This window comes from Alteromonas macleodii ATCC 27126, from assembly GCF_000172635.2.
Classification (GTDB): domain Bacteria; phylum Pseudomonadota; class Gammaproteobacteria; order Enterobacterales; family Alteromonadaceae; genus Alteromonas; species Alteromonas macleodii.
In genome coordinates this window covers 4,383,034-4,440,704 of the sequence record NC_018632.1, presented here as the reverse complement: position 1 = coordinate 4,440,704, position 57,671 = coordinate 4,383,034, and the positions used below count along the sequence as shown (strand labels likewise).

Here is a 57,671-nt window from a genome sequence, read left to right as displayed (position 1 = left end):
GAACTGTGTACCGCCGCCGGCTTCAGAAGCCCACTGCACACCCAATGTAGTGCCGTCGCCTTCAAAGACTTCAACGATAATGGCTTCAACTTGTACCTGCGCGCGGCGAATATCAAGTTGGCGTACAACCTCTTCTAATGAGCGCATCATGTCCGGCTCTGCGGTAATAACAATGGCGTTAGAATCTTCATGTGCATCAATGCTGATTTCACGGTTTGAACCCGCTCGGCGCGATGTAGTGCCACCGCCTTGTTCTTCTGCTTGAATGCTAGCAGATACGCCCTGCAATACTTTTACTAAATCTTCCGCTTTAGCGTAGTTAAGAAACAGCACGCGGGTGTTGCCGTTTGATTCAAGCTCTTGATCCATGCGCTGAATAAGGTTGATAAGACGCTGGCGTGCTTTAATATCGCCGCTCACAATAACCGAGTTAGTTCTGTCGTCTGCCACAACGCGAGGCTCAGACTTAGTTCCTGTATTAGCTTTTCCTTGCGACTTATTAATGCTGTCAATAATGCGCACCATTTCTGATGCTGACGCATAGCGAAGTTTAACGATTTCTACTTCTTCGTCACCGGCACGGTCCACGCGCTCGATAATTTCTACTAGTCGGTTAACTACCGCAGCACGGCCGGTTAGCATCATTACGTTCGATGGGTCGTGGCTAACTACGTTACCGCCGCCCGCCTGGTCATTTAGCTGACGTAAAATAGGTGCAAGTTCGCGCACCGGTACGTTATAAACAGGCACAACGCGAGTGATCATTTCATCGCCGTCGCGATTAGCGCCTTCAACAACAGGAATATTGGATGTTTTAGCGTCTTTCGAGCGAACCACTTTTAAAATACCGCTAGGCATTTCTACAACGGCAAAGTCATACACTTGAAGTACGTTTAGGAAAAACTGGTAGTACTGATCTTCATCGAGCATGTCATAGCTGCGTACGCTTATTTTTCCACGTACGTTAGGGTCGACAATAATGGTGCGCTCAAGATTTTTACCAACAATATTAATAAACTCGTTGATGTCAGTATCTTTGAAATTAGGCATGTACTCAGCGGCCGTCACCGAGAAACACAGAAGCGCTGTACACATGGCTGTGCTCAAGCGAGATAATAGTTTTTGGCTAGTGCGCCTTTTCATTCTAACTTCCTTCATTTCCTAACTTGTCGATGACCGAATTGCTTTATTTGTTATTTTGCTTACCTAGCGACAATATAGCGCTGCTACCGTCAGTGGTATTAAGACTCGGGTAAATCTAGGTATAGCGTAGTTAAACTGCCATCTCGAATAATCGTTAATTCTATAGTTTGTGCATTGCGTAGCTCAGACAGCGCCTCTTGCGATTGCTGCAAGTCGGTAAGGTCTAGCCCGTTAATCTGTGTAATGACATCACCAGCCTGAAGCCCTGCCGATTTAAATAATTCAGGCTCTTTGCCTGGGCTCACTTGGTAGCCGATAAGCTGGCCTTCTTCAGTTTTTGGCGATATTGAAATAAAGTCTGTGAAGTTGGCTGGACGCTCTCGCAGAGCTGCAGTTGCCTCTAATGCTTCGTCGCTAAGCTCAACGGTGTCTTCTTCTAATTCTTCTGGCTCAGGTCGGTTTCTTGCCTGCATTTCACGGCGACGATTAGCTTCGTCGTAGTCAATTCCGTCAAGCATCAGGGTTTCGTTTCTCACCCCGTTCTTAATAATAACGCGATCGTTGTACACTTTTTGCAACGTGGCATTGGTGCCTTCAATCTTCTCACCTAGGCCATAAACCGCTTGGCTGCCGCGATTTTCAATAATAGCGGTACCCGCCTCCTGCTCTGAACTGGCCACAACGCCCGTCAGGGTTAGGTTTAAGCGCGTTTCTGGTGCGTCGGTAACCTCGGCGACCGGTTCAGCAGGTTTTGCCGCAGCATTACCAAATAAATTCAGCTGTTGTATTTTGGCGATGTTGACCCCATTTTGGCCTGACGACGAAGAAATAACCGGAGCACGGCTTACTGTGGGTGTCGCAGATAGTTGAGGTTCGGGTATAATTCGCCACACGAGTTTGGCAGCAAATGCAATTAAATACAGGCTGAGCAGAACCACTACGATGGTATGTAGCTGTTTTTGATGCTGGTTCAGATAAACAACCAGAGATTGTGGGTTGGGTTTATTGAATGTCATGCTGCCACTGATGGTACTGCTTTATTATAATATAGTGAATTTTTGGTTAACCGCGCTTTAGCAAACCCATAATAGCCTAGTAAAGGTGAGGGTCACAACACTAAAGCCACACCATTACGAAAATATTACATGAGCCAATCGGATAGCAACAATACAACACAAAATGTCAGGCTGGACAAGTGGCTATGGGCTGCAAGGTTCTTTAAGACCCGCGCAATAGCAAGAGACATGGTGCAGTCGGGAAAAGTCCAGTACAACGGGCAAAGAGCCAAACCTGGTAAGCATGTAGAGCTTGGCGCCATGATTAAAGTTCCCTCAGGATGGGATAATCGTGAAATTAAGGTGCTAGGCTTAAGTGACAAGCGTTTGAGCGCGCCTTTGGCGCAGGCGCTTTTTGAAGAGACGATTGAAAGTGTAACAAAACGTGAAGAAAACCAAACGGCGCGCAAAATGAACGCCTTTCACAGCCCTAAACCAGATCATAGACCTGACAAAAAGCAGCGACGACAGATTATTAAATTTAAGCAGCAATAATGAGCTGCTCAACAGGATTAGTTATGAGCGATTTCGATAAATTACACCGCTTCTTATTTACCCAAGCTAACGTTCGTGGCGAATTGGTTCGCCTTGATGAGAGCTTAAATCAAATTGTGCACAGCTATGAATACCCTGTGCAAATTCAAACATTGCTAAGTGAAATGGCGGCAGCGACGTCATTGTTAACGGCAACGCTTAAGTTTAAAGGTGAAATTTCTCTTCAAATTCAAAGCAAAGGCCCAGTAAGTTACGCGGTGTTAAACGCCACTCACGAACAAACGCTTCGCGGTGTGGCGCGCTGGGATGAGACATTAGAAACATTGCCAGAAACGTTTTCAGAGTTATTGTCTCAAGCGGTATTGGTCATTACTATCACACCTGATGAAGGCGAGCGTTATCAAGGCGTTGTTGCATTAGATAAGCCTTCTCTAGCTGAATGTATTGAAGGCTACTTTGCTCAGTCAGAGCAGCTAGCGACCAGCGTGCACCTAATGACTGACATGAGCGACCCTAAAAACGCGAAAGCGTCGGGAGTGTTACTTCAGGTCTTACCGACTGATGCTAGCGCTACTGATGTGTCGCAAGCCAATGAGTTTGCTCATATCTCTAAACTTACTCAAACGTTGACCAAAGAAGAGATGTTTACGTTGTCGGTTGAAGACATTTTATATCGTCTTTACCACCAAGAAGACGTGGAAGTGTATCCAGCGAAGGACGTAACCTTTGCCTGCTCATGTTCAAAGGAGCGCAGCGCTGAAGCACTTCGTCACGTTGAGAAGTCTGAGCTTCACGCAATTATTGCTGAAGAAGGTGCAATCAAAATGAACTGCCAGTACTGTCATACCGAATATCGCTTCGATAGTATCGACGTAGAGGCTATTCACAGCGGCAACTTCGACGCACCGTCTTCAAATCAGTAACTACTTGTTTACTGCTGTGTTAAAGCACCTTCTTTCGAAGGTGCTTTTTTGTTTCTGAATCTCTCACCGTCTAGATAGGTTCATTTTCCCAACACTTCACTTGTGGTTAAAAAATGCCCAGTAGTAAGTGTTTAACTTTCCTACATCATCCTATTTTCCTTTTCTTCCTGTCGTGGTGAAAATTTTCACCTTCACTTTCTAAAAAAAATTGTCATTTTTTATTTTGAAATTCATCGATCAATATAGGTTTTCTACGCCTTATTTTTGCATTTATATCCAAGGAAAAGGCTTTCCTTGTAATTAATTTACAATATTTATGAAATTAACATATGAGAAATAGTGAGTATGTGTTTTATAAATGCGCGCTAGGCCTTGTTTACATTACACTCGAAGAGGTGATACTTTTTTGAAAGTGCTTTTGAAAAATTACATATAGGGTAACAGCCATGACCGCAGCAGCCTCAATTCAAACGGAACTGAAAGTAACGCCACTCACCGATCTGCCAAATGCAGAACTTATCGAGCGCGCCGTAAAGCGCGGCGAAGGTGTCCTTGACAAAAACGGGGCGCTTGTCGTTGAGACCGGAAAACGAACCGGTCGCTCTCCAAATGATAGATTTATCGTTAAAGAGTCAACAACCGAAAATGACATCGATTGGGGCAAGGTGAATAAGCCTTTTGACGCTGACAAATTTGATGCGCTGTGGGACCGCGTTGAAGCCTACCTGTCTACCCAAGAACACTTTCTTTCACATCTTCAAGTGGGCTCAGATCCTGAACATGCTTTGTCGCTTGAAGTAAGAACGCAAACCGCGTGGCAGCACGTTTTTGCCCGTAACCTGTTTATTATTCCTGAACAATGGAATGTTAAAGGCGATCAGCCCTGGCAAATCTTAAACGTACCTGGTTTCACTTGTGAGCCAGAGCGTGACGGCACTAACAGCGACGGCACAGTTATCATCAACTTCGCTAAAAAGCGTGTGTTGATTGCAGGCATGCGTTACGCAGGTGAAATGAAAAAAGCCATGTTCTCCGTGCAAAACTTCCTGCTTCCGGCAAAAGACGTGCTACCTATGCACTGTTCTGCCAACGTGGGTGAAGAAGGCGATGTGACTCTGTTTTTCGGTCTATCAGGCACAGGTAAAACTACGCTTTCAGCCGATCCTAAGCGCTTCTTGATTGGTGACGACGAGCACGGCTGGGCACCAGGTAGCGTATTTAATATTGAAGGCGGTTGCTACGCTAAATGTATCGACCTATCTCAAAAGAACGAGCCAGTAATTTGGAATGCTATCAAGTTTGGTACCATCCTAGAAAACGTAGTGCTTGATGAAACACGCACGCCAGACTATACCGACACGTCGTTAACCCAAAACTCACGTGCGGCCTATCCGCTTTCACACATTGAAAAGCGCGTTGCTGAAAACCGAGGCGGCGAACCTCGCTCGGTTGTATTTTTGACCTGTGACGTAAGTGGCGTATTGCCTCCTGTTTCAGTGTTAAGTGAAGAAGCTGCGGCGTATCACTTCCTAAGCGGTTACACAGCGAAAGTAGGCTCTACTGAAATTGGCTCTACAAGCGATATTGAATCAACCTTCTCAACTTGTTTTGGTGCGCCTTTCTTCCCACGTCCAGCAGGCGTATATGCAGAGCTTCTGATTAAGCGTGTTAAAGCGTTTGGCGCTAAGGTTTACTTGGTTAATACCGGTTGGACAGGCGGCCCTTACGGCACAGGTAGCCGTTTTGATATCCCTACCACGCGCGCCATCATCGATGCGATTGTATCGGGTAACTTAGCTGATGTTGAAACCCAGCACATTGACGCATTAAACCTAGATGTGCCAGTGGCAATAGACGGTGTAGACAGCAATTTGCTTGTGCCACAAAACACGTGGGCAGACAAAGAGAAGTACAACGAATACGCCGCTAACTTAGTTAACGACTTTAAACAGAACTTCGAAAAATACGACGTTAGCGACGCTATCGTTAAAGCCGGGCCGGGTAACTAACACTCGGTTCGCCCCTTCCCAACGTTCATCACACTCAACGTGATTGATGTTTTGCCCGCACCGTGTTGCGGGCTTTTTTTGTGTTGTTGTTAACAAATTTAACATTATGAATACGTATGTTTATTTAAGTTGAGCAAGGCACTAGCTATCATTCACCGTACACAAGAAGGCTTTAATTAAGCGCGCTTCGTTAATTAAGTGCGGTTCGCTAATTAGGTGCGCTTCGCTTTGAAGCATAAAGAAGGTTTTGAGCATGATAGACAGGAAACAGCGTATAGCACTTGCATGTGCTGGTTTGGCATTTTTCTCGGTAAATACGGTAGCCGAAGTTCAAACAGCGACACTCGAAAAAGCAACGCTAAATATTGATACGGATACCAATGACTTCACGATAAGCGCGTTGCACGATAGTGGCTTTCAAGTAACGTATCTTACTGATGATAATGGCACGCCTTACGCAAATCTACCGTCTATGGCGCTTCCCGAGCCCGCGTTGACTGATGTTACAGACAAAAAAGCTAATGATGTAGAGCTAGTTGAAACTGCGACAACCCTAATCTTAAAACTCAATAATATTGCAGCGCATGTTGATAAGGCGACGCACGCTATCAGTTATTCTGTTAACGGCAAAATTGTCGCGAAAGAGCAAGGCGGACTAAGTATTTCCAGTAAAGGCGTCAGCCTGTCGTTTGCGTTAGATAAAAACGAAAAACTCTATGGTGGCGGCCAGCGCGTTTTAGGTATGGATCGTCGTGGTCATAGCATGCCGCTATATAACAAAGCACATTATGGGTACACCACGTCTTCAAATCAGATGTACTTTGGTTTGTCGGCTGTGATGTCGTCAAAAAACTACAGCGTATTGTTCGATAACACCGCTTCTGGCGAGCTAGATATTGGCAAAACGAACAGCGACGAGTTGTTATTTAAGGCACAAGGCGGCCGTGCTAGCTACATCATGGTGTTGGGTGAAAATTTAGAAGATACAGTAAGGTCTACCGTTGCAGTCACGGGAAAACAGCCGCTTCCACCGCGTTGGCTGCTGGGTAACTTTGCATCTCGATTTGGCTATAAATCTCAAAATGAGGTGATGGATGTTGTCGATGCCTTTAATACGCAAGATATTCCCGTTGATGCCGTAGTGCTCGATTTATATTGGTTTGGCAAAGACATTAAGGGGCACATGGGGAACTTAAGTTGGGACGCCGCCACTTTCCCTGAGCCCGAGAAAATGATTAGTGAGCTACGCGCTCAAGACGTGAAAACCGTGCTGATAACAGAGCCTTTTATTCTTACGACATCAAAACAATGGGAAAGCGCCGTTGCCAATAATGCCCTTGCTCAAAACGATAACGGTGCGCCGTATACCTTCGATTTTTATTTTGGCAATACCGGCCTTGTCGATGTGTTCAGTGAAGCGGGTCAAGATTGGTTTTGGCAATATTATGAAAAGCTTGCTGCACAGGGTGTTGCCGGCTGGTGGGGCGACCTGGGTGAGCCAGAAGTGCACCCTGACGATATTCAGCACATGTGGCAGTCTACAAAAGTAAGCGGCGCAGAAGTGCACAATGCCTACGGTCATCAGTGGGCGAAAACCGTGTATAACAATTTAACTGCGCTACAACCCGACACGCGCCCCTTTGTGCTGATGCGATCAGGCTTTTTGGGCAGTCAACGGTACGGCATGGTGCCGTGGACAGGCGATGTGAGTCGAAGCTGGGGCGGACTTAAACCTCAGGTAGAGTTGGCACTTCAAATGAGTGTTTTTGGAATGGCGTATACCCATTCCGACTTAGGTGGGTTTGCTGGAGGCGAAACCTTTGATCCCGAGCTTTATACAAGATGGCTTCAGTTCGGTACCTTTTCACCGGTATTTAGGCCTCATGCTCAAGACAATATTGCGCCGGAGCCAATTTTCCACGCCGACCCCGTAAAGTCTATTGCGCGCAAGTTTATCCAACTTCGCTATGACATGCTGCCTTATAACTATTCATTGGCCTTTGAAAATGCGCTTTACGGTACGCCATTAATGCGTCCGTTAGCTATGGCGTACGGTGAAAGCGATTGGTTTGAAAATGCAGACAGTTATCTGTGGGGCGATGGTCTGTTAGTTTCGCCTGTGACGAGCGCTAACCAAACGGTGTGGCCGACCAAGTTACCCGAAGGCGTATGGTTTGATTTTTTCTCTGATACGAAATACCAAGGTGGTCAAACCGTTAACTACCCGCTAAGCCAAGATAATTACCCAGTGTGGGTAAAAGCGGGAAGCTTTATGCCAATGACTAAAGGGCTTAGCCGCACAGAGCAGTTTGATGCCCGTAAAATAGAAATGCATTACTGGCATGACAATTCAGTGAATTCATCTTCATATACTTATTACGAGGATGACGGCAAAAATCCAGCGTCTGTCAAAAAAGGCTTGTACACCAAACTACTGCTCAGTGCGTCATTAGACGAAAAGGCCGCATTAACCCTGACGCTTGATAGCGAAGGCAGCTATATAGGTATGCCTAAGCAGCGAGACATCACTTACGTCGTGCACGGTTTAAGCGAAAAACCACAGAGTGTTTCACTTGATGGCAGGAGCGTGCCTGTAATGTGGGATGAAAAAGGGAAAACGCTTTCACTTGCAATTTCTTGCGATTATCAGCAATCTGTAAAGGTAGTGATTATGTGATAATTAAGGGCTGCTGTTCTTTCTTGCACAGTAAAGGTCAGCGCCCTCAAAAGGTTCACTTTGTGGTCAAGGGCATAACTACGCTGTGCCCTCACGCCTAAATCGGATGTCTTTCTACTGATATCAGCCATGGAGCCTAAATGAGCCGACTTCCTGCCACCATCGTTATTTTCGCTGGTTTTTTTCTAATTGGTAAATTGTTTCTCTTGTGGGGAATATTACTGCCAGATATTGCAGCCGATTTGCAAATGTCTGAAGTAGTCAGTGGCGCACTTTTTTCGCTCTTCTCTGTAGGCATGATGTTAGGCGCTGTGATTGGTGGCAAGTATGCCAGTCGCTTTGAGTATATGCCGCTATTAGCCACGTTATTCAGTATGAATACGGCGCTGTTGCTGCTTGTGTCAGTACTTACCGCTTGGCAGTGGTTTTTGGTGTTAGCGGTATTAATCGGTGTGGTGAGCTCAACAATATTTACTATTGGCCACACGCTTATTGCACGAATGTACGCAGAAAAGCGCTTTACTATGATGGGCTTAATGGATTTTATGTTCAGTTTAGGAACTTTTGCGGCGTCGTTCTTTGTAACGCTGTTATACCTTGTTGAGCACAACTGGCGTTTACCTATTCAGGTGTTGGCAGGCGTTATGATTGTGCTTTCGTGCTACGCATTTATTGCGGCGCGTTCTCAGGCAAAAGTGCTTAAAGGTCAGCCTAAAGCGGCTAAAAAGACCTTGGCATTTGGGGTCATTATTAAGCAGCCTGTTTTCATATTTCTAACTTTGCTTACCTTTGGCTATGGTGCTGTAGAATTTGGTAACGCGAACTGGTTTGTGAGCTATGCGCAAAACGGCTTAGGCTTTACCGGCGAACAGTCGAGAAACTTACTGGCATTTTTTACCGCTGGCATGGTGATCAGTCGTCTTACCTTCCCGTTTTTACTGCGATTTGTATCGGTACACCGAATGATTGTGCTCATGGCAACAGCATCGCTAGCGGGTGTATTCGCACTGAAGTTAATGCCTTCATTTTACGGGATTGGCGCAGGTAATTTACTGCTCGGCTTAGGGCTAGGTGGGCTCTTCCCACTAGCACTTTCTGCTGCAATGAATATCGACAGTGACAACGGCCCCGTACTTTCTGGTATTTCAATTATCGGTAACTCTACAGGCGTTCAAGTGGCATCGTTTTCTACTGGACTATGGGCGAACTTTGCTCCACTTACTACAGCGTTTTGGGTGATCCCACTTGGCGGCTGCGTGCTGTGGTTGGCATCTTATGGATACAGCCGAAAAATTAAGTACCACAGAAGCTAATACCAATCCGTGTAGTGTTTTTGGGCTTAATGGGTTTGATAGGGTAAATAAAACTCTGCGACCAAGCCCTGCTGAGGATGATTTCGCAACGTCACCTCACCATCGTGAGCTTCTACAATTCGCCTTATTATGGCAAGGCCAAGGCCTGAACCTGACGAATTGCGGGCTTTGTCGCCTTGTGCAAACGGCATGAATACACCGTCAAGCTCCGCTTCCGGTATTCCCGGGCCAAAGTCGCGTACTTTGCAATACACGCGCTTTTCGTGGCGATTGTAAAAGCTGCTAATTGCAATATCGTCCGAGCCGTACTTGAAAGCATTTTCGATGAGGTTGTCGATCACGCGTTTCATTGCAATTCGCCGAAGTGACAGCGGAGGAATGGCGTTGAGTTTGAGTTCGATGTGGTGCTTGTCGTCTAAATGTCTGGCTTGTACCAGCTCTGCAATAATCGCGTTTAAATCAGTTTCTTGAGTGACTTCTTCGGTGTCGTAGCGTGCATAGTCAATGAACTGATCGATGATGGCGTTCATGTCTTCTATGTCATTTACAATGCCGTCTTTTATCCAATCTTGGTCTTCCGGCAGCATTTCTGAGGCTAGGCGAATACGGGTAAGCGGCGTGCGCAAGTCGTGAGAAATGCCCGCTGTCATAATATTTCGGTCATTCTCAAGCTGCTTAATACCCTGATTCATGCGGTTAAACGCCCGAGTAACCTGAATCATTTCGGTGCTGCCTTGTTCGCGAAGCGGCGCCGGGTGCTCGCCTTTACCCACCGCTATTGCTGCTTTTTGCAGGGCTGACAATGGACGCGTCATGCGTCTTACAAACAACCAGCCCCCGGCCACACTCAATATGCCAATTACCATTAAATACATAGTCAGAGGGGATATATTCGCTTCGTTAAGTCCTGAAATAGGAATAGAGATCCACGTATCTGGGTAGCGGTTCAGGGATATCCAAACAATGTATGGCGCATTTTCGTCACTGGCCTGCGTGGTGGTGCTAATGCGCACATCTGCAAGCTGCCGGAGCTGCTCGCTAACCTGAGAAGAAATATAGCTATAGTATACGGCGCTCTCTAATCCATTCTGTTTGGCAACGCTTTCGTCAAAGACCTGTACCTGGGTTTTTTGAAAATAGCGGTCGCGGGTTTCTTGGTTAGTCACCAACAAGTCGTTGGCGAGCACAGATTTTACTTGGGTGGCCAATAAGCTGTTAATTTGTTGGTAGCTGGGCTGAATAAAGTAATAGGTAACAGAGATGTAGGACACAATCTGATTAATAAGCAACAGCACGCCAATAAGCATGACGGTTTGGCCAAATGCACTTTTGGGAATTAAACGCATAACATGCCGTCGCTTTGAATCATAAGCCAGAGTTTGGAATGGCAGTAGGTAAACGCATAATTAGGGGTCATGAGTAAACATACTTCACTTGCGCACAGGCCAAGACGGTAGAGCCCGCCGTATCAGTCATAGGTGCTAAACTTGTTCGCCATCAGGCACGAATACGTAGCCCAATCCCCATACAGTTTGTATATAACGAGGGTTGGCAGGGTCTTCTTCAAGCATTCTTCGTAAGCGTGAAACCTGAACGTCAATACTGCGCTCTAATGCGCTGTAGTCGCGACCACGCGCTAGGTTCATCAGTTTGTCTCGCGACAATGGCTCGCGGGGGTGAGTAACCAAAGATTTTAATACCGCAAACTCGCCGCTTGTCAGTGTTAAAGGCGTATCGCCAGCTGTCATCTCACGGGTGGCGAGGTTCAGCTTGTAATTGCCAAATTCCACAATTTGCACATCTTTAGACGGCGCGCCCGGCGCTTCGCTGCTGCGTCTGCGCAATACCGCTTTAGCACGCGCTAGTAGCTCGCGGGGGTTAAATGGCTTAGGCAAATAATCGTCTGCACCCATTTCAAGGCCGATAATGCGGTCAACTTCATCGCCTTTTGCAGTAAGCATAATAATGGGCATGTCGTTTTCTTGCTGGCGCAATCGGCGGCAAATAGACAAGCCGTCTTCGCCAGGTAGCATAAGGTCCAAAACCATTAAATGAAAATTCTCGCGCTCAAGCAGTCTGTCCATTTGTTCTGCGTTAGCCGCACTGCGAACTTGATAGCCCTGCTCAAGCAAATAGCGCTCTAATAGGCTGCGCAGACGCATGTCATCATCAACAACGAGAATTTTAGAGGTTTCCTGACCCATACTCATACCTTTCGTTTTACTTTTGTTTCACTATAACCACAAGATGTGAAATACAAAAGCGAGAAAAGCGTAAAAGGCAGGGGATGTTTGTTACAAATAGTGTCTAGGGCCTGTTGCTCTTTTATGTACAGCAAAATCCAGCAATGACCCAGTAAAGACCCAGCAAAGGCCCAGCAAGCTTTAGAGAAAAGGAGGCAGTTAAGCATTTCTCCTCCCTAAACTTATTGAGAACTGCCGTTGATTACAAGCTGTAAAAAACGTAGGCACTGCAACAACACATCAGCAGTTCAAGTTGTAATCCTTAAGAGGCGCTAATCAAAAGTGACGACGTTAAGGGCTTTTGTTTGCGCTGTTCCATTAAGCGTTTCTAAATATAACTGCGTTATAGCATCAGCTCCGCGGTGCGATTGCTCATAAAACTGATCGCTCACTTTCTCTTCGAAGCGTTTCCATGCACTGGCGTATTTTGCCAAAAAGGCCTCGTGCCCCCATTCATGTTGGCGCAGTTTCACGCGAGCTGGCGCGAAAAATATCTCTGCATTGAGCAATTTGGGGTTGGGCTTCTCTTGGGCTTTCCAATCTGTCGCACCAATGAGTGTAACGTCGCTCAGGCTGTCGCCAAGCTGCTTGGTAAGGTCATTAATCAACGTACCGTTGGCAGCGAAATCAAGCAGCCAGTAGCGCGCATCGCTGCTTTTACTGCTATTGCCTTCGCTACTTAGGGCTGAGAGTTCGTCATAGCTATACACTTCATCGTAGCAACCGGACGCTTTTACCATATCCACGTTTTGTTTCGAGGTTAGCCCAACCACCTTATAGCTTGCGTTTCGAGAGGCCTTCTGGTCTTTAAGTAGTTGCGCTGTACCCAATGCGGTTTTACTCGAAGCGCTCGACAACAGTAAGGTTTCATTGTTTGCTTTCTCTGCCACATAGTCATCGAGAACAAACGAAGTCATATAAAGGGGTCTAAAATTAAGCTGCCATGCTTCGCGGTTTTTGTCGTAGCCGGGGTCGGCGGCACAGCGAAGATATTGATCGTAAACAGGGCTAATGCTTTTCCGTTTTTCGTGGATGTCTGAAAAGCCGTGAGGGGCAACTTTTCCAGCTTTTATCACCCAATGGCTAGCCATAGGCAGGTAGCCGAACACCTTTTCACCTACTTTGATATCGCTATGACAAGACGCCTTAACGGTAGCAAAGCCCCAAACGGGCACAATACCGAAGCCATGTGCTTCATCAACGTCATTATCACTCTTTGCAGGGAAAAAGCCCCAATAGCCCATTTTAAAACCCAGTGCAGCATAGGTGATGTTGTTGGCAGAAAAGCCAAAGCTGTCTGTCTCAAGCAATACTTCGTCTTGCTGTAAGTCGCTGATGTTTATATCGCGGGAAACAACGTTAGTGTTGGCAAGGTTTTGCTGGTCTACCCAAATTTGTTGGCTTTTAATTGTGGTCATAATAGGAGCCTGCTGTGTCAAAAACTAGGTCGAGAAACTAAATCAAGAAACTAAATCAAGAAAGTTTCCGAATAGAACCTAGATTGACGCAGGGCATGAGCCATTACGACTTACTGTTTTAAATACATGCCTATAGAAGCGATGTATATTGGGCTTACTCGTCGCTGCTCAACCAATCCATCTGATGACCAGCTCTGCGCTTTTTATTTAAGATGTCTTCAAGGAGCGGAGTTAAAATGAGCTCCATGGCTAAGCCCATCTTTCCGCCGGGTACAACCAAGGTGTTGATGCGAGACATAAACGCGCCGTCGATCATTTGAAGGAGGTAGGGGTAGTCCACAGTCTTCATTTCCCGTCTAAAGCGCACAACCACAAAGCTTTCATCTTGGGTTGGAATTTCCCGTGCACTGAAGGGGTTGGAGGTATCAACGGTTGGTACGCGCTGGAAGTTAACGTGGGTGCGTGAAAATTGTGGCGTGATGTAATGGAAATAGTCGTCCAGTCCTCGCACTATGCTGCTCATTACCGCTTCACGAGAATGTCCTCGGTCAGTGGTGTCGCGTACAATTTTTTGAATCCACTCTAAGTTTACAATCGGCACCATGCCGACCAGTAAATCTACATGTTTTGCTACGTCATTTTCTTCCGTTTTTACACCGCCATGTAAACCTTCATAGAACAGCAAATCAGTGTTTTTGGGTAAATCTTGCCAAGGTGTAAAGGTGCCGGGCATTTGGTTAAAAGGCACGGCTTCATCGAACGTGTGAAGGTATTGTCTAAACTGTCCTGTACCCGAGCTGCCGTATTCCCTAAACAGGGATTCCAGTAGCTCAAAGTCGTTGGCTTTAGGGCCAAAGTAGCTGATATGCCTGCCTTGCTCTTGGGCTTTGCGAATTTCCACTTCCATTTCCGGGCGGGTAAAACGGTGAAAACTATCGCCTCCTACAACCGCAGCATTAACACTTAAGTTCCTGAAAATATGGCGTATAGCGTTGGTCGTGGTAGTAGTACCCGCGCCAGAAGAACCTGTTATAGCAATAATAGGGTGTTTGACAGACATAGGAATTCTTTTTGGAAATGACGGGTACTAGTTATAAGCTGATGTGAGCTAAGAATCAAGGGGAGGTATAAGCGCTTACCACTCGATTCTTGGGAGTTGCTTTCGCTCCAGCCTGCGTGTAATCAATCATCTAGCCGTTTGTGATGGTGCTGCAATAGGCGCACAATTAGCTTTGCCTCTTCTTCGTCTAAATCAAGAAGTGCGCGAACATGTTCTAGGTGGTGCACATCGTGCTCACTCAACTTTCCGTCGTCCAAAACGCTTCTTACTGTGTCTTTAAACCTATCGCGTTTAAGCTGCATCTGCGATGTGTAGCTAGAAGATAAAATACCCGCTGGTAAGGCGTAAAAACAGATCCCCATAATAGTTATGAGGCCGCCAAATATTTTACCCAGTGCAGTTATGGGAACGGCGTCACCATAGCCCACCGTGGTCAGCGTGACGAGTGCCCACCACAATGAAGCGGGAATACTGCTAAAAACATCGGGCTGAGCAGCATGTTCAATATAGTAAATACAGGTGGCGGCGATAATCGTGAACAACAAAAGTACGCTTAACGCCGCAATAAGGCTGTGAGACTCGTTGCGCAATACGGTAACGAGAGTTTGCATAGAGCGCGAATAGCGCCCAATTTTTAGAATTCGCATTACCCGAAATATTCGCAAAATACGTAAATCGAACGCCACGAAAACGCTTAAGTAAAAAGGCAGAATTGCCATTAGGTCGACGAGCGCCATGGGACTTTTCAAATAGGTCCAGCGCTTTTGCCATGTCGTTGTACGTTCGTGATTAGGGCGGTTTGGGGCCGATGCGCTGCCGTATAAACGAAAAAAGTACTCAACGGTAAATATCAGTACTGAAACCACTTCGATTATATGAAGTTCGTACTGACAAATGGCAGGGATACCCGGCACTGTTTCCAGCATCATAGCGACAACATTTACGATAATTAACGCGATAAGAAATACATCAAATATTTTGCTGAGCTTTTTGTACTCGTGAGCCTCGCTGGCAGGCGCAAGGATGTGATAGCACGCGTTTTGAAATGACATAGCCATGGTAGTGAGGGAACGAATGTCCTTTTTATACCAATTACCGTTGCAAATTGGTAATGCTTCTAAAAAAGAAGGAGGTGTTCGGCGCTATTTTCAAGCGCGGATGGGGTCAAAACATGGTAGTTTAAAATACAAATAAGCAAACAAAGAGCGTATCCAATTGAAAAGTGCAAAACATTTAGGGGCAGTACTAACCTCGGCACTGCTTGTGGCTATGTCTGTGCCCACGGCACAAGCTAAATCTGACAGCGTACTTTTTTCATCAACGCCACCTGTTATAGATGGTGTAGCCAATGACGCTGCATGGAAAGGGGGCGATTGGCATGAAATGACGTCGCTTATGTGGGGCTCGGCTCCTGAGTCCGGTGATTTTTCTGGTCGATATAAACTGCGATGGAACAAGGATGCGCTGTATCTGTTGGCAGAAATACAAGACGATCACCTCTCAGATACCTATGCCAATCCCCTTGAACGTTATTGGGATGATGATTGTTTAGAAATTTTCATTGATGCTGATGCCTCTGGTGGCGATCACCTTAATAACTACAATGCGTTTGCCTATCACTTAGCGTTAGATAATCAGGTTGTTGATATAGGTCCAAATGAAGCAGGAGAGGCTGTACCACAACTCTACAACGATCACGTAGAGAACAAATGGCAGCGAGATATATCGGCGCCGCATAAGATTCATTGGGAAGCAGCGGTACGTGTATTTGATGATAGCTATCAACACGGAAAAGACAATTCGCCTGTCACCTTAAAAGAAGGTATGACACTGGGCTTTATGCTTGCCTATTGCGATGCAGATGGTGGCGACAGAGAGCACTTTTTAGGCTCTCATGAGATCACCCCGGTAAACGGCGATAAAAACTTGGGGTATAAAGATGCGTCGGTGTTTGGAAAGGTGAAGCTGACAAAGTAGTGAACCATAATTTGTCGCTACTTTAATTGATTGACTTGCTGCGCGTAATTGGAAGGAGTCGCAGAAATGCCACTCCTTTTAACCTGCAATCACTCACCTAGACTAAAAGCCATGCCATTTGGCGATAAAAAAAATGCGCAACAGAGCTCGTCACGCTCTAGCTGGTTGAGTTAATTGGCTTCGCCTTCCTGCTTACTCAGATCTAACTTGTCCAGCACTGCAAGTTTATTAAAACTGATCATCTCACGTATTTCTTTTCCATATTCATCGCCACGCTCAGAATACTTCCCTAAGCCATAGCTGAGCGCAACCCCGGTGACAGCCTTGTCTTCTTCACGTAAGGATTGGCGAATGTTACGCAATGGTTTGTAAGCATGGTGGGTGTTTAAATTTAGCATGTAGCTTTCTACTGAGTCGGCAGGCGAACGGAAATCAGCAACTTCATGATTTTTGTTAGTGTCACGCGATTTTGGAACGATACCGCAGCCCTTAGAGAAACACCACTGACCAAAAAAGTTGTTCCCTAATTTTGCAAAACGAGAGGTACCCCATGCACTTTCATTCGCTGCTTGTGCAATAGCTAACGACGCAGGAACAATGTCGGCACGCCTTAACAACACCTCGCAGGCTGACTCCTGTTCAAGGTCAGCATCGTCAACACGAAACTTTGTCAGGAACTGGTCTAGATTGTCTGCTTCATCCGCGTCGCAAGAACTTTGAATTTGCTCTCTATCGGTGGCTAGCTCTTTGTTCACCTCGACTACAATAGGAGTGAAATACTCAAAAAATGCCGCTTTTCGGTCAGGGCCTGCGGCATAAGCAGTAAAGTCTGGAGCAGATTCTTTGGCAAAAAAGGCGAACCACGCTGCGGTACTCGCCACTACTGCTACAAGCAACACAGCAATAAGTTTAGTGTTCGACATCAGGTGATACCTTTTTTATTAGAATGAAATAATACGCTTTTTAAGCAGACTACCTGAGCTTATTAAATCTCGCTAAGTGGTTAATCATCTATGCGGATTGATATTAATACCATACAGGTTCTTGTATGCGCTGCAACATATGGAGAAGGTCAGCAAATTAAAGATTTATAATGTATACAGTACTATCGGCAAGTACCAAATCAGACTCAATGTGAAATTCAATACCTTATTGCTTATGTACTGAGCGCGAGTTTTCTTTTGTGTTGAGCGTTAGTATCAGGTTAAGCAGTGATATGTAGCTGGGAAACTACGATTTCTGCTTTTGCTGTACGTTAGCATGGTGAGTAAGTGGTAAGAGTAGGTAAGAGTAAAAGTGGGGGGGCGTAGAACTCACACCCTGGTTTTATGTAATTATGTAAGAACGCAGCATTACGCTGCGTTCATTTAGCACTTTCTATGAGGCTTTCGGCTACTTGGCTTCAGCTTCACGCGCAATCGCACGGTGCGCGATATCAGTGCGGTAGTACACATCTTTAAACTGAATGGCTTTTAGTAGCTCGTAGGCTTTTTGCTGCGCTTCGGTAACGTTGTTACCCAAAGCTGTAGCGCAAAGTACGCGGCCACCTGCGGTTACCACTTCGCCATCTTGAAGGGCGGTGCCTGCATGGAAAACCTTTCCGTCTAACTTAGCGGCTTCTTCGAAACCCGTAATCACGTCGCCTTTATCATAGCTGCCTGGATAGCCGCCAGCGGCAAGCACAACACCTACCGACGCGCGCTCATCAAACTCAATCGTTTCGCCAGCAAGTTCGCCTTTGCACGCTGCTTGGCAAAGTGGAACTAAGTCAGACTTTAAGCGCAGCATGATTGGCTGAGTTTCCGGATCGCCAAAGCGACAGTTGTATTCGATTACCTTTGGAGTGCCATCGGCCATAATCATAAGGCCAGCATATAAAAAGCCAACGTAGTCGTTGCCTTCAGCAGCCATGCCGTTAACTGTTGGCATAATCACTTCTTGCATAATACGGTCGTGAATGTCCTGCGTTACAACCGGAGCCGGAGAATATGCACCCATTCCGCCTGTGTTCGGCCCTTTGTCACCGTCAGCAGCACGCTTGTGGTCTTGGCTGGTGGCAAAAGGTAGTACGTTTTTGCCGTCTACCATGACAATGAACGACGCTTCTTCACCGTCTAGGAATTCTTCAATAACTACGCGGCTGCCGGCTTCGCCAAACGCGTTACCTGCCAGCATGTCGCGGATAGCGTCTTCCGCTTCTTCAAGGGTCATCGCAACAATAACACCTTTACCCGCAGCAAGACCGTCAGCCTTTACTACAATCGGCGCGCCTTTCTCACGCACATAGGCAATAGCTGGGTCAATTTCTGTGAAGTTTTGATACTCGGCCGTTGGAATGTTGTGGCGAGCCAAAAAGTCTTTGGTAAAAGCTTTAGAGCCCTCAAGCTGCGCGGCAGCTTGAGTGGGGCCAAAAATCATTAAACCAGCGTTTGTGAACGCATCTACAACACCTGCAACTAGCGGCGCTTCTGGGCCTACAATAGTAAGCTCAACATCGTTGCCCTGAGCAAAAGAAACCAAGCCAGCAATATCATTTACATCGATAGCTACGTTCTCAAGCTTAGGTTCTGTAGCTGTGCCGGCATTGCCAGGTGCTACAAATACTGTTGAAACATCAGAAGACTGCGCTGCTTTAAACGCTAGCGCGTGTTCGCGGCCACCGCCGCCAATTACAAGTACGTTCATTAACTGTTCCGTTTTGAGTGTTTAATTTTATGATTTTGGTTTGGTGAATTTTAGCGTCATGCGATTGCTCTCGCCAATCGCCATGTATTTTTCGCGATCTTGATCATCTAGCGCCAAACGTGGAGGTAGCGTCCACACACCTTTCGGGTGGTCGGCAGTATCCATTGGGTTGGCGTTGACATCGCTGCTTGCTTCAAGCACAAAGCCTGCTTTTTCGGCGGCAGCCACAACGTAAGAACGCTTCATGTAGCCACTTTTCTTCATTGCTTCATCATCTGCGCTTTCAGGAAGCTCATGTTCCACTACGCCCAGTACGCCACCTGGCTTAAGCGCTTTGAAAAATGCGCCAAATGCATTGTCGATACCCTCGTCACCGTGACGCATATACCAGTTGTGTACGTTGCGAAACGTCAGCACCATATCGGCACTACCTGCGTCGCTAATATCTAACGCTTTGATTGGGTCGAATGCAGTAAGCTCAGCACCTTCGTACTTCATGCCCGGCTTCATTTTTTCTTTGAAGCCTTCCACCGATTTTTTAAAGTAACCGCTGGTTTCATCATCAACGTAAAAGTGAGCAGCTACATACTTACCGTTATCTTTTACAACAGAATAAAGGATGTCGGCGTACCAACCACCACCTGGAGAGATTTCTACCACAGTCATGTCTGGGGTAAGGCCAAAAAAGCGCAGTGTTTGCTGAGGATTACGGTACTCATCGCGTACTTTTGCACTAGCAGAGCGGATATCGCTCATTGCGGCAGCAGAAATCGCATCTGCGCTGGCATAAGTAGCACTTACACCTAGGGTTGCGGCTAACACATATTGGGCTAACTTTTTCATTCTTATTTCCTTTTTCTGTCGAGGGTAGGCGAATAACATAACACTATTACTACAAATTACCACGGGTCAGATCAAGCCTATCAGCTAACCCCTATTTGCACTTACGCCTTAGCAGAATAATTCGCAACTCTGTCGCTTCGATGAGATTTCACTACAACCAAGCAAATGACCTCGAGTCTGCGTATTTAAAAGGGTTAAGGAAAAATAACAAACACACAGTAAAGCCACTAAATGCCACTTTACTGCGTGTTTAACTTAGGTGTTGGTGTCCCTCACTAAGCCTGCACTAAAAGGTATTGCGTAAATACTTATTAGTGACGGAAGTGGCGCATACCCGTGAACACCATGGCAATGCCGTGCTCGTCAGCGGCATCAATGACTTCCTGGTCGCGCATAGAGCCGCCTGGCTGAATTACTGCTTTAATACCTGCTTCAGCCGCAGCGTCGATACCGTCGCGGAATGGAAAGAATGCATCAGACGCCATTACAGAGCCTGCAACTTCAAGGTTCTCATCAGCTGCTTTAATACCCGCAATTTTTGCAGAGTAAACACGGCTCATTTGGCCTGCGCCCACGCCTACCGTCATACCGTCTTTGCAGTAAACAATCGCGTTAGACTTAACGTATTTTGCTACCTTCCAGCAGAACATAAGGTCGCGTAGTTCATCTTCGCTTGGCTTACGCTTAGTCACAACTTCTAGGTCTTCCATTTCAACCATGCCGAAGTCGCGCTCTTGTACTAATAAACCGCCGTTTACGCGCTTAAAGTCATAACCTTCAGTTAACTGACCAGCCCAGTCACCACATGCTAGAAGACGTACGTTTTTCTTCGCACTTACTACTTCTTTCGCTTCATCGCTTACTGTCGGCGCAATAATGACTTCCACAAATTGACGGTCAACAATCGCTTGCGCCGTTTCCGCATCAAGCTCGCGGTTAAACGCGATAATTCCGCCAAATGCTGACGTTGGGTCAGTTTTAAACGCACGGTCGTAGGCACTTAAAATATCATTGCCAATGGCCACACCACATGGGTTAGCGTGCTTAACAATTACACATGCTGGCTCTTCGAATTCTTTTACGCACTCAAGCGCCGCATCCGTGTCAGCAATGTTGTTGAATGACAGTTCTTTACCCTGAAGCTGAGTAGCGGTAGCCACAGACGCTTCTTGAACATTGTTTTCAACATAGAATGCCGCTTCTTGGTGGCTATTTTCTCCATAGCGAAGGTCTTGCTTCTTAGTAAGCTGCATGTTGTAGGTACGTGGGAATTCACTGTGCTGGTGGTCACAGTCTGCTTCACAACCTGTGCTGTCTAAACGAGCACCAAAGTAGTTTGCAATCATGCCGTCGTATTCGGCCGTATGTTCAAACGCTTTAATCGCAAGGTCAAAACGGGTGTTGTACGTTAACGAGCCATTGTTGTCGTTCATCTCTGCAAGCACGCGAGAGTAGTCCGCCGCATTAACAACAATAGTGACATCTTTATGGTTTTTCGCTGCAGCGCGAACCATCGTTGGCCCACCGATATCAATATTTTCAATCGCATCTTCTAGCGTACAGTCTTCGTTTGCCACGGTAGCAGCAAACGGGTAAAGGTTAACCACCACAAGATCGATAGGCGCAATGCTGTGTTCTTCCATCACTGCTTCATCGGTACCGCGACGACCAAGGATACCGCCATGAATTTTCGGGTGAAGGGTTTTAACGCGGCCAGCCATAATTTCTGGGTGACCTGTGTGATCAGACACTTCTTTAACAGGTAAGCCAGCGTCAGCGAGAAGTTTAGCAGTACCGCCCGTCGACAGAAGTTCTACGCCAGCGTTATGCAGCGCTGTCGCGAAATCGAGGATACCGGTTTTATCAGAGACACTAAGGAGAGCACGTTTAATTGGTTTTGGTGTTTGCATAAATTTTAAGTTTCTAATGTTGTAGTGTTGAAACAAAAAGAGCACCGATTGGTGCTCTTTGGTGGGCAAAGCCCTTGGAATCTTAGTTCATGCCGTATTGCTTAAGCTTCTTGCGAAGTGTGCCACGGTTGATGCCCATCATGATGGCAGCGCGGGTTTGATTGCCGCGTGTGTAAGTCATGACTTCTTCTAGCAGCGGCGCTTCAACTTCAGCCAGTACCATTTCGTACAGGTTATCGATGTTTGCGTTATCCAGTTGCTTAAGGTACTTATTAACCGCTTGCTTTACAGAGTCACGCAGTGGCTTTTGAGCTTGCGTTTGTGAAGGCGTAGTTACTGTAGTAGTAAAAGGTGAAGTCACGTTTTGATCGAACATAATACTGTGTTGCTCTTAAGTTAGTCATCACTATGCTGCGGGAGAAATCTGTCGGGTTTCTCGTGTCTGCAGCGCTTGAAAATATGCATTTAGTGCATCGAGTTGCTCATTCGCATCATCGATAGCGTTAAACGTTTTACGAAACTGACGATCCGTATCGTGCTCCGCGAGATACCAGCCCACGTGCTTACGGGCAATTCTCACACCGGCTATGTCGCCATAAAAGTCCTGCACATTGGCTACGTGCTCATGCAAGAGTTCATATAACTCTGACAGCGGCGGTGCTGGTAGGTTCTCGCCCGTTTCAAGATAATGTTGGATTTGCTTAAATATCCAAGGTTTACCTTGCGCGCCGCGACCTATCATTACGCCATCTGCACCGGTGTAATTCAGCACCTCTTGTGCTTTCTCTGGAGAAGTAATATCACCATTTGCAATAACAGGAATTGAAATTGCCGCCTTTATTTGACGTATGGTGCTGTATTCAGCTTCTCCTTTATACATACAAGCTCGTGTTCTGCCGTGAACAGCAAGCGACTGTATGCCGTTTTGCTCTGCAATGCGGGCAATCTCTACCCCATTGCGATTTTCTGGGTTCCAGCCGGTACGAATTTTTAGTGTCACGGGTACATCAACAGCATTAACTACTGCTTTAATAATCGCTTCCACTGTGTCAGGGTATTGAAGCAATGCAGAACCTGCTAGCTTCTTATTGACCTTTTTAGCAGGACAACCCATGTTGATATCGATGATTTGCGCACCGTTCTCAACATTAAATTGTGCTGCTTGAGCCATAAGCTCAGGATCAGCCCCAGCTATCTGTACAGAGCGAATGCCTTCTTCACCCTCATGATTCATTCGCGCTTGTGATTTAGCTGTGTTCCAAACTTTCGGATTACTCGAAAGCATTTCTGAAACAACAAGCCCTGCACCTAAGCGCTTACAAAGTTGGCGAAACGGTCTGTCTGTTACGCCAGCCATGGGGGCCAACATCAAATTGTTTTCTAACTCGTAAGGTCCAATTCGCATTGTAAAATGTATAGCTCGCCATCTAAAACTGCACAGAAAATATACACCCGGCTAAAACGGGGCGCTAAGTGTACGTGTTTTCGCAAGGCTTGAAAAGGCTAAAAATCGCACAAAATTTCACTCCGTGGTCTTGACAGTGAAAAAAATCTGTCACATTAGTAAGCTAACGTCGATTTTTAGTTTAAATATTGTACGAAAGTCTTACAGCCCCCGATTTGAAAGGGCTGTAATGTGAAAAAATTAACAATTAATTAGGCGGTAACGTGCTTTTTCGTACAAATTTTCGTCGCAATTTTGAGGTGGTTGACCGAAAACACACTATTCTAACTGGGCGTAATATTCACCGACTGGTCGGTTTATCGCTCAAACTTAGTGTTTTTTGCCCGACACTCTCGCCCATTCGCCATCTATTGCACTGGGTTCAAGTGTAATATCTTGAGCGTACGCTTCTTCTATGCGCGTAACTTGCTCCGCCAAAATGCCAGAAAGAACTAACAAACCGCCTGATTTGCAGTAATTTGTAATCACGCTTTGAAGTTCTAGTAATGGACCTGACAAGATGTTCGCCATCACGACATCGGCTTCAAGCTCAGGCTGGTCTTCAGGAAGGTATACATCCAAACGGTCTTCAACGCCGTTGCGTCGTGCATTTTCTTTTGTTGCTTGTAGCGCTTGTGGGTCGATATCAATGCCGATGACGCGTTTAGCACCCAATTTCAACGCAGCCAGCGCTAATATTCCAGAGCCACAGCCAAAATCGACAACGGTTTTATCTGTCATATCTATGCCGTCTAGCCAGCGCAAGCAAAGCGCTGTGGTAGGGTGCGTGCCAGTACCAAAGGCAAGCCCAGGATCTAGCATTACGTTAACGGCGTTTGGATCGGGAACATCGCGCCAGCTTGGGCATATCCACAAGCGCTCGCCAAATTGCATGGGATGGAAGTTATCCATCCACTCTCGCTCCCAGTCTTTGTCTTCAAGTGGCTCAAGCTTATATTTAAAATCAGGGCCTAAGACTTTGGCTTTACCCAAGCGCTGAAGGATGCTTTTCATATCGGCATCAGCTTCAAATAAGCCGACGACTTGTGTATCGGGCCACAGTAACACTTCACCCGGCTTGGGCTCGTACATAGGGGTGTCTTTCGCATCCACATAGGTCACTGCTTGTGAGCCGTTGGCCGTTAGCATGTCGCCTATTGATTCTGCATGTTCAGAGGAGGTATTAATTCGAAGTTGTAGCCAAGCCATAGTTATCGTTCATTGAGACCTTTGCGCTTTATTGTACCTTTGCTTGGCAGTAAACAAAATGCAGGCAAGCGAAAAGCTTTCAGTAAATGAGAACGCGATGCTTACAGAGGCATGATCAAATCTAACCACTTTGGTTTTCAACAGGCTCTCACGTACTCAATAAAACTTGGCTGCTCAATTGATTACGTAAGCCTCGAGAAAAACTAACCTTTTGTCGACTGGTGAAATTCTAATATAAGTTTATATTATGAGAAGGGTATCGTTTAATTTATAGTCTGGTTCATCTGTTGTATGCGCGCACTTTTATCTGCTGTTTGTTTACTGTGTTTTATCATACCGCTTAGCGCGAAAGAGCTAGATGTGGTTGTAGGCTGGAACAAGCCTCCATACGTTATTTCACAAGAGCACACCGGCTTTGAAGTTGACTTGGTGCGGGCGATCCTTGCTGAAATGGGATATGGATTGTCGCCTATTTATGTTCCTTTCGGGCGTACGGCAAGGTTATTAAAAGATGACGCCGTTGACATTGGACTTACCCTTAATCCTGCACACACAGTCGATCAAAGCATTTTATCTGAGCCATATATTATCTATCAGAACGTCGTGGTAACACGGGCAGACAGAGAACTGACGATAGACAGTATCGACGATTTGAAAGGTAAAAGCGTCATTGCTTTTCAAACCGCTCAATCGGTATTAGGTGAGGACTTTGGGCGAACTCTCGCATCGCAAACTACCTATATAGAAATGGCACGACAAGATCGTCAAGTGGACATGCTGATGCGCGGCAGTGTCGATGTTGCCATTCTCGATAGAAATATTTTCAACTACTTCAAATCTGCAAACAGTGCTTATGCCGAAGACGCAACCGTCTTTCATGAGCTTTTTCCTATATCGCCTTACAGTGCTGCAATCCCCGACCCAGCGCTTAGAGCCAAGTTTAACGCCACCCTTCGGCTATTTATTGAAGATGGGCGGTATCAGTTACTGCTTGATGAATATAAGCTCGATAACCTCCTTCATAAGCTTCCCGTTGCGGAAACGGCAAAATAATTCTTAGACAGTGAACTATTTCTGATTCAACGTATAAGAAACTAACATTACGTTACCTTCTATTGCCGTCAAACGCTGCATAATAAGAAGGAGTAACAGGCGCTAGGATCATACGTTAAGGAAAGGTTTATGTTGAAACAGGGTTTTTTGCTGGCCGTAGTCGTGCTATGCACTGCATGCGTGTCTCAAGCAAATCATACAGATAAGATTGAGCAATGGTTAGATAAGCCTGCTCACGTTCAGGCGCAAGCTATTGCGAGTGGCGACACGACATCTGCTGAGCTCGTTAGCGGTTATCTTGCGCGAATCGAACGGCTAGATGAAAAGGTAAATAGCGTCTTAGCGTTGAATCCTAACGCGCTGACCGAAGCGAAGGCCATCGATAAACAACTAGCGAATGGCGAGACGCTCGGCCCTCTGGCAGGTATTCCCGTACTGCTAAAAGATAATATAGAAAGTGCAGAGATGCCCACCACAGCCGGCTCAATGGCGCTTATTACTAATGACACTGGTCGCGATGCGCCTATCGTAGAAAAACTGAAAGCGGCAGGGGCAATTATTTTGGGTAAAACCAATTTGTCTGAATGGGCAAACTTTCGATCTGAATCCTCTATCAGCGGCTGGAGTGCAGTTGGAGGGCTTACCCGAAACCCCCATATGCTATCAAGAAGTGCTTGTGGCTCGTCATCGGGCTCGGGCGCTGCCATGTCGCTTCGCCTCGCGTCACTTGCCGTGGGCACCGAAACCAATGGCTCTATTATTTGTCCGGCATCCATAAACGGGGTAGTCGGCTTTAAACCAACCGTGGGCTTGCTTTCCAGAACTCACATAGTGCCTATTTCTTTCAGTCAGGACACCGCAGGACCAATGACGTCTAACGTTCAAGACGCCTGGCTAATGACGGCAATCATGGCGGGCCCTGATGCAAGCGATAACGCGACACTAGATGCTGAGTCTCACCGCCCTTCTATGCCAACATCTTCAATGCTGGCTACAGATTTAAAAGGCAAGCGTATTGGTGTGGTTAGGTACCGCCAAGGCGATAACCCTCATGTACTGGCTGTTTATGAAAAGGCGTTGAACCAGCTTAAAGCATCGGGCGCGACGCTGGTGGACATCAGTGACTTCTCTCAGCCAGATTCATTTTGGGCAGACTCCTATAATGTTCTGCTGAGTGAGTTCCATCATAGTATTAACGAATACTTGTCGGGGTCTCCAGCAGAGCTTCCTGCAAGGAACTTGTCTGAGCTTATCGATTTCAATAACAAAACAGAGCGCGAGTTAGCGTTATTCAATCAAGACATTTTCGAAAAATCGCTCGCGTCGGCAGCCATTGACAGCGAAAAGTATCAAAATGCACTGCGCCTTATTCAAGACACGGCGGGCAAAAATGGTATTGATACGTTATTAGCAAAGCACAATGTTGATGTACTAGTTGCGCCCTCAAACAGCCCTTCTTTTTTAATAGACGGCGTATATGGTGACCATTCGCCAGTCGGTTTTATCGGTATCGGGTATTTGGCCGCAATTGCAGGATATCCGCATCTCACAGTGCCCGCTGGACAGGTGAAAGATCTTCCTGTGGGAATTAGCTTTATTGGTGGAAAGTGGCAAGACGAAAGCGTGTTGAAAATAGGTAGAGTCTTTGAAGCAAAACACGGCTTCTTCATTAAGCCTGGCCTTCTGCCTACACGTTTTGACAACCCAGCGCTAAAAGGTATCGAAGACGGAATTGACGTAGTTCGCTAGCGGGAAATGAGGATACATAATCGTATTTCGCCTCAACAGAAACGAAAAAAGCCCTTGGTTTAACTCAAGGGCTTTTGAACGTCTTTTCTTTCGATTGGTTAGCCAGGCTTTTTCACCCAAGCGCTACACCAGCCATCAGCGTTAACAAGCTTATTAGGGAAAATGTTACAAGGGCGGTGTTGTTCGCCATCGGCGCCCTGCACATACATGCAGTTTGCGCATTTTGCACCTTCAACAGTTGACGACGGTGTGTAGTTCAGTGCTTTTGCAGTAGGGTCATCAGCGCTCAATTGTTCTTGAGCCTGAGCACGTAACGCTACACCACCTAATGTAAGACCGATAACTGTCGAGCCAGAAAGCTTTAAAAAGTCACGGCGATTTACAGATTTCATAACATTCTCCTTAAGAGATAGAAACGATAATGATTCTTTTTTATTCAGTGCCTTAAACGCAAAAACCTGCCCAAAGAGGCAGGTTTTGTTTCATGTTTAAATACTATCTCTTTTTGAAAAAAGATCGAACGAAATGTCGCATTTTCGCTTGATCCAGATTAAATAAACTTCAGAGTTACAACCTTAAGTATTGAATGTAAGACCGTTGGACAGTTTATTAGTTCACTTCACGGTTAACTTTACATCGGGCTTTGCATACGCAAATTGCGCAATTCGTTGTGTGCTGTGGTAGCTGTCTAGGCCTGAGATACAGGCCGTTTGCGCTTGTTCTATATCTGCATAGCCGTCTGAATCTATTATTTGCTCAGGAACGTAGAGCTCCTGGATTTCGCCGATAACCATTTCGGTTTCATTAAGCAAAGTAAAATGCTGTGCTACTTTTAAGCCCATTTTAATTTCACTTTCTTTGACATACGGCGCACTGAAGGACTCACTGATCTGCGCGGTTAAACCAACGGCTTCAAATTCACTTTCATCTGGCGCATAGCGGGCTGATGTTTGGTGGGCTTTGTCGACCCAGTCAACAGCCACGTGATTTAGCGTATAAAAGCCCTGCTGTTTTATATTGCTCAACGTATCTCGCGTGACGGTATGAGGACGCATGATCATGCCAATGAGAGGCGGGTTTGCACCGACATGAACAATAGAGCTCACTATAGCCAAATTGTTTGTAACGCCGTTTGTTGTACCCACCAAAGTCGCCGATTTAAAACCAGACAAACTATTAATTAGGTTTGCGCGGTAGCGCTGTGCAAGGGCGTCTATATCACCGCGGGTAAACTGCTTAGTCATTCTCTCTTTCTGCCTCTATCTGAATGTCATCACCGTGCTGATAAGCAGTAAGTTCAATGGGCTGACAACACACTTGGCAGTCGAGCACCTGTACTTGGCCAACATCGTTAATTTCATCTATTTCAACATCATTTGGGGCCATACAGTAAGGACAGGAAAAGCTCATGGAACGAGTTAAACTCATATTTAAATGCCTTTGTAATCACTAATGCTATTTGTTACGTAATGCAAAGACGAGTGGATTTTCTTTTAGACACGCCCTTTGTATCTGATTTTAAGAGAAAAGGGCAAGACTGCCATTTGACGCTTATGAGTAATCAGAAAACTGGGTGCACAAATAATAGATGTGATAGACGAAAAAGGTGGCCTTGTGGCAAATAAAGTTGGTCAATGCCCGTGCTGTAATAGAGAAACTCGCCTTACTTACCATCATCTTATTCCGCGAAAAATGCACAGGCGTACCTATTTTAAAAAGCACTTTAGCAAAGCGGAGCTTCAGGACGGCATTTACATTTGCAGACAATGTCACAGCGGTATACATCGATTTTATGATGAGATGACGTTAGCCAAACACTACTTCAATTTGCAGCGTTTATTGGCAGATGCGCAGCTTTCTTCGTTCTTTCATTGGGTGTCTAAACAGCGCGTACGCGTGTAAAAGTACACGCTGTGCACTATTGGCAGCAGATGTGATACCCAATCGCGGAGGATTTAATTTGATTCGCGTGGCTGTATAAATATACACTGCTGGTGTTTTCATAGCCAAAGATACCTCATGCGAAAAGATTTACCGCCACGTTATTACCTTACACACTTTCACGAGTTCCTTGGGTTCTTTGAGGGTGCTAGCAGGGCGCTTCTAAGTGACGAAGCCACTGACTTTGTTAGGCGTTTTAAAGCGTTAGACGATGACAAACAGTGTATTGTTGTGCGCGCTGCAAATCGCAAGTATGCAGTGATTGACAGGACGCAGTTCAATTATAGCGAAATCGCTGTGCCACAAGAGCAAATAGATTGGCTTACCGACAACGGCTGGTTTGGTGACCTTACCCACGCTTCGCTTAATGACATCGCTGGTGTCTTGACCAAAGATGCTCTGCTTGAGCTACTTGCTGAATACGGCAGTATTCAGGGGCTCGCATCTCTCACCAAGCCTAAACTCGTGACGTTGCTTAATGAACATATCGAAGCTAGAGGCTGGCCAGAGCGTTTTTCGCTAGATAACTACTTAGTGTGCTTGTTCGACGATGCACTTCGCTATTTGCTGTTTATCTATTTTGGTAACACCAAAAGCCGCCTAAATCAGTTTTCTATGCGCGATTTAGGCGTAATGAGAACCCGTTCTGATTCCGTAACGGATACGGCGCGTTTTGAAACTAAAAGCGACGCCCAAGCGTCATGGTTTTACGCCAACCATTACAGCCAGTTAGCTTTTTATAACGATGATATGTTGCTTACCATTGCCGAAGGTGAACTGCCCATTACAGAAGGTGTGTCGGCCTGTTTTTATCGCGACCAGTTTCTCTATGCACTAGGTCTAAAAGTGCTGATGTTTGATAGAGCGAAAGGGCTAGAAGTATTGAAAGCGGCGCAAAGCGATAAGGCCAAAGAAAAGTGGTTAAGAGAGAGCTACAAGGACGGAAATGAAAATAGTGTTAAACAGACCCTTGAAGAGATAATTGATAATCCGCAATCGGATACGCTGTTAGCATTTGCAGAAGATTTCTATGCCCGTAAATACCACAAAAAACGCACCAGCACGGTTACCGACATGCTTCGCAATGCTAGCCGTACACTGGATATTGACGTAAGCCAAAATCAACAGGTTGAGCGTGGTGTGCTGGCGCATTATGCAAGGCACGGCATTGAAGGCTGGCGCACGGAAAACCGATTGTGGCGCAGTTTGTTCGGCCTTACCTTTTGGAGGCAACTTTACGAAGAAGACACGCTGGTTACGGAGTTTGATCGCAGGCCGTTATCGCTTAAACAGAATAACTTTTACGCCAAGTTTGAACACAGTATTGAAGCGTTGTTACAGGCGCTTGATAGCAAACAAAAACTGCGTTTTCATATTCACAAAATGGCCACGATGCACTATGGCAAAGTGAATAGCCTGTTTATGTGGTCTAGTCATTTGCTTACGCCTATAGAAGCGCTAATTGAGCATGGTTCGCTAGATTCGATTTATGCTTTACTTCGCATGATGTGCAAAGACTTTGAGAGCCTCCGAGATGGCTTCCCCGATATCATGGTATTTGACGGCGCACTTCGCTTTGAAGAAATCAAAGCGCCTGGCGATCAGCTTCGCCGAAATCAGCTGGTTTCAATTCAACGTTTGCAGCAAGCTGGATTTGACGTTGCGGTAACAACAGTGAAATGGATACGCGACCCAGCACAGCCTTATGTTGTGGTAGATATAGAGACCACTGGAGGAAACAGCAGCTACAACCGGATTACCGAAATAGGTATGGTAAAACTTGTGGGTGGGAAAGAGGTAGACAGGTTTCAAACCCTGTTAAATCCGCAGCGCCGAATTCCTAGCAACATTACCCGCCTTACTGGAATTTCGGATGACATGGTGGCAGATGCTCCGCTTTTTGCTGAAGTAGCGGAGCACGTGGCAAATTTCACCGAAGACGCTGTGTTCGTTGCTCACAACGTAAACTTTGACTACGGGTTCATTAAGCAAGAGTTTGCAAGACTAGAGCAAAGTTTCAGGCGACCCAAAATGTGTACCGTTCGCGAAATGCGTCGCACCTATCCTGGGCTGCCTTCTTACTCGCTGGCAAACTTAACAAAGCATTTTCACATAGAAATGGAGCAGCATCACCGCGCACTGAGCGATGCGAAAGCCGCCGCCGAGTTGTTGAAGCTAGCGTTTGAAAAAGACGATGAGCAAGTGAGCGTTTAAGTCGGCCACTAATTGTTTGGAACTTTAGCGTAGTTGAACTGAACAAAATGAGCCGAAAATAAGTATGTAGTGGGGTTAAACACGCATATTGAGATGTAAGAAATGGCATTAACTGAAGAACAAGAATCACGTGTAATTGAAATGGCGTGGGAAGACCGTACGCCTTTCGAGGCAATAGAGCGTTTATACGGGCTGCCTGAAAAAGATGTGATAAAGCTTATGCGTAAAAATCTCAAACAGAAAACCTTCAAGAACTGGCGAGAGCGCGTGTCGGGTAGAAAAACCAAACATGCCAGCCTGCGCCCTGATGGTGTGGACAGAGGATACTGCCCCTCTCAGTACAAATTTAAAGGCGCTAATAAGTAGCGTGTAGAAACCTTTCCTATAGAAGCGGAACTGCCTTACGTTGTCGCTGCCTTTATTTTTTGGGAGGCGAAATAGTAGTAATCGGCAAAAGAAACGCAGTCAACTGCTGACGCATGGGGGTAGGAAAAACGACCGTGTTTTCTGATTGCAGAATACTCTTAGCGTGGCGAACCTGACGCAATAGATTTTGATAGGTGTCGTTATTTTGCTGAATCGCTTCTACCTTGTTCATGACAAGCTCAATGAACTCTGCAGGAGAAACGTCTGTATGTTGTTTGATCTCAAACGCCAGTGCCTTTAGCACGTAGGCTTCCCACTCCTTTCTATAACTGTCTTTCAGCCGTTCCGGGTAAAGCGTTAAGTCAGATATATCTTGCGCTAAGTCTACGATATCGAGAGGATCATCAAAAAGGACGCGAAACGCAAGCAGCGCTTCATCGGAGAGTCGGGAAATGGGAAGTTTTTCTTTGAACTGAGCGTAACGGCTGGGCACAAGAACACCTTCAAATTACGATTATTAGAGTTAAACAGTACGAGCTTTAGCGCTTCATTAGACTAAAGTTTAATAAACTCAACTTTAAGTTTAAAGCTCAAGAGATTAAAAATACGTAATCTGCGGCAATTGAACTCACAATGGCGACAAGCCGTAACTTATTATGCACTGTTAAAGTGTGTACGCGTTCTTGCTGTTTGGCCCATCGTTTGATGGGCCTTTTTTATGTGGAGTAGGCGCTTCGTTTCATTCAACTATCGAAGGAGAGTTTTACTCCTGCCAGTAATCGACTGACGCTATCTACCACATCAGCTCTTATAAACCATTCAACATCATGCTTCTCAGATAGCACGCCACTAAATTCCAGAGAGCCGCCGTGACCTGTTCCTAGAAAGTCTTCAATTAATTCAGCGCGCTCACCAAAACTACTGTCTATATAGGAATAGTAAGCAAAATATTCGATAGGATATGATGTGTTAAAAGCGCTTGCAGCGAATTCACCGCTGGTGCCCACTACAACTTTCGCAGCACTTTCATCAGTACGCTGCACTAATTCAATGAACGCGGTATCTTGTTCATTAATACGTAATCGATATTCTGCCCGGGCAAACGTACCGTTCAGCATTCTTTCAAAACTGGCTTCGTAGCTATGTCGTTGTCCCATCTTGGCCGAATATTCAATTTCGAAATACTCATCCTCTCCGCCAATATTAAAGGCTTCAGATGCTTCAGCATTTGCAAGTTGACCAACGACTATTTCAATGGCGGTGTCGTTTTGCAATTGCTTCACGTGACGTACTCCCGTTATCCAACCATCTTTCGACAAGCCGGTGGAAGAAACACGCCCTTTGTAAGTTGGAATAACACCTAACTCAGTTTTCCCCGAACCGGTTTCATGCCTTAAGTACAGACGCCTTGCGTAGAGATAATCAGTGTTGTCGCTGCCGAATGTATTGTGACTTGATGAAAAGTCATCGCCAGTCACCACAAAGCTGTTTACTGACCACGCAGAAGTGATGGCAAGAGAGGGATAGTAACGCAGTCGATATTGTTCGCGGCTCGGGCGGTTGGAACGATTATCGTAACGAACCTGAATATCTAGCTTCTGTGAGAAGGTGGGCGCTATTTGTTCTGCCTGCGCGTTAGTTCCTGCAATGGCTATCAGCGGTAAAATAAACAAAAAAGGATTTCGCACCTGTTTAACCCTAAACAACATGATTAAGTAGTTTATACATTAAATCTAATTACTTAGCGCAACGAATAGCGGTTTAAGGAAAAAAATACAAAAAAAAGCCGGCAGGGATGCCGGCAATAAGTGGAGTGGGACTCCAATGAGGGTAAAACACACAAAAGCATTAAAACTCAGGGAGATGTCTTAAAACTTGTATGCAGTATAGAACCAGTTTTTAAATAGGAAAATCGTTAAAAATTGATTGTAGTAATCGGAAAATTAGAATGTGCTGAATAGCGAATAGCGAATAGCGAATAGCGAATAGCGAAGAAAGAAAATTGGGCTACACAAAAAACAGCGTGTAGCCCAAAGGGGGGATTAGGCTAAACCTAGCTTCTTCTCTAGGTAGTGGATGTTGGTTCCACCCGCGAAGAAGTTTTCATCGGCCATAATGGCTCGCTGAAGAGGGATATTCGTTTTAATTCCTTCAACCACAATCTCTTCAAGGGCGTGGCGCATACGAGCAATCGCTTCGTCGCGGCTTTCACCATAAGTGATAAGCTTACCAATCATTGAGTCGTAGTAAGGAGGCACGTGGTAGCCCGCGTAAATATGCGACTCCCAACGAATACCTAAACCACCTGGCGCATGGAACATATCAATAGGACCAGGGCTAGGAATGAAGGTTTGTGGATCTTCTGCGTTAATTCGACATTCAATAGCGTGGCCACGAATTTGAATTTGCGACTGATCAATTGATAGTGGCTGACCGGCTGCAATGCGAAGCTGCTCTTTAATAAGGTCAACGCCTGTGATCATTTCAGATACTGGGTGCTCTACCTGAATACGGGTATTCATTTCAATGAAATAGAATTCGCCGTTTTCATATAGGAACTCGAATGTACCTGCTCCGCGGTAGCCAATTTCAATACAGGCTCTGCGGCAGCGATCGCCAATCTTGGTGCGCATTTGCTCAGAAATACCCGGTGCAGGCGCTTCTTCAACCACTTTTTGGTGGCGACGTTGCATTGAACAGTCACGCTCACCTAAGTGAATGGCGTTACCTTGGCCATCGGCTAATACCTGAATTTCAACGTGACGTGGGTTCTCAAGGAATTTTTCCATGTAAACCGTTGAGTTACCAAATGCAGCACCAGCTTCCGCTTGCGTTGTTTCAATGGCTTTAATCAACTCAGCTTCGCTGCGCACCACGCGCATACCACGACCACCGCCGCCGCCCGCAGCTTTAACGATGATTGGGTAACCAATGCGCTTAGCAATGGCTTTGTTGCGCTCTACGTCGTCAGTTAGCGGGCCGTCGGAACCGGGTACACACGGTACGCCTGCCTTTTTCATGGCGTTGATAGCAGAAACTTTGTCACCCATAAGGTTGATAGTTTCAGCTTTAGGGCCAATGAAAATAAAGCCGCTTTTTTCTACCGCTTCAGCAAAGTCTGCGTTTTCCGCTAGGAAACCGTAACCTGGGTGAATAGCAATAGAGTTAGTGACTTCTGCAGCAGCAATAATGCGAGGAATGTTCAGGTAGCTTTCGGTTGCTGATGCTTTACCAATACAAATTGATTCGTCAGCCAGCAACACGTGCTTCAAGTTTTTATCCGCAGTAGAGTGCACTGCTACGGTTTTGATGCCTAGTTCTTTACAGGCTCTCAAAATACGCAGGGCAATCTCACCACGGTTAGCAATAAGTACTTTATCTAGCATAGTTAAGCACTCGCTTATTCAATGATGAACATTGGCTGGTCAAATTCTACAGGGTCTTGGTTTTCAACCAAGATTGCCTTAACCACACCGGCTTTATCTGCTTCAATTTGGTTCATCATCTTCATCGCTTCAACGATACAAAGCGTGTCGCCAACTTTCACTTGCTGACCCACTTCTGCAAATGCTTTTGCCGTTGGTGAAGATGCACGGTAGAACGTACCTACCATTGGAGACTTAACAACGTGACCTTCTGGCTGAGCTGGCTCTGCTGGTGCTTCAGAAGCAGTGGTAGCGGCCGCCGCTGGAGCAGGTGCCATTTGCGGTGCAGCTGGTGCTGCAAAGCTGTAGTTCATTGGCGCTTGAACACCCGTTGGGCCACGGTGGATGCGTACAGACTCTTCGCCTTCAGTGATTTCTAGCTCGGCAATGCCAGATTCTTCCACTAGTTCGATGAGTTTTTTAATCTTTCTAATATCCATGTTCTGTCTCTGCTTTATTTATGCGATTTCGGTAAGTTGATTGCTGCAGTTAGCGCGAGCGAGTAGCCCATGGCACCAAGGCCAACAATGACGCCAGCTGCAACATCAGAAAAATAGGAATGATGACGAAACGGTTCACGGGCGTGAACGTTCGACAAATGCACTTCAATAAACGGGATATTGACACTTAATAATGCATCGCGAAGGGCGACGCTGGTGTGCGTGAAGGCAGCAGGATTAATAATAATGGCATCAACAGTACCCATAGCAGCGTGCACGCGATCAATCAGTTCAAACTCAGCGTTTGACTGAAAATGCGTTAAGGTCACGTTGCTTGACGCAGCCTGCGCCTGCAAATCATCTACGATGTCTTGCAAGGTTTGTGTGCCGTATTTGTCGGGTTCTCTTTGGCCTAACATATTCAGGTTAGGGCCGTTCAATAACAAAATATTCATCTAGTTTGCTGCTATCTTCGGGAAAAAGTCACGGTTATTGCCATTTCAACAAACTTTTGTGACAGTTGCACGAAAAAAAGCCAATTAATTTGTTCGTTTATTGTGTTAAATGCTGATTATAGTGATAGATAAAGATTTCGCAGCAAAATACTGGTCTAATCAGGTGTTTTCGGCGCAAAGTTTATTGGAAAGTTTGCTTATTTGCTGCCTGTGAAACCGCAGCATGCTGCACTCTCAGAAGGCGTTAGTGGGGGATGAGATGGTAGTTTTAACGAAAAGTATCAGTATGTATTGCTATAAATGCTAAGGCGAGGCCTTAGTTAGGGCGCTGTCGAGGGAAAACGGCACACTCACGTACTTACCATGGAATTTGGCTACATAAATGCCAAAGTGAAGGTGGGGTAAGGAAGAAAACCCCGTATTGCCGGTATAACCGATAAGCTGCCCGCGCTTTACAGTTTGCCCTCTTGTTACTACAACACCATTATATTTCAGGTGGTAGTATTCGCCGGTGGTTCCGTCGCTATGAAGAATAACAACGTAGTTAGCGTATTTTGCAAACTTCGGCGTTGGCCCGCCTTTCGTGCCGTCATCTTTCGTGTCGATCACTACGCCTTCCCGGGCGGCTAAAATAGGTGTACCTACAGGCGCGGCAAAATCGAGCGCATACCTTGACGCACCAGAATGACTAAAATTGCCGTTAAAGCCTTGAACAATACGGTATTTGCTAGCTGGCTGTAGCGGTGGCAGATACGTATAGGCGTTGTCGTGTATCGCGTCTACGCGCCCCACCGTCCATTTAACGCGCATAGATGCCCAGAATGCGTCGGCATTTTTTACTACGCCAAGGGGCACTTGGTCATTGGTATCTAAAAATGCGTTAACGTGGGCTTTCGATTTAAGCTCCCCATTGCCTGTGGGAATGTCTTGCATAACATTGGAATACAGAGTTAGCGCTACGGGCAATTCTACTTTTCTCTGTACTGAGACTAAATAAAGAGAAGAAGACGAAGGCGTAAGTTCAAAACAAAAGCGTTTGTTATCAAAGCACCCCGTGGTTTTCGCTGTTACTGATAGGGAAAAAGTGAGCGAAATAAATAAGAAGGCCAGCATTGAAGCCACCCTTCTTTTCTGAACCCCGTTTCTACCCGAGATAAAGGGAGCGGCGTCTCGCACCGCTCGCCATACTCGCCATATGAGAAGAGGAAAGTCCTCGAATCGACGCGCCTTAGTCCAAGCGACCAATTTGACCGTCATTAGTGTTAGACCTATTGTTAAGCCACTCGTTTACGTGACCGGCAAAGGCGTCTGCTTTCATAAACCCGGTGACACGGGCTTTGGTTAGCTCGTCGCCGTTTTCGTCAAAGAACAAAATGGTAGGCAGGCCTAGCACAGTAAAGGTGTCAAAAATCTCCTGACGTTCTGGTGTGTTATCGGTAAGGTCCATCTGCATCCATACCGTATTGCTAAGCGCAGATACCACTTTTTCGTCTGGGAACGTGTACTTCTCGAACTCCTTACAGGCTACGCACCAGTCGGCGTACAAATCGACCATCACGGTTTTACCTTGTGCGTTAGCCGCCGCAATTTTATTACGTAAGTCTGTCAAATCTCGCGCAACAACAAAGTCTGGGTGCCCTGCGTGAACACCATCAGCATGTTCGCCCCAAAGCTCTGTGTTTAGCCCTGCTTGATAAGTAAGGCCAGCACTTCCCATGATGCCTATTGCCACCACAACAGCACGTACAAGTTTCATCAGTGAGTTTTTGCTGGCGCGATTGAGTACCCAGTAGTAACCGAATAAACCGAAGCCAAGCAATCCCCATAGGAAGCCAGTGGCTGGGCTATTATATAAACGCTCAATAAACACAATGGCCACGGCAAGCATCATAAAGCCGAAAGTCACCTTAACCACATTCATCCAGTTACCTGCTTTAGGTAGGAGTTTTCCACCTGTCATGCCGAACAGAATAAGTGGAACGCCCATACCAATACTTAACAAGTAAAGAGAAATAAAGCCCAGTGTCATATCGCCAGTTTGGGCGATGAATAACAATATACCGGTTAGCGGGGCAGTAGTGCAGGGTGAAGCGATAAGGCCAGACAATACGCCCATAATAAACACCCCTGCGAAACTGCCGGGCGTTTGATTGTTACTCATGTGAGTGAGCTTTTCTTGATACTTTGCCGGTAGCTGAATTTCAAAGCCACCAAACAGAGCAACGGCAAGCGCCACAAATAGCACAATGAATACGCCCAGCACCACAGGGTGTTGAAGCGCAGCTTGAAACTGCGCTCCTGCCACAGCGACAACCAACCCAAGCAACGAGTATGTAATTGCCATGCCTTGTACATAAACAAAGGTTAGCCAGAATGAATGCGATGCGGTTTTAGGCTTGCCCTGACCAATCACAATGCCCGACACAATGGGATACATAGGAAATACGCAAGGCGTAAAGGCTAAGCCTACGCCTAGTGCAAAAAATAGAGCTAAAGTGAGCGCAAGGTTATCTTTATCAATTAGCCTTTGCGCTAAATCGAACTGCTCGCTTTGCGAAGAGGCCGCTGCGTCATTTGATTCTGAGGTCGTATCTGTATCAGCAACTGCACTGCTTCCCACTTCGTTTAAATACACGACTTTCACTGTCGGCGGGTAGCAAAGCCCTGCGTCAGCGCAGCCTTGATAGCGAATTTTAACTACGCCGTCACTGAGTGCTGACTCAATGGGTAAGGTAATAGATACGCCGTTATAAAACACTTCAGACTCGCCAAAAAACTCATCCTGAATCATTATCCCATTTGGGTACTCAGGCTCGCCAATTTCGGCTTGTTTCGCCACAAACTTAAACTGCTTTAGATACAGATAATAGCCTTCCGCAATATCGAAACTTACCGTAAGCGCGTCGCCTTTTTGGTTAAAATCGAACGCAAACGCTTGGTCTACATCTAAAAATTGGGGTTCATCCACGAACGGATCGTCAAAGGCATTGGGCACCTGAGCCAAGGCGAACGTGCTTAATAACGTCATTAAACAAAATGCTGAAAGTACATAAGCGCTAAAGCGACGAAACAGTGAAGCTGATGCAGTGCCTGATGGAAAAGAAGGTAAAGTCATAAAGTTACAGTTCATTTTTATCTATTTTGCGTTGTCGTTATTTTTATTAGAATTACGTTTTAACTAGCGCTGTAGCGTGGTTTGTAACCACTGACCGTAAGCGCTGCTAGCCTCAGCATTAAGTTCTAACCATTCAGGGACATCATACGGATGTAGTTCGCTTACTCTATCGAAGGCCTGTAAAACGTGTTGTGTGTTCGTTTTAATAAGCAGTTGGCATTCTGCGTCGGTTTCCACCTTCCCCTGCCACTCATAAACGGACTCTATACCCTTGATTATGTTGACGCAGGCGGCAAGCTTTTCTTCAACAAGCGTGCTGGCAATTAACTGCGCTGTCTTTTCATCGGGCGTGGTGCACAATACAAGCTTAATTGTCATGAACTTTTCCTACTTTATTTCGCGCCTGTTACTTTGCTAATGGGTCGATATGTAATTGACCTGAAAAGTCGCACTATTCTTTCATAGCTACAGTATATCACGGTCGTTATCGGTCGCTTTAAGTGGCTATTTAAGCGAAAGGGTGGGCACCTTTTCTTGTTATTACGTACAAAGACCCTATAACAGGTTATGAATACATGAAAGAGGAAGCATTTTGCGGGTTTTATTTATACTGTTTGCCCTATTACCTATTTTAGAGATTGCGTTGCTGATAAATGTGGGCAGCGTGATCGGTGGTTGGAATACCGTTGGCTTGGTACTTCTTTCTGCCTTTATTGGTGCTTACTTTGTTAAACGCGAAGGCGTGAGTACACTGCAAACTGCACAAGAAAAAATGCAGCGAAATGAAGTGCCAGGAAAAGAACTAGTTGAAGGCTTGATGCTGGTGGTTGCAGGTATTTTACTTGTGACGCCAGGCTTTATTACCGATATTTTCGGCTTCTTATTGGCAATGCCAGGCTCTCGTCACTTCTTTGCTGCTCAGGTCAGTAAGCACATGAAAATGCGTGTTGTCGCTCCGGGTATGGGGCCGGGAACTGCAGGCTTCGGACAGGGTCAGTCACCGTTTGGGCAAAGTCCTTTCGACCAGCGTTCACGCTCACATAATAGCGATGGTGATGTGTTTGAAGGTGAGTACACCGATCACACCACTAACGACCCAGATAAGCGCTTAAAATAGCGAGCCCCAACGCCCTCTCCATCAGGTTATGAGCGCCGTTTACCGCGATAAACGGCGTTTACTTGCCCAATAAAAAGAAGTATTTAGTGAAAAACCAATTTTTTTACATTTTTTTGCTTAAAAACCCTTGAAGTTATCTGGGTACTACCCCATCTATCCGTGCAGAAACGATTTTAACTGCTCAGCAATGAGCAACCCAGGCACACAACATTCGGACAGTCTGAATGTTGGTAATCACATAAACTTGAATAGTGGAATTTTCAGGAGACTTGAAAATGGCAATTCGTCCTTTACACGACCGCGTAATCCTTAAGCGCGCAGAGCAAGAAAGCAAATCTGCAGGCGGTATCGTTCTGACTGGTTCTGCAGCAGAAAAATCTACACGCGGCGAAGTAATCGCAGTAGGTAACGGTCGCATTCTTGAGAACGGCGAAGTTAAAGCGCTAGACGTTAAAGTAGGCGACACCGTTATTTTCAACGACGGTTACGGCGTTAAAACAGAAAAGCTGGATGGTGAAGAAGTACTAATCCTAAGCGAAAGCGACATTCTAGCGATTGTTGAGTAATTACAACTAACGTTGAAACGAATTTTAGAGGAATTTAATCATGGCAGCTAAAGAAGTACGTTTTGGTGATGACGCTCGCAGCAAAATGCTGAAAGGCGTAAACACACTAGCTAACGCAGTTAAAGTAACACTAGGTCCAAAAGGCCGTAACGTTGTTCTAGACAAGTCTTTCGGTGCACCTACTATCACTAAAGATGGTGTGTCTGTAGCGAAAGAAATCGAGCTTGAAGACAAGTTCGAGAACATGGGCGCGCAGATGGTAAAAGAAGTTGCGTCTAAAGCGAACGACGAAGCAGGTGATGGTACAACTACTGCTACTGTACTTGCGCAAGCAATTGTTACTGAAGGTCTTAAGAGCGTTGCAGCGGGTATGAATCCAATGGATCTTAAGCGCGGTATCGACAAAGCAGTTGCAGCGGCAGTTGAAGAGCTTAAAGCTCTGTCTACTGACTGTGCAGACAGCAAGTCTATCGCTCAAGTAGGTACTATCTCTGCAAACTCTGATTCAGAAGTTGGCGACATCATTGCTCAAGCGATGGAAAAAGTAGGTAAAGAAGGTGTTATCACTGTAGAAGAAGGTCAGGCACTTCAAAACGAACTAGACGTTGTTGAAGGTATGCAGTTCGACCGCGGTTACCTATCTCCATACTTCATCAACAACCAAGAAAACGGTACTGTTGAACTAGACAACCCGTTCATCCTATTGGTTGACAAGAAGATTTCTAACATCCGCGAACTACTTCCTACCCTTGAAGGCGTAGCGAAAGCGGGTAAGCCGCTAATGATCATCGCTGAAGATGTTGAAGGCGAAGCGCTTGCTACACTAGTAGTTAACAACATGCGCGGTATTGTTAAAGTTGCAGCGGTTAAAGCACCAGGTTTCGGTGACCGTCGTAAAGCAATGCTTCAAGACATCGCTATCCTAACTGGTGGTACAGTAATCTCTGAAGAGATTGGTCTAGACCTTGAAAAAGTGCAGCTTGAAGACCTAGGTACTGCTAAGCGCGTAGTTATCAACAAAGACAACACAACTGTTGTTGACGGTAACGGCGATCAAGAAGCGATTGAAGGCCGTTGTGCTCAAATCAAAGGCCAAATTGAAGACTCTACGTCAGACTACGACAAAGAGAAGCTTCAAGAGCGTCTAGCTAAGCTTTCTGGCGGTGTTGCAGTAATTAAAGTTGGTGCAGCAACTGAAGTTGAAATGAAAGAGAAGAAAGACCGCGTAGAAGATGCACTACACGCAACTCGCGCAGCGGTTGAAGAAGGTGTGGTACCTGGTGGTGGTGTAGCACTAGTTCGCGCAGCAGCTAAACTTGCTGACCTTACTGGCGACAACGACGACCAAACCGTAGGTATTAAGCTTGCACTACGTGCAATGGAAGCGCCTCTACGTCAAATCTCTATCAACTCAGGTGCAGAAGCATCTGTAGTAGTTAACGAAGTGAAGAATGGCGAAGGTAACTACGGTTACAACGCAGGTAACGACACTTACGGCGATATGCTAGAGATGGGTATCCTTGACCCAACTAAAGTAACGCGCTCTGCACTACAGTTCGCATCTTCAATTGCTTCACTAATGATCACAACTGAAGCAATGGTAGCTGAACTACCTAAAGAAGACGCGCCTGCAATGCCTGATATGGGCGGCATGGGCGGAATGGGCGGCATGATGTAATCATCCCCCAAGCTTAACGCTTAAAAGAAAGGCGCTGCTCATAGAGCAGCGCCTTTTTTGTTTGTGCTAACTCTTTTGGGAGTTAGTTTAACGGAGGAATGTCATCGGCATTCTGGTTGATCTTACCTACGCCCGAGTAGTTGATAACTCGCTGCTTAACCACGTCGGCATCATCTAGTACGTAGTCGTACGGCACTTCGTAGCTGGATGTAGGCGTTGCATCAGGTCCTGCTACAACGTCACCATCAGCTGGCGTTGTCCAGGTTACGCCTTCGCCAAACAGGTTGCCTGACGTGTTCCAATATCCAATAACGTCTGAGTAGAAAGAAACAATTGGGTTTTGCGTGTACTCAAACACATTGTTTTCTACCTGTAGCTCTGCACCAATTCTTGAATTGATTGCCGTAGAGGATATCTGATTGTAATAGTTGTTATACAAGTGACCGTGACCGTAGCGGAATAACGGTAAACGTGACTCGATATTCTCAAAGCGGTTGTGGTGGAAGGTAATTAAACGCTCGGTATTATCACTGTCTACATCATTCTCAGTGTGGCCGTGTAACGAGGCTTTCCAATGATCATGAAGGTAGTTGTAAGAGATAGTGATGTTTTTCGCGCCGCGTTTACTATCTACTAACCCGTCGTAGAAATCCTTGTCCACAGACAATGTGCTGTAAAGCTCATTGTGGTCAATCCAAATGTTGCTGGTGGTAGAGCCGTCGTTATCACCTTCAATAGAGATAGCGTCTTTTCCATCAGTAAGCACGTGGTGGATTTTCAGGTTTTGAATAATCACGTTATTTGCGCGTCGAATTAAGATGCCAATACCGTCGAATTCGCCCCTGTCTGCAACCCCGATAATTGACACATCGTTCATGTCTTTTATTTCAATCGGTGAGCCCGTACCGCCATTGTTTGCGTCGGTAATGGTGCCATCTACATAAACCGTTACTGGGGTGTTGCTGTTCGCTGCGCTATCTAACGCCGCCTGCAGATCAGCACCGTTATCTACGGTGACTACCGTACCGCCAGCACCGCCGGTTAATGCATAGTTGTATTGTGCAAAACCGTACGCATCAAGCGTTGGAGCAGGTGCTACATTCGGTAAGTTAGGCTCGCTTGGCACCCAGCCTTCGCCGTTATTAAAGTGAGAGAATATTGCCGTTCTGCTGGTAAGTTCAGTCACTTCGCTGTCGGCAAGAATGTGGGCAAACTGACGGCTTGAAAGATCAAGCGGGTTACCCTGCATATCCATGCTGCCGTATTCACGCCATCCAGCTGCTGCGGTTGCAGGGCTAGGGTTTGGTGCAGGTTGGTCGCGTACTCCTTCGCCCGCCCAGCCGATAGTGGCAATGTGGGTGTCGAAACGGTTATTAATAAGCGTAATATTGTCGAAGTAGCTCGCGCTGCCGCCACTTCTTGCAATATACGTAGAGTCGTCGAGTACACCGTTACCAATAGGGCCTGGGCCATTGGTGAAGCTGCTGTTTAAGAAGATAAACCCTTTATAAGAAATATCAGGTACGCGAGCTTGTAGAATGTAGCCGCCCGCTGTGTCTTCGTCAGGGTTACCATTTTTAGAGTCGCCAATGGTGCGAATTTCGCTGTTTTCAAACAGTGCGGTATTTACGTAACCCCAAATGAAATCAACGTTGCCGGCAATCAATGAGTTGTAGAACCAACTAAAGCCTTTTAACAGCAGCGTATCTTGTTCACTCACAAAGTTCATATCAACGGCAGTTAGACGACCTGAATCACTGTTAAAGTAAATCGTCTCAGCTTGGTTAGAGTAGTCGTTGCTTCTGATGTGTGAGTTTTTCAAAGTGAAGTTCGTTAGCGTCAGGTTATCTACGCCTTCCACTAAAAACACGCTTCTTCCGCCAGATGGCGTGCCCGCCGCAGGTGCTTCGCTCTTGCCGCTACCGCTGTTAAAGCTCTCAAAGTTATCGTAGTACACCACGGTATTGTCTCGGCTCTCGCCTTGAAGCGTGACATTGTTGTTACCGCGAAGGAACAGCATTTCCTGATACTCGCCGTCACGAATCGTAATGCGAGATGGCGTATCGCTACTTACGTTTTGCATCACGTAATTAAGCGCACCTTGCACCGTGCGGAAATCCGCTTCGCCGTCATCATCTACGGTAACATTCGCGCCAGAAGGTGCAGCGGCTCTTGTTGCAAAGCGCCAGTTCGCACTCTTGCCAATACCACTAAAGCTTTCACCATTTAGCGTTGCGCCGGTTACCGCACCATCGCTAATGGCTACGTAATACGACTGACCATATTGAAGGGCATTTGTATGAGGCTTAATCACTAATTTGTTGCCTACAACTGATGCTGGGCGGTAAGCCACTTTGCGCTGTCTGTCTTGGCCTTCAAAGCCAATAAAGTCTTCATCAGCTGCAATATTGATAACGTCTACCAGGGTGTCGTCTGTCGCATTGTAAATGCGCACTTCACCGCTACTTCCTAAGGTGGGTTCGCTGTCGAAGGTTAACGAGAGTAGGGTATCGGGATACGCATTGTTATTGCCCGAATAAGGTGTGGTATCCGGGAATAAGTCGCCATAGGTGGCGGTAGGCATTGTGAAGCCTTCGCCAACATTAACGGCAATGTGTTTGCTTAACGTAGGGTCAGAGCCAGAAGTAAAAGTTACCATTGCGCTACCGGCAGCGCGAGGGGTAATGGTAACTTGTGGACCTTGCTGCTCTACGCTGACCACACTCGCATCACTGCTGGTTACGGTAAACGTGTCTTCAGTTATACCGTCGTTTTGTACTGCGGTAACGTAAACGAATAACGGATCGCTACTGGTGGTGGTCTCCCACTCTGTTTCTTTGAAATCCAGAGTAAGTTGAACTGGTTTAACAGCGGGGTCACCTACTTTTAAATCGTCCAGCTCGAACGAACGGTTATTAGTGAAGAGGCCAATCAGTCCCGCTGCGCTATAGGTCGTATCTTCTGCTGTACCCATGTTCTCGCCGTCTAAATAAACGGTGAGTTTCTCGTTTTCCATTTCAAAACGTACGCGATACCACGAGCCGTCTGTACCGTCTTTTTCACCCAGTACAATAGGTGACTTAGCTTGGACAGGTCGAGAAATACTGCCTTCGGTACTTACCGCTACTTCCACTTGTGTACTGCTCGATGAGTTTTGTACATTCAAACCTCCGCCGTACCAGTTTCCAGCGCTATCATAACGACCTAGAAGGAAGATCTGTTTGTTTCGCGTGGTGCTGTTTTGTCTTGGACGAATGCGCGCTTCAACAAAGTAATTTCCATTTTCTGGAAGGTTGCTTAGCGCCGACTCTTTAACCAAGAAAATTTCGCCACCTTCACCGCCAGCGGTGTAGCGCATCACTTTGTTGCCGTCATCTTCTACAACATCAAACGTGCCTTGTGGGCCGTTTGAGCCTGCGTCGTCTGAAATAAGCGTGAAGTTATCTAAAGAGCCCGATGCAAAGTCGTCACAGAAGTAAAGCTGTGGTTCATTTTCACAGCTAAACTTGCTGTCATCTGGCGCTTCACCCACATACGATATAACAAAGTTATCGATAACCACTTTGCCGCCACTTTCAGTACGAAGCTGCAGGAACGAGGTGGGTGTACCAATAAATCCATCGATAGTTAGGCGTTGTCCTGGCACAAGGTTATTAACCAGCTCGCTGTAGAATTTAGAGTCGCCACCATGTATCGATTTGCTGCTACTGCTGGTGTTGTTATCTACATATATCTGGAAGTTGTTGTCGCCTTCACTGTCTTCAACGGCAATGATATCCATACTAATGGTATATTCACGGCTTAAATCTAATATACCTGTGGTTACAGTGTCATCAGCGGTTGTGTCTGTATCAGGGGTACTGTTGCCCATGGTAAAGCGTGCACTGTCGATGGCTAGTTGGCCTTCGGAAATCACTAAACCTGAGCCGCCGCCCGTTACGCTATAAAACGGTGTCGCACCACCATCGGTCGACTTGTATTCAGGGCTGAAGAAGGTGTCAGCGTCTGTTTCAAACGTCTCCTCTAACAGGGTGTTTTCATCAATATATTCAATGCGAATATTGTCGATGACCACAATAGAGCCACTTTCCGTTCTAAATTGAAGGTACGAGTTAGGCGTTGCTATCTGTCCTTCTACTGTCATGGTGGTTCCCGGTACTAAATCGAGCACAGGCTCATTAAAGAAACGAGAATCTGAACCTAGGTGTGAGTTGGCGCTGCCAGAAGTATTGTTATCCACGTAAATCTGGAATTTGTTGTCGCCTTCGGAATCTTCAGCAGAAATGACATCAAAGATAACATTGTAAGGACGGCTCAAATCCAGTGCACCGGTTGATGATGTATCGTCAGACGAGCTTTGGGTATCAGGTTCAGTATTACCAAGGGTAAAGCGTCCGCCGTCAAGCTGAATACCAGTGTCAATTTGCGTTACCGAGCCACCGGTAATGGTAAACATGGCGACTTGCTCACCCGCTGCATTTTCAATCGCGGCAAAGTTTGTCGAGAAAATATCCTCGCTTTCGCCTGCAAAGGTATAGGAAAGCGGCAGCGGTACACTTGGAATAACTTCGGGCTCTTCAGGTTCGGTAGGCTCAGGCTCAACCGGAGGCACTGGGTCAACTGCGTCAGCTATCGTTTCAATTTTTAAGTTATCGATAGTGATAGTGGCACTCGAATCTGTGCGCAATTGGAAGAAACTATTAGTTACCGAGCTATCGAGAATTTTCGCGTCAGGTGCGCTAGGATCGCCGCCACCAATATCGTCACCCGGTTCATAGGTATAGGTAAAGCGTGTGCCGGGTACCATCGTACCGTCTGCTAAACCTATGCTCACGAACTTAGAAGCAGCACCGTGTACAGAGTTATCTTGACCTGTGGTGTTGTTATCTACATAAAGGCTGAACGTACCGCCGCCATTGTGAGAAATAACGTCGAAGCTAATGGTAAAACCTTCGCTAAGGTTATAAATACCCATGCCTACCGTGTCTGATGCTGACGTATTGGCACCTGGGTTGGCTGCAGCATTACCTATACTGAATCGATCGCCTTCAAGGGTAAGTTGACCTGTGGTGGCGTCGACTAGTGGGCTGCCACCTGTTACATAATAAAGCGCGCCAGCATCTGGCTCTTCACTTAAGCGCTTGTACGACGATGAGAAAAACGTATCGGTGTCGGTATCGAAGTTTTCTTCAAGCGCCGCCTGGATAGAATTCGCTGCTTCCTCTAGCTTTGCCAGTTCAACATATGCTTGTTCCTGGGTAAAAGCAAACAGGTAGTTTTGCGGGTCTTCGTTGGCAAGACAGCTTTCAACATGCAGCACTAACGGCATAGACTGAGCGTTATCTGGAGATATCACGCACAGGCTGTATACCTCATTAACCGTGTTGAAAGCACGGGAAATAAGATACTCAGTTTGCTCACTGTAACTAAGGGCTATGACTTTTCGTCCAAAAGAGAATTCATAGCTACCTGTTGTGCTTTCCTCACCGTGCACTCTTACAAAAGTACCTGACAAGTTCGCTTCGTCGTCTGGCGTAAAGGTGTAAGTGGCTTGAGATACACTTCTGCCTTCCAGTGTTGGTGCGTAAATGTCGCCTGTGAAGCGGGTTACATCAAAGGTGTTAGGGAACAGCGTACCTAATTCGGCTTCAAGGTAATTTACGAAATGGCTGATAGCCTGTGCTTTATCCACAAGCGTAGCACTGGCTCCGCCAGCGGAACCCAGCCACACCTCTACATCGGCTGCAAAATCTGCATCAGATTGATTAAAGAAGTCTTCAATGGTTTGCCCTTCGTCTAGCGTAGCTACCGCCACATCGCCAGCACTGGCGCTTAGCGATATACCGTTACTTGGGTCGCCATCGGTATCGAGGGATTGTAAAAGTCGAAGCGTGTTTACGACCGACTGGTTAAAAGGGTTGTCAGTTGCGAACAGGTCAAGAGGAGAAATAACGCTTGATGCCGGTGTTTCTGGAAACGTCAGCTGGCCAATGCTGAAAGCGAGCTGCTCGCCTCTGAAGTAAGAGTACTCACCCTGCGCATTGGTAGTGCCGTTTTCCACAGAAGCAGAGGAATAATTGATTCCTTCAACGGGGCTATCAACAAATACGCCAGTCAGTGCTGGGTCGGGGGGGAGGGTTACATTGGTAGAGCTTTTCTCGCCACAGGCGGCAACGAGAATAACGCCGCCCATAAGGGCAGCAATTTTCGTGAGTTTCATGGTACTCAATCTCCATATTTTACTGGGCGTACTACCGCACTACATGTCCGCTCCAGCTTTATTATGTGGAAAAGGCCGGGTTTCCCCGGCGCAGACAATTAGTAGAACTTAATGTTTACACCCAGCTGGTAGCTGCGGCCGTATTCTTCTTTTTGGTACAGAATGTTGCCGCCGCTTAACGCGTTACCTTGGAAGTAGCGAAGGTCAGACTCCTCGGTAAGGTTGATGGCGTCAAAGTACAATTGTGCGTACTCGGTAATGTCGTACTGAAGTTTAAAGTCTAAGCTTTTAACCGAATCTTGATATTGGTCGCCCCAAATCTTGCAGCCTTTCGGGTCGTTAAGATCGGCAGTAATTGGGCAAGAGCCAATTTGTTCAAGAACTTCAGAACGCACGTTACCAATTAAGCGAGCTGAGAACGTTTCGCTCTCCCAACCAAATACAAGATTAAAGGTGGTATCAGCTTGGTCGGGCAGTGCCACTTTGCCTTGACGAATACTGCTATCCAGCGTGGCTTCACTATCGAGGATGGTGGCATTACTTTGAATGAATAGACCATTTTCAAAGTACTGGTTGTAGCTAAGCTCTAATCCGATAACCGAGGCTTTGTTGCCGTTAACGGTAATGTTTATCTCGTTAAGATATAAATCTTGCGGAATAACAAACTCAGTCACCTGGTTTACCGGAAGCGTTAGCGGCAGGTCATTAAGCGCCATGCCAATTCCGTTTACATCTACGATAAAGTTGTCGATGTCTTTATAGAAAACTGCCGCTTCCATAAAGAGGTTTTCGCTTGGATACCAGCCAATTGACGCATCGTAGTTAATAGATGTCATTGCAACGAGGTTAGGGTTACCCACATCTAGTGCATTATCAGAACCCAACACATACTGGCTTAACTGTTGAAGCGATGCGCCACCTTGACTGTCATCACAATCGTCAGAACCCGGAGGACAAAGCTCAATATCGCTGTCAAACACAGCAAATGCACGGGCTTGTTTAAACGACGGGCGAGTAAAACTCGTCCATGCTGCGGCACGCACTAAGAAGTTTTCACTCGGTTCCCATTTAATGTGTGCACTAGGGAAAAACTCACTGTATTTAATAGACGCTTCTGGAAGAGGGATAGCAATATCCAATGCACCAGCGCCTGCGCCATTAAACTCAAAGTCATCGTTTTCTAAAGACAAAAAGCCGGTAGAAGAGAACTCGGTTTGTGTCCAGCGAACGCCGGTTGTTAGTGTGGCATCTGCGCCTAATGGCAACTCTGCCATTGCGTATACAGCCTGCGTATCTTCGGTAATGCTGTAGTCGCCCTTAGTGCTTTCGATTGACACTTCGCCATTTGTGGCAGGCTCAACCGTTTGACGAGTGGCATCAACAATTTGGTCGACAACTGCGCGGCTTTCAAACGGCAGCTGGAATGCGCTATTTGAAGGTATTTGGGTGTCATAGTCGGCAAGGGTAGAATTCACTGCGACAATACATGCATCGTCGCTACAGTCGCCGGCAGAAGGGTCGAAACTCCACCGATCCTTGTCACGCACGTGATCGCGCTCGCTCACCTGCACACCAAATTTAATGGTGTTTAACCAGTCATTAAAAATGTCGGTTCGCAAGTTAAGGTTCACTGTCTTAATTTCATCAATTCGCGTTCCGCCTTCTAAAAACAGGTTATCGAATTGATAATTTGAAAGGTCAGAACCATCGCCACTACCCGACGTTCCAAAAATACTGTTTTCCGGGTCGTAGGTTAGACCTGCGATTTCAGCAGCTTCCTGTGGGCTTAAAATGCGGGCGTTAATGTTGTCGCGACCGCCTTGACCATAAACAATCAGGTCTCGTTCACGGAATTGAACGCGGCGGTCACCAGTGGAGTCTTCTTCAGAGCGAGATTGAGCGTATTCGTAGTCAAACACGAAGCGTTCAGCAATACGGTTTTCGCCCCCTAAGCTGAACGTTATGGTTTTGTTCTTACTTTCTTGTAGGAAATGCTGGTGGAATACGTCTATATCGCTAAGAATAAACTCTTTCGTAGCGCCGTTTACGTATACAATTTCATCGTTTCCAACAGAGCCTGCATCTTGAAAATCGTAAAATTCTCGCTGTGCGCGATCATCATCTTCAAACTGAGTGAACGTGCCTTTGGCATAATAGTAGGCGTCTGCAGAGGGCTTGTATTCGAGGTTTAGTGCTGCTGCTTGACGAGTTCTTCCTGCAATTTCGCGACGAACTTCTAACTGAGAAGGCGCAAGAATTTCGTCACCCTGGGCAATTTCTTCTTCTGTTTTACCCAAGTCGGCGGTGTAAAACTTCATTTCGTTGGTGCTGTGGTGGCGCGTTTCGTCTATCTGGGTTTTGCGGTCTTCGTGAGAGATAGCAAAGCCAATACCAAAGGTGTTGTCGAGGAAAAACTGGGTGCCGTCTAAGCTAAATTTCGGAGAGTGCTTTTCGCGCGCTTCTGAATATGCGTCTTGAACACGCATTTTTAATGTGTTTTTGCCGCGATCGAAAGCTGAAATTGCTTTAACGTTGACTGTACCGCCAATGGAATTTAGGTTTTGGTCTGGGGTGAGTGTTTTTAAAACCTCAATAGTGCCTAGCAAATCTGCTGGAAGGGCGTCCAAGCCTACTTTCCGTTCTTCGCCTGCACCAGACATTTGTGCGCCGTTCATATTTATCGACACGAAGCCGGGTCCTAAGCCCCGTACGGTGACAAACTTACCTTCGCCTTCAGAGCGCTGTAGAGTAACACCCGGCAGTCGTCGAAGGGACTCCGCCACGTTCTGATCAACAAAATTGCCTAAATCATCGGTAGAAATGACAGAGCTAAAGCCGCTTTTCATGCGTTCTAAGTCACGCGCTTTAAGGTCTGCCTGTTTAACACCCTTTACTTCAACTACTTCAATTTCGCTAGGGGTCTCATTTGTTTCAGTTTGCTCGGTATTTTCCTGAGCGGGTGCAGTTTGCGCCATGCTGGAAAACGCCGTGGACACGGCTAGAGCGAGGGCTGTCCATTGAAACACTTTCATGTTTTGAACTCCTAAATTCCAAAATCGACATAGCTGTAGTATTTGTATTTTGCTATGCCACCGGTGGCAGTATTAATCTTGCCAGATAGGAATGCACTAATATTTAACGTTTATTTCACAAATTATTAATATATGAATATTTAGTGATCACAGTGTTGGGATTCCTGCGAGTACCCGCCACGAGTTTTCTTCATGAAAAGTAAGAGAGGGCGCGGGGTTGGCAGTAAAGTAGCTGCTGTAAATTGACCAGTCAACCACATCTAATTCACTATCAATTATCCCATTTTGGCTTGTGTACTGATTGCTTTGTATTTGCTTAAGTATGCGCGAGTCTACAGGGTCTAGATCTTTACCTGTGCGGGTGAGATTAGCACCTACGTCTTGGTTTTCAATCAAGCTTGTCCATGTTTGCTGCGCAGTAAGTTGCGCATCGCCTAATTTATCTATTTCATTCTGATGAAAAGGCGACGTTGAAAGAGAACGAGTGATTACGTCTTTTTCTTTCTTTGAACCGGTTTTGGCGCTCTTAATATCTATGCCTTTACTGTTGTCCTCAGACATGTCGCTATAGCCCTTCATCACGTTTTCAGCAACATACAGTCGAGTGAGAGATTCCTTATCGTCCCATAATTGGAAAAACCATAGCTTTTTCGTAGCGGGGCCTGGGGCATAAATATTCCCAACCAGATTTGCGGTGCCGTTTTCGCCGCCATAAGCTGAGTTTTTTTGCCAGTTGGCAATAACGTTATTTTTGATATCAACGAATTCTTGCTGCTGTGGGTAAGGCGGGTTCAGTCGCCATCCGTTAATGCGTGGGTTTCTACTGGTATGATTGGCCAATATATTGCGCAAAAAGCTAGCATTACTGCCACCCCAAATGCCGCCATAGCCATGGTTACCTTTGTGATGACCCGCGTTGTTTAAACTCTCTGATAGTATGCTGTATTGCAGTGTAAAGCGTTGGTTATTGTAGAAAGAGCCTACCTCGTCTTTTGACCAACTTAGCGAACAATGATCGATAATGACATCAGTGGTATTTCTAACGGTTACTGCATCGCCTTCTTCACTGTCTTTCCCCGGCCTAAAGCGCATGTGTCGAATAATGACCTGATTAGCTTCAACGCTTGTTGATGCGCCAGAAATTACAATTCCGTGGGGAGATGTCTGTCCTGCAATAGTGACGTTGCCATGTTTTATTTCTAACTCCTTTTCTAGCACGATCACGCCAGACACATTAAAGACAATCAGTCTGGGATAGTCTTGCGCAATAGCCCATCGCAATGTTCCCTCTTGTGGGCTTTTGGCATTATCAGACAAAGAGCTAACAACTAACACTTTTCCTTGGTTTCCACCTTGTGTGTATTTTCCGAACCCCAGCGCGCCTTCAAACGCCAATGATTGTGCGTGACAGTTAGACAAAGCGAGAAACGCGACGAAAGCGACAATCAGTTGAATTGGAATATGTTTCATTACTGCATGTCCTGCTCGTAAGGGTGGGCACCGGTGGTTGGTTGGCGGGCGATGTCTTTGAGTTTAGCGCTCCATGCTTGGAGTACCTTAACGTCGTGGATCATACCTTCTAACTCTATTGCTAAAATTGATACAAGCTCTCCATCTCGCATGAAGACTGGCACGGCAACAAGCGTTACGTTGCGCGGTGCGAAGTGGCTGACGGCATAGCCTCTGGTACAAGTTGTTGCTCGTAATTTCGCGGCTTGTTGTTCATCAAAGTTTGCGGGGTGTGTGCTGTCGTTCATGTTTTGATACTTGGGATGGTAGGCCAACATGACATGACCCGCAGCAGATTCAAATAAGGGCAGTTTTGTCCCTGGCCTTATTGTTGTTATTTGCTTTTCTCTGGCATCTAAAACGTCAATAACAAACGCGCAGTAGTCGCCTAATGTACAGATAATTGCGCTAGCGTTGGTTGTAGCTATAAGTTTCGAAAGCGCAGGTGCAGTGATTCTCTGAACGTATCTGCTGCGCGAGTTAGCGGCGCTAATTTCGTAAATGCGTGTGCCATAGAAGTATTTTGTACCACGCTTTTCGACTACCCGTTCGCTGGTTAATGTTCTCAGTAACCTAAATACTGATGTGCGGGGAAGTTTAAGCGCTGACTCAATTTCAGAGGCACTTAACCCCGAGCGAGACTCGGCGATGGCTTGACATAGCTGCAGCGCCTGCATAACACTGGGAATAACATACCTTTCCATCTTTTTGCGGTCCCGAAATCAAGATAATACTGCTCGATATTAACACGAATTAAACAAAATGCTACCGGTGGCATTTTAAATCATTGATTATTTTTAAATCAATTACATTGAGAAAAGAGAGAATACTGTCGTGCAACTCATCGCATCTATAAGAAGGTTAACGCTTTATCAACCGCGTCCGGTAAGCGGTTTAATTTTGTATATTTAAAACAAAAAATTAACATGTGTAGGTCCTGCCGAGGAGCAAGTTGAAGACTCAGCGAGCGAAAAAGTGAATGAATGCGTGACATCTATGCTAAGGGCGACGATAAATCTGTGGAAGTAGAGTCTTACCTTTTGAATGTTAATAAAATAGTCATTTGTGTCTGGTGCTTTAATTACTAGGTCTTTTTAGCCCGTCGATAGGTGGCTTGTACTTGTCCTTATTTGAGATTACTCTGCCACGCCTGCTTTCTCATTCTCATTTGAAGCAGCGTTAAACTTAGAGCATTGTTCTTGTAAGGCATTACATTCTATATGGCACCACGTTCTTTCGTTTTTTTAGACGAACTGAATTCTTCGATTAGACCCGCAATAAACTACACCAGTGGTGTAGGCGCTATGCTGTGGTTGGCTAATCTGGTGTTACTGCTGAACATTGCGCTAGTTATCAGTGGTACCTTGGCTGACTCGGCAGAATTTGTCAGTGCGTTTAATGAAAGTTTGGTTGTAGAGCCTTTTTTCATTGCACTGGCCAATCACACGCTTTCGCAATTTATTGTTCCCACTATTGCATTAGTATTAGTTGGTCTCTTGGTAAAAGCCACGGCTATAGCAAAGGCGCAAATAACAAAACAGCGCCGACCTATTCCTTACCTTTGCCCTACATTCCCCCAGCCTTTTGTTCAGACGGTTGGCAGTAGAGCGCCCCCACTTTTTAGTTAAACGTCTCCGATTTAATTATTTAACGCCGAAAGCGTTGCGCAGTATGTGTGACAAAGCTTTACCGGTGTGTTTTTCGATGCTGTAACGCTGCCATTCTCTATTAAGCGGCCCAGTCATCGCCGTTTAACTTGTGGGTTATAGGAACTTGTTTTGTCTATTCGTAACCTTTTTACTTTAATTGTTGCTGGTGCAGGGCTGACGTTGGCCGGTTGCAGCGGTGGCGTGCTTGACCCTAAAGGGCAAGTGGGTATGGATGAAAAGAATCTGATTATTCTTTGCACTATCCTCATGCTGATTGTTGTTGTTCCCGTTATTTTTCTTACGCTTTACTTTGCGTGGAAGTATCGCGCTAGCCGCGATTTCGAAATTTATACCCCTAAATGGGCACATTCGACCAAAATAGAAGCGGTGGTGTGGTCCATTCCAATTCTCATTGTCGTGTCGTTGAGTGTGATCACCTGGCGCTCTACTCACGCACTCGACCCTTATGCACCGCTAGAAGGTCAAGGAGAGCATCTTACTGTTGAAGTAGTCTCGCTTAACTGGAAGTGGCTGTTTATTTACCCTGAACAAGGTATCGCAACGGTCAATGAATTGGTGTTTCCAGCCAATAAACCCGTTGCGTTTAAGATTACTTCTGAAAGCACCATGAATTCGTTTTTTATTCCTCAGCTAGGAAGCCAGATTTATTCCATGGCGGGAATGGAAACCAAGCTTCATCTTATTGCCGACGAGCCAGGTACGTACAAAGGCATTTCTTCAAATTACAGCGGTGCGGGATTCACTGGAATGAAGTTTAACGCTATTGCCACACCTACCGAGGATGACTTCGAGGCGTGGGTTGCCAGCGTTAAGCAGTCGCAAACATCGTTAACGTCAGGTGCCTACGAGCAGCTTGCTGAGCCAAGCGAAAACAATCCGGTGACCTATTTCAGCAAAGTCGATGACGGTTTATTTCATAACATTGTTATGAAATACATGAAAGATCACGGCTCTATGGATTTCTACAACAAGCCGGAAAATGCCGCCATGGGCGAACATCACGCCATGCCTGAAATGCAACACAGCCATCACCAAGAGGATGCACAATAACCATGTCTTTATTAGGTAAATTATCTATTGAGGCCGTGCCCTATCACGAGCCGATTATTATGGTGACACTTGCTGTTGTGGCAGTGGTGGGTGTGGTCATAGCCATGCTTATCACCAAGCACAAACAGTGGGGAACCCTATGGTTTAATTGGATAACGTCTGTCGACCACAAACGTCTTGGTATTATGTATATTGTGTTGGCTATGATCATGCTGCTGCGTGGCTTCGCCGACGCTATTATGATGCGTACTCAGCTTGCAATGGCAACCAATGGTGCGCCCGGGTATCTACCGCCAGAGCACTACGACCAAATCTTCACAGCCCATGGCGTTATCATGATTATCTTCATGGCGATGCCGTTTATGATTGGGTTGATGAATATCATTTTGCCACTACAAATTGGTGCTCGCGATGTGGCGTTTCCATTTTTAAATAACTTAAGTTTTTGGCTGACCGCAGGTGGCGCAATTCTAGTAAATGTGTCTTTGGGGTTAGGTGAATTCGCAAAAACAGGGTGGGTTGCTTATCCGCCGCTAGCCGGGTTGGAGTTTAGTCCCGGGGTTGGCGTCGACTATTACATATGGGCCCTGCAGATATCCGGGCTCGGTACGCTGCTAACCGCCGTAAACTTCTTAGTTACCGTGTTTAAAATGCGTGCGCCCGGCATGAAGTTAATGCAAATGCCTATTTTCGCATGGACCTGTACGTGGGCAAACATTCTGATTGCCGCGTCGTTCCCAATTCTGACTGCTGTGCTAGCCATGCTGACCCTAGACCGCTACATGGACTTCCACTTCTTCACGAATGAAGCCGGCGGTAACTCTATGATGTATATCAACCTGTTCTGGGCGTGGGGACACCCTGAGGTTTATATTCTAGTACTGCCTGCATTTGGTATTTTTTCAGAAGTTATATCTACGTTTACCGCTAAGCGCCTGTTTGGCTACAAGTCGATGGTGTATGCGTCGGGTGCCATTGCCATTCTTGGTTTTATTGTTTGGCTGCACCACTTCTTTACCATGGGGTCGAGCGCCAATGTGAATGCCTTCTTCGGCATTATGACCATGGTTATTGCCGTACCCACGGGCGTGAAACTGTTTAACTGGCTATTCACCATGTATCGCGGTCGGTTAATATTGAGTGTGCCTGTACTGTGGACGTTAGGCTTTATGGTGACCTTCACCATTGGCGGCATGACAGGGGTGTTACTTGCTATTCCAGGTGCTGACTACGTACTTCATAATAGCTTGTTCTTAATTGCGCACTTTCACAACACCATTATTGGTGGTGCGGTATTTGGCTATCTGGCTGGCTTTGCTTTTTGGTTCCCGAAAGCCATGGGCTTTAAGCTTGACGAAAAAACCGGAAAAGCAGCCTTTTGGTGCTGGCAAATTGGTTTCCTTTTGGCGTTCATGCCCCTATATGTGCTTGGCTTTTTGGGTATGACACGCCGCTTAAATCACACCGACAATCCTGACTGGAATATCTGGTTATACATTGCTGCATTTGGTGCGTTTGTAATAGCAATTGGTATTTTCTTCCAGCTACTTCAGCTGTTTGTAAGCTTCAAAAACAAAGAGAAGCTTAACGATACAACGGGCGATCCGTGGAATGGTCACACGCTAGAGTGGTCAACGGCGTCACCGCCTCAATTTTACAATTTTGCC

46 protein-coding genes (2 of these 46 only partly in view) are annotated in these 57,671 nt (G+C 46.1%); 17 read left to right on the top strand and 29 right to left on the bottom strand.

Annotated features, from left to right (window positions below; translation table 11 throughout):
- A protein-coding gene (gene gspD, locus MASE_RS18910; protein ID WP_014951306.1) for a type II secretion system secretin GspD crosses the window boundary here: on the bottom strand, positions 1 to 1,143 show its 5' portion. The gene continues 909 nt to the left of window position 1, outside the view; 1,143 of the gene's 2,052 nt are visible here — the first part of the coding sequence; the start codon lies at positions 1,141 to 1,143; the stop codon falls past the left edge of the window.
- Between the two features lie 98 nt (positions 1,144 to 1,241).
- Positions 1,242 to 2,159: a type II secretion system protein GspC gene (gene gspC, locus MASE_RS18905; protein ID WP_014951305.1), complete on the bottom strand. Its 918-nt coding sequence runs from the start codon at positions 2,157 to 2,159 to the stop codon at positions 1,242 to 1,244.
- A 129-nt stretch (positions 2,160 to 2,288) separates the two neighbouring features.
- Between gspC and hslR the strand changes: the two genes are divergently transcribed.
- The 5 genes from hslR to MASE_RS18880 all read left to right on the top strand — a co-directional run bounded on the left by hslR (position 2,289) and on the right by MASE_RS18880 (position 9,615).
- Positions 2,289 to 2,693, top strand: coding sequence for a ribosome-associated heat shock protein Hsp15 (gene hslR, locus MASE_RS18900; RefSeq protein WP_014977772.1), 405 nt, complete (start codon positions 2,289 to 2,291; stop codon positions 2,691 to 2,693).
- A 23-nt stretch (positions 2,694 to 2,716) separates the two neighbouring features.
- Complete coding sequence (gene hslO, locus MASE_RS18895) at positions 2,717 to 3,616, top strand: Hsp33 family molecular chaperone HslO (RefSeq protein ID WP_014951303.1); 900 nt, start codon at positions 2,717 to 2,719, stop codon at positions 3,614 to 3,616.
- 446 nt (positions 3,617 to 4,062) lie between these two features.
- Positions 4,063 to 5,625 carry a phosphoenolpyruvate carboxykinase gene (locus MASE_RS18890; RefSeq protein WP_014951302.1) on the top strand — a complete coding sequence of 521 codons (1,563 nt, stop codon included), beginning with the start codon at positions 4,063 to 4,065 and terminating at the stop codon, positions 5,623 to 5,625.
- Positions 5,626 to 5,878: 253 nt separating this feature from the next.
- The gene (locus MASE_RS18885) at positions 5,879 to 8,302 is read left to right on the top strand and encodes a TIM-barrel domain-containing protein (RefSeq protein WP_014951301.1); all 2,424 of its coding nucleotides are present in this window, start codon (positions 5,879 to 5,881) and stop codon (positions 8,300 to 8,302) included.
- A gap of 140 nt (positions 8,303 to 8,442) precedes the next feature.
- The gene (locus MASE_RS18880; RefSeq protein ID WP_014951300.1) at positions 8,443 to 9,615 is read left to right on the top strand and encodes an MFS transporter; all 1,173 of its coding nucleotides are present in this window, start codon (positions 8,443 to 8,445) and stop codon (positions 9,613 to 9,615) included.
- 26 nt (positions 9,616 to 9,641) lie between these two features.
- Here MASE_RS18880 and envZ read toward each other — a convergent pair whose 3' ends face one another.
- The 5 genes from envZ to MASE_RS18855 all read right to left on the bottom strand — a co-directional run bounded on the left by envZ (position 9,642) and on the right by MASE_RS18855 (position 15,394).
- Positions 9,642 to 10,961 (bottom strand): two-component system sensor histidine kinase EnvZ, encoded by a 1,320-nt coding sequence (gene envZ, locus MASE_RS18875; RefSeq protein ID WP_014951299.1) that lies wholly within the window; start codon positions 10,959 to 10,961, stop codon positions 9,642 to 9,644.
- Positions 10,962 to 11,096: 135 nt separating this feature from the next.
- Positions 11,097 to 11,819, bottom strand: coding sequence for an osmolarity response regulator transcription factor OmpR (ompR, locus tag MASE_RS18870; RefSeq protein ID WP_014951298.1), 723 nt, complete (start codon positions 11,817 to 11,819; stop codon positions 11,097 to 11,099).
- A 311-nt stretch (positions 11,820 to 12,130) separates the two neighbouring features.
- Entirely contained in the window at positions 12,131 to 13,276 is a 1,146-nt protein-coding gene (locus tag MASE_RS18865) for a DUF2855 family protein (protein WP_014951297.1), read from the bottom strand.
- Between the two features lie 154 nt (positions 13,277 to 13,430).
- Entirely contained in the window at positions 13,431 to 14,336 is a 906-nt protein-coding gene (locus MASE_RS18860; RefSeq protein WP_014951296.1) for a phosphoribulokinase, read from the bottom strand.
- Positions 14,337 to 14,458: 122 nt separating this feature from the next.
- Positions 14,459 to 15,394, bottom strand: a complete 936-nt coding sequence (locus MASE_RS18855) for an ion transporter (RefSeq protein ID WP_014951295.1) — start codon at positions 15,392 to 15,394, stop codon at positions 14,459 to 14,461.
- Positions 15,395 to 15,551: 157 nt separating this feature from the next.
- Here MASE_RS18855 and MASE_RS18850 point away from each other — a divergent pair, with 157 nt between their 5' ends.
- Positions 15,552 to 16,313 (top strand): sugar-binding protein, encoded by a 762-nt coding sequence (locus tag MASE_RS18850; RefSeq protein ID WP_014951294.1) that lies wholly within the window; start codon positions 15,552 to 15,554, stop codon positions 16,311 to 16,313.
- A gap of 170 nt (positions 16,314 to 16,483) precedes the next feature.
- On the opposite strand, the gene MASE_RS18845 is transcribed toward MASE_RS18850, so the two are convergent.
- From MASE_RS18845 to prmA, 7 genes are all read right to left on the bottom strand, one after another.
- A complete protein-coding gene (locus MASE_RS18845; protein WP_014951293.1) occupies positions 16,484 to 17,236 on the bottom strand; it encodes a glucosaminidase domain-containing protein in 753 nt (250 codons plus the stop codon).
- Between the two features lie 469 nt (positions 17,237 to 17,705).
- A complete protein-coding gene (gene purD, locus MASE_RS18840; RefSeq protein ID WP_014951292.1) occupies positions 17,706 to 18,998 on the bottom strand; it encodes a phosphoribosylamine--glycine ligase in 1,293 nt (430 codons plus the stop codon).
- A 27-nt stretch (positions 18,999 to 19,025) separates the two neighbouring features.
- Positions 19,026 to 19,841, bottom strand: a complete 816-nt coding sequence (locus MASE_RS18835) for a class I SAM-dependent methyltransferase (RefSeq protein ID WP_014951291.1) — start codon at positions 19,839 to 19,841, stop codon at positions 19,026 to 19,028.
- 311 nt (positions 19,842 to 20,152) lie between these two features.
- On the bottom strand, positions 20,153 to 21,751 hold the full coding sequence (gene purH / locus MASE_RS18830; protein ID WP_014951290.1) for a bifunctional phosphoribosylaminoimidazolecarboxamide formyltransferase/IMP cyclohydrolase: 1,599 nt from the start codon (positions 21,749 to 21,751) through the stop codon (positions 20,153 to 20,155).
- Positions 21,752 to 21,833: 82 nt separating this feature from the next.
- A complete protein-coding gene (gene fis, locus MASE_RS18825) occupies positions 21,834 to 22,127 on the bottom strand; it encodes a DNA-binding transcriptional regulator Fis (protein WP_012520109.1) in 294 nt (97 codons plus the stop codon).
- 30 nt (positions 22,128 to 22,157) lie between these two features.
- Positions 22,158 to 23,156, bottom strand: coding sequence for a tRNA dihydrouridine synthase DusB (gene dusB / locus MASE_RS18820; protein ID WP_014951289.1), 999 nt, complete (start codon positions 23,154 to 23,156; stop codon positions 22,158 to 22,160).
- A 369-nt stretch (positions 23,157 to 23,525) separates the two neighbouring features.
- Positions 23,526 to 24,404, bottom strand: coding sequence for a 50S ribosomal protein L11 methyltransferase (gene prmA, locus MASE_RS18815; RefSeq protein ID WP_014951288.1), 879 nt, complete (start codon positions 24,402 to 24,404; stop codon positions 23,526 to 23,528).
- A gap of 291 nt (positions 24,405 to 24,695) precedes the next feature.
- On the opposite strand from prmA, the gene MASE_RS18810 reads away from it, so the two are divergent.
- Together MASE_RS18810 and MASE_RS18805 are read left to right on the top strand one after the other, a co-directional pair.
- Entirely contained in the window at positions 24,696 to 25,457 is a 762-nt protein-coding gene (locus MASE_RS18810) for a substrate-binding periplasmic protein (RefSeq protein ID WP_014951287.1), read from the top strand.
- A gap of 129 nt (positions 25,458 to 25,586) precedes the next feature.
- Positions 25,587 to 27,206, top strand: coding sequence for an amidase (locus MASE_RS18805; RefSeq protein ID WP_014951286.1), 1,620 nt, complete (start codon positions 25,587 to 25,589; stop codon positions 27,204 to 27,206).
- Positions 27,207 to 27,304: 98 nt separating this feature from the next.
- On the opposite strand, the gene MASE_RS18800 is transcribed toward MASE_RS18805, so the two are convergent.
- The 3 genes from MASE_RS18800 to MASE_RS18790 all read right to left on the bottom strand — a co-directional run bounded on the left by MASE_RS18800 (position 27,305) and on the right by MASE_RS18790 (position 28,634).
- Positions 27,305 to 27,598, bottom strand: a complete 294-nt coding sequence (locus MASE_RS18800; RefSeq protein WP_014951285.1) for a high-potential iron-sulfur protein — start codon at positions 27,596 to 27,598, stop codon at positions 27,305 to 27,307.
- A 222-nt stretch (positions 27,599 to 27,820) separates the two neighbouring features.
- A complete protein-coding gene (locus tag MASE_RS18795) occupies positions 27,821 to 28,450 on the bottom strand; it encodes a flavin reductase family protein (RefSeq protein WP_014951284.1) in 630 nt (209 codons plus the stop codon).
- Positions 28,443 to 28,634 carry a zinc ribbon domain-containing protein gene (locus MASE_RS18790; RefSeq protein WP_014951283.1) on the bottom strand — a complete coding sequence of 64 codons (192 nt, stop codon included), beginning with the start codon at positions 28,632 to 28,634 and terminating at the stop codon, positions 28,443 to 28,445. Before MASE_RS18790 ends, MASE_RS18795 begins: the two co-directional genes overlap by 8 nt.
- Before the next feature lie 186 nt (positions 28,635 to 28,820).
- Here MASE_RS18790 and MASE_RS18785 point away from each other — a divergent pair, with 186 nt between their 5' ends.
- The 3 genes from MASE_RS18785 to MASE_RS18775 all read left to right on the top strand — a co-directional run bounded on the left by MASE_RS18785 (position 28,821) and on the right by MASE_RS18775 (position 31,727).
- The gene (locus MASE_RS18785) at positions 28,821 to 29,108 is read left to right on the top strand and encodes a hypothetical protein (RefSeq protein WP_230598863.1); all 288 of its coding nucleotides are present in this window, start codon (positions 28,821 to 28,823) and stop codon (positions 29,106 to 29,108) included.
- 117 nt (positions 29,109 to 29,225) lie between these two features.
- The gene (locus MASE_RS18780; protein WP_014951281.1) at positions 29,226 to 31,361 is read left to right on the top strand and encodes an exonuclease domain-containing protein; all 2,136 of its coding nucleotides are present in this window, start codon (positions 29,226 to 29,228) and stop codon (positions 31,359 to 31,361) included.
- Positions 31,362 to 31,463: 102 nt separating this feature from the next.
- Complete coding sequence (locus MASE_RS18775) at positions 31,464 to 31,727, top strand: TIGR03643 family protein (RefSeq protein ID WP_014951280.1); 264 nt, start codon at positions 31,464 to 31,466, stop codon at positions 31,725 to 31,727.
- A 52-nt stretch (positions 31,728 to 31,779) separates the two neighbouring features.
- On the opposite strand, the gene MASE_RS18770 is transcribed toward MASE_RS18775, so the two are convergent.
- The 8 genes from MASE_RS18770 to cutA all read right to left on the bottom strand — a co-directional run bounded on the left by MASE_RS18770 (position 31,780) and on the right by cutA (position 39,540).
- Positions 31,780 to 32,220: a hypothetical protein gene (locus tag MASE_RS18770; RefSeq protein WP_014951279.1), complete on the bottom strand. Its 441-nt coding sequence runs from the start codon at positions 32,218 to 32,220 to the stop codon at positions 31,780 to 31,782.
- A gap of 250 nt (positions 32,221 to 32,470) precedes the next feature.
- Positions 32,471 to 33,415: a hypothetical protein gene (locus MASE_RS18765; protein WP_014951278.1), complete on the bottom strand. Its 945-nt coding sequence runs from the start codon at positions 33,413 to 33,415 to the stop codon at positions 32,471 to 32,473.
- A 354-nt stretch (positions 33,416 to 33,769) separates the two neighbouring features.
- Positions 33,770 to 35,113, bottom strand: coding sequence for an acetyl-CoA carboxylase biotin carboxylase subunit (accC, locus tag MASE_RS18760; RefSeq protein ID WP_014951277.1), 1,344 nt, complete (start codon positions 35,111 to 35,113; stop codon positions 33,770 to 33,772).
- A gap of 14 nt (positions 35,114 to 35,127) precedes the next feature.
- Positions 35,128 to 35,592, bottom strand: a complete 465-nt coding sequence (gene accB, locus MASE_RS18755; protein ID WP_014951276.1) for an acetyl-CoA carboxylase biotin carboxyl carrier protein — start codon at positions 35,590 to 35,592, stop codon at positions 35,128 to 35,130.
- 14 nt (positions 35,593 to 35,606) lie between these two features.
- Complete coding sequence (gene aroQ / locus MASE_RS18750; protein WP_014951275.1) at positions 35,607 to 36,047, bottom strand: type II 3-dehydroquinate dehydratase; 441 nt, start codon at positions 36,045 to 36,047, stop codon at positions 35,607 to 35,609.
- Positions 36,048 to 36,350: 303 nt separating this feature from the next.
- Positions 36,351 to 37,160, bottom strand: coding sequence for a M23 family metallopeptidase (locus MASE_RS18745; RefSeq protein WP_014951274.1), 810 nt, complete (start codon positions 37,158 to 37,160; stop codon positions 36,351 to 36,353).
- 115 nt (positions 37,161 to 37,275) lie between these two features.
- Entirely contained in the window at positions 37,276 to 39,162 is a 1,887-nt protein-coding gene (locus MASE_RS18740; RefSeq protein WP_014951273.1) for a protein-disulfide reductase DsbD, read from the bottom strand.
- A gap of 63 nt (positions 39,163 to 39,225) precedes the next feature.
- Entirely contained in the window at positions 39,226 to 39,540 is a 315-nt protein-coding gene (gene cutA, locus MASE_RS18735) for a divalent-cation tolerance protein CutA (protein WP_014951272.1), read from the bottom strand.
- 214 nt (positions 39,541 to 39,754) lie between these two features.
- Between cutA and MASE_RS18730 the strand changes: the two genes are divergently transcribed.
- From MASE_RS18730 to groL, 3 genes are all read left to right on the top strand, one after another.
- On the top strand, positions 39,755 to 40,279 hold the full coding sequence (locus tag MASE_RS18730; RefSeq protein WP_014951271.1) for an FxsA family protein: 525 nt from the start codon (positions 39,755 to 39,757) through the stop codon (positions 40,277 to 40,279).
- 275 nt (positions 40,280 to 40,554) lie between these two features.
- Positions 40,555 to 40,845 (top strand): co-chaperone GroES, encoded by a 291-nt coding sequence (locus MASE_RS18725; protein ID WP_012520088.1) that lies wholly within the window; start codon positions 40,555 to 40,557, stop codon positions 40,843 to 40,845.
- Positions 40,846 to 40,885: 40 nt separating this feature from the next.
- Complete coding sequence (groL, locus tag MASE_RS18720; protein ID WP_014951270.1) at positions 40,886 to 42,523, top strand: chaperonin GroEL; 1,638 nt, start codon at positions 40,886 to 40,888, stop codon at positions 42,521 to 42,523.
- 82 nt (positions 42,524 to 42,605) lie between these two features.
- Here groL and MASE_RS18715 read toward each other — a convergent pair whose 3' ends face one another.
- The 4 genes from MASE_RS18715 to MASE_RS18700 form a co-directional block, all read right to left on the bottom strand.
- On the bottom strand, positions 42,606 to 48,743 hold the full coding sequence (locus MASE_RS18715) for a pectinesterase family protein (RefSeq protein ID WP_014951269.1): 6,138 nt from the start codon (positions 48,741 to 48,743) through the stop codon (positions 42,606 to 42,608).
- A gap of 98 nt (positions 48,744 to 48,841) precedes the next feature.
- Positions 48,842 to 51,775, bottom strand: a complete 2,934-nt coding sequence (locus tag MASE_RS18710) for a TonB-dependent receptor (protein ID WP_014951268.1) — start codon at positions 51,773 to 51,775, stop codon at positions 48,842 to 48,844.
- Positions 51,776 to 51,922: 147 nt separating this feature from the next.
- Positions 51,923 to 53,245 (bottom strand): pectate lyase family protein, encoded by a 1,323-nt coding sequence (locus MASE_RS18705; RefSeq protein ID WP_014951267.1) that lies wholly within the window; start codon positions 53,243 to 53,245, stop codon positions 51,923 to 51,925.
- On the bottom strand, positions 53,245 to 53,988 hold the full coding sequence (locus tag MASE_RS18700; protein WP_232362786.1) for an IclR family transcriptional regulator: 744 nt from the start codon (positions 53,986 to 53,988) through the stop codon (positions 53,245 to 53,247). The genes MASE_RS18705 and MASE_RS18700 overlap by 1 nt, the downstream gene beginning before the upstream one ends.
- Before the next feature lie 516 nt (positions 53,989 to 54,504).
- Between MASE_RS18700 and MASE_RS18695 the strand changes: the two genes are divergently transcribed.
- From MASE_RS18695 to cyoB, 3 genes are all read left to right on the top strand, one after another.
- Positions 54,505 to 54,912, top strand: a complete 408-nt coding sequence (locus MASE_RS18695) for a hypothetical protein (protein WP_014951265.1) — start codon at positions 54,505 to 54,507, stop codon at positions 54,910 to 54,912.
- Between the two features lie 150 nt (positions 54,913 to 55,062).
- Positions 55,063 to 56,004: a ubiquinol oxidase subunit II gene (gene cyoA / locus MASE_RS18690; RefSeq protein ID WP_014951264.1), complete on the top strand. Its 942-nt coding sequence runs from the start codon at positions 55,063 to 55,065 to the stop codon at positions 56,002 to 56,004.
- Positions 56,005 to 56,006: 2 nt separating this feature from the next.
- Positions 56,007 to 57,671, top strand: partial view of a cytochrome o ubiquinol oxidase subunit I gene (gene cyoB, locus MASE_RS18685; protein ID WP_014951263.1) — the 5' portion only. The gene runs 324 nt beyond the window's last position; only the first 1,665 of its 1,989 coding nucleotides appear in the window; its start codon is at positions 56,007 to 56,009; its stop codon lies beyond the right edge, outside the window.

What these genes read in the sequence shown, in the direction of transcription:
- MASE_RS18725 (WP_012520088.1), top strand. Translation starts at nt 40,555, where the DNA reads ATGGCAATTCGTCCTTTACACGACCGCGTAATCCTTAAGCGCGCAGAG.
- MASE_RS18885 (WP_014951301.1), top strand. Translation starts at nt 5,879, where the DNA reads ATGATAGACAGGAAACAGCGTATAGCACTTGCATGTGCTGGTTTGGCA.
- MASE_RS18860 (WP_014951296.1), bottom strand. Translation starts at nt 14,336, where the DNA reads ATGTCTGTCAAACACCCTATTATTGCTATAACAGGTTCTTCTGGCGCG.
- MASE_RS18790 (WP_014951283.1), bottom strand. Translation starts at nt 28,634, where the DNA reads ATGAGTTTAACTCGTTCCATGAGCTTTTCCTGTCCTTACTGTATGGCC.
- MASE_RS18745 (WP_014951274.1), bottom strand. Translation starts at nt 37,160, where the DNA reads ATGCTGGCCTTCTTATTTATTTCGCTCACTTTTTCCCTATCAGTAACA.
- aroQ (WP_014951275.1), bottom strand. Translation starts at nt 36,047, where the DNA reads ATGAATATTTTGTTATTGAACGGCCCTAACCTGAATATGTTAGGCCAA.
- MASE_RS18835 (WP_014951291.1), bottom strand. Translation starts at nt 19,841, where the DNA reads ATGAAAAAGTTAGCCCAATATGTGTTAGCCGCAACCCTAGGTGTAAGT.
- dusB (WP_014951289.1), bottom strand. Translation starts at nt 23,156, where the DNA reads ATGCGAATTGGACCTTACGAGTTAGAAAACAATTTGATGTTGGCCCCC.
- hslR (WP_014977772.1), top strand. Translation starts at nt 2,289, where the DNA reads ATGAGCCAATCGGATAGCAACAATACAACACAAAATGTCAGGCTGGAC.
- groL (WP_014951270.1), top strand. Translation starts at nt 40,886, where the DNA reads ATGGCAGCTAAAGAAGTACGTTTTGGTGATGACGCTCGCAGCAAAATG.
- MASE_RS18800 (WP_014951285.1), bottom strand. Translation starts at nt 27,598, where the DNA reads ATGAAATCTGTAAATCGCCGTGACTTTTTAAAGCTTTCTGGCTCGACA.
- MASE_RS18695 (WP_014951265.1), top strand. Translation starts at nt 54,505, where the DNA reads ATGGCACCACGTTCTTTCGTTTTTTTAGACGAACTGAATTCTTCGATT.
- MASE_RS18715 (WP_014951269.1), bottom strand. Translation starts at nt 48,743, where the DNA reads ATGAAACTCACGAAAATTGCTGCCCTTATGGGCGGCGTTATTCTCGTT.
- MASE_RS18710 (WP_014951268.1), bottom strand. Translation starts at nt 51,775, where the DNA reads ATGAAAGTGTTTCAATGGACAGCCCTCGCTCTAGCCGTGTCCACGGCG.
- MASE_RS18705 (WP_014951267.1), bottom strand. Translation starts at nt 53,245, where the DNA reads ATGAAACATATTCCAATTCAACTGATTGTCGCTTTCGTCGCGTTTCTC.
- MASE_RS18865 (WP_014951297.1), bottom strand. Translation starts at nt 13,276, where the DNA reads ATGACCACAATTAAAAGCCAACAAATTTGGGTAGACCAGCAAAACCTT.
- gspC (WP_014951305.1), bottom strand. Translation starts at nt 2,159, where the DNA reads ATGACATTCAATAAACCCAACCCACAATCTCTGGTTGTTTATCTGAAC.
- purH (WP_014951290.1), bottom strand. Translation starts at nt 21,751, where the DNA reads ATGCAAACACCAAAACCAATTAAACGTGCTCTCCTTAGTGTCTCTGAT.
- MASE_RS18805 (WP_014951286.1), top strand. Translation starts at nt 25,587, where the DNA reads ATGTTGAAACAGGGTTTTTTGCTGGCCGTAGTCGTGCTATGCACTGCA.
- MASE_RS18890 (WP_014951302.1), top strand. Translation starts at nt 4,063, where the DNA reads ATGACCGCAGCAGCCTCAATTCAAACGGAACTGAAAGTAACGCCACTC.
- fis (WP_012520109.1), bottom strand. Translation starts at nt 22,127, where the DNA reads ATGTTCGATCAAAACGTGACTTCACCTTTTACTACTACAGTAACTACG.
- MASE_RS18880 (WP_014951300.1), top strand. Translation starts at nt 8,443, where the DNA reads ATGAGCCGACTTCCTGCCACCATCGTTATTTTCGCTGGTTTTTTTCTA.
- purD (WP_014951292.1), bottom strand. Translation starts at nt 18,998, where the DNA reads ATGAACGTACTTGTAATTGGCGGCGGTGGCCGCGAACACGCGCTAGCG.
- MASE_RS18740 (WP_014951273.1), bottom strand. Translation starts at nt 39,162, where the DNA reads ATGACTTTACCTTCTTTTCCATCAGGCACTGCATCAGCTTCACTGTTT.
- MASE_RS18810 (WP_014951287.1), top strand. Translation starts at nt 24,696, where the DNA reads ATGCGCGCACTTTTATCTGCTGTTTGTTTACTGTGTTTTATCATACCG.
- envZ (WP_014951299.1), bottom strand. Translation starts at nt 10,961, where the DNA reads ATGCGTTTAATTCCCAAAAGTGCATTTGGCCAAACCGTCATGCTTATT.
- MASE_RS18780 (WP_014951281.1), top strand. Translation starts at nt 29,226, where the DNA reads ATGCGAAAAGATTTACCGCCACGTTATTACCTTACACACTTTCACGAG.
- cutA (WP_014951272.1), bottom strand. Translation starts at nt 39,540, where the DNA reads ATGACAATTAAGCTTGTATTGTGCACCACGCCCGATGAAAAGACAGCG.
- hslO (WP_014951303.1), top strand. Translation starts at nt 2,717, where the DNA reads ATGAGCGATTTCGATAAATTACACCGCTTCTTATTTACCCAAGCTAAC.
- MASE_RS18845 (WP_014951293.1), bottom strand. Translation starts at nt 17,236, where the DNA reads ATGTCGAACACTAAACTTATTGCTGTGTTGCTTGTAGCAGTAGTGGCG.
- accB (WP_014951276.1), bottom strand. Translation starts at nt 35,592, where the DNA reads ATGGATATTAGAAAGATTAAAAAACTCATCGAACTAGTGGAAGAATCT.
- ompR (WP_014951298.1), bottom strand. Translation starts at nt 11,819, where the DNA reads ATGGGTCAGGAAACCTCTAAAATTCTCGTTGTTGATGATGACATGCGT.
- MASE_RS18700 (WP_232362786.1), bottom strand. Translation starts at nt 53,988, where the DNA reads ATGGAAAGGTATGTTATTCCCAGTGTTATGCAGGCGCTGCAGCTATGT.
- MASE_RS18775 (WP_014951280.1), top strand. Translation starts at nt 31,464, where the DNA reads ATGGCATTAACTGAAGAACAAGAATCACGTGTAATTGAAATGGCGTGG.
- prmA (WP_014951288.1), bottom strand. Translation starts at nt 24,404, where the DNA reads ATGGCTTGGCTACAACTTCGAATTAATACCTCCTCTGAACATGCAGAA.
- MASE_RS18855 (WP_014951295.1), bottom strand. Translation starts at nt 15,394, where the DNA reads ATGGCTATGTCATTTCAAAACGCGTGCTATCACATCCTTGCGCCTGCC.
- MASE_RS18795 (WP_014951284.1), bottom strand. Translation starts at nt 28,450, where the DNA reads ATGACTAAGCAGTTTACCCGCGGTGATATAGACGCCCTTGCACAGCGC.
- accC (WP_014951277.1), bottom strand. Translation starts at nt 35,113, where the DNA reads ATGCTAGATAAAGTACTTATTGCTAACCGTGGTGAGATTGCCCTGCGT.